52 protein-coding genes, 1 pseudogene and 1 riboswitch are annotated in these 57,671 nt (G+C 40.6%); of the genes and pseudogenes, 43 read left to right on the top strand and 10 right to left on the bottom strand.

Translation table 11 applies throughout. The annotated features are described in order from the left end of the window. The 22 genes from LJE09_RS09865 to LJE09_RS09760 all read left to right on the top strand — a co-directional run bounded on the left by LJE09_RS09865 (position 1) and on the right by LJE09_RS09760 (position 23,922). Positions 1 to 666 (top strand): energy-coupled thiamine transporter ThiT, encoded by a 666-nt coding sequence (locus LJE09_RS09865; protein WP_025580146.1) that lies wholly within the window; start codon positions 1 to 3, stop codon positions 664 to 666. Positions 667 to 750: 84 nt separating this feature from the next. Further along, a complete protein-coding gene (locus LJE09_RS09860; protein WP_227311270.1) occupies positions 751 to 1,212 on the top strand; it encodes an NUDIX hydrolase in 462 nt (153 codons plus the stop codon). Between the two features lie 70 nt (positions 1,213 to 1,282). Next, entirely contained in the window at positions 1,283 to 1,648 is a 366-nt protein-coding gene (gene crcB / locus LJE09_RS09855; RefSeq protein WP_008705128.1) for a fluoride efflux transporter CrcB, read from the top strand. A gap of 468 nt (positions 1,649 to 2,116) precedes the next feature. Continuing rightward, the gene (locus LJE09_RS09850; protein WP_416386356.1) at positions 2,117 to 3,046 is read left to right on the top strand and encodes a calcium/sodium antiporter; all 930 of its coding nucleotides are present in this window, start codon (positions 2,117 to 2,119) and stop codon (positions 3,044 to 3,046) included. Positions 3,047 to 3,122: 76 nt separating this feature from the next. Then, the gene (locus LJE09_RS09845; protein ID WP_118614040.1) at positions 3,123 to 3,743 is read left to right on the top strand and encodes a DUF3786 domain-containing protein; all 621 of its coding nucleotides are present in this window, start codon (positions 3,123 to 3,125) and stop codon (positions 3,741 to 3,743) included. Between the two features lie 283 nt (positions 3,744 to 4,026). Further along, positions 4,027 to 4,671: a hypothetical protein gene (locus LJE09_RS09840; RefSeq protein WP_118614038.1), complete on the top strand. Its 645-nt coding sequence runs from the start codon at positions 4,027 to 4,029 to the stop codon at positions 4,669 to 4,671. A gap of 294 nt (positions 4,672 to 4,965) precedes the next feature. Then, positions 4,966 to 5,589 carry a DUF6088 family protein gene (locus LJE09_RS09835; protein ID WP_025580240.1) on the top strand — a complete coding sequence of 208 codons (624 nt, stop codon included), beginning with the start codon at positions 4,966 to 4,968 and terminating at the stop codon, positions 5,587 to 5,589. Next, positions 5,576 to 6,490 (top strand): nucleotidyl transferase AbiEii/AbiGii toxin family protein, encoded by a 915-nt coding sequence (locus tag LJE09_RS09830; protein WP_118574711.1) that lies wholly within the window; start codon positions 5,576 to 5,578, stop codon positions 6,488 to 6,490. The genes LJE09_RS09835 and LJE09_RS09830 overlap by 14 nt, the downstream gene beginning before the upstream one ends. Positions 6,491 to 6,720: 230 nt before the next feature. After that, a riboswitch (cyclic di-GMP riboswitch) is annotated at positions 6,721 to 6,796 on the top strand. A gap of 217 nt (positions 6,797 to 7,013) precedes the next feature. Next, positions 7,014 to 8,792, top strand: a complete 1,779-nt coding sequence (locus LJE09_RS09825; RefSeq protein ID WP_055058322.1) for an ABC transporter substrate-binding protein — start codon at positions 7,014 to 7,016, stop codon at positions 8,790 to 8,792. Positions 8,793 to 8,850: 58 nt separating this feature from the next. Then, positions 8,851 to 11,088: an ATP-binding protein gene (locus tag LJE09_RS09820; RefSeq protein ID WP_227311268.1), complete on the top strand. Its 2,238-nt coding sequence runs from the start codon at positions 8,851 to 8,853 to the stop codon at positions 11,086 to 11,088. Positions 11,089 to 11,258: 170 nt separating this feature from the next. Further along, complete coding sequence (locus tag LJE09_RS09815) at positions 11,259 to 12,101, top strand: MurR/RpiR family transcriptional regulator (RefSeq protein ID WP_029677143.1); 843 nt, start codon at positions 11,259 to 11,261, stop codon at positions 12,099 to 12,101. Between the two features lie 332 nt (positions 12,102 to 12,433). Beyond that, positions 12,434 to 14,350, top strand: coding sequence for a beta-glucoside-specific PTS transporter subunit IIABC (locus tag LJE09_RS09810; protein WP_025580245.1), 1,917 nt, complete (start codon positions 12,434 to 12,436; stop codon positions 14,348 to 14,350). A 67-nt stretch (positions 14,351 to 14,417) separates the two neighbouring features. Continuing rightward, on the top strand, positions 14,418 to 15,851 hold the full coding sequence (locus LJE09_RS09805) for a 6-phospho-beta-glucosidase (protein WP_025580246.1): 1,434 nt from the start codon (positions 14,418 to 14,420) through the stop codon (positions 15,849 to 15,851). 644 nt (positions 15,852 to 16,495) lie between these two features. Then, a complete protein-coding gene (locus LJE09_RS09800) occupies positions 16,496 to 18,136 on the top strand; it encodes an AAA family ATPase (protein WP_227311266.1) in 1,641 nt (546 codons plus the stop codon). Between the two features lie 237 nt (positions 18,137 to 18,373). Beyond that, on the top strand, positions 18,374 to 18,670 hold the full coding sequence (locus LJE09_RS09795) for a hypothetical protein (RefSeq protein ID WP_055058326.1): 297 nt from the start codon (positions 18,374 to 18,376) through the stop codon (positions 18,668 to 18,670). Positions 18,671 to 18,690: 20 nt separating this feature from the next. Next, positions 18,691 to 19,200 (top strand): RNA polymerase sigma factor, encoded by a 510-nt coding sequence (locus LJE09_RS09790; RefSeq protein WP_227311263.1) that lies wholly within the window; start codon positions 18,691 to 18,693, stop codon positions 19,198 to 19,200. 1 nt (position 19,201) lies between these two features. Further along, the gene (locus LJE09_RS09785; RefSeq protein ID WP_196002289.1) at positions 19,202 to 19,855 is read left to right on the top strand and encodes a zf-HC2 domain-containing protein; all 654 of its coding nucleotides are present in this window, start codon (positions 19,202 to 19,204) and stop codon (positions 19,853 to 19,855) included. 188 nt (positions 19,856 to 20,043) lie between these two features. Next, positions 20,044 to 20,898: a YitT family protein gene (locus LJE09_RS09780; RefSeq protein ID WP_055153092.1), complete on the top strand. Its 855-nt coding sequence runs from the start codon at positions 20,044 to 20,046 to the stop codon at positions 20,896 to 20,898. Positions 20,899 to 20,988: 90 nt separating this feature from the next. After that, positions 20,989 to 22,302, top strand: a complete 1,314-nt coding sequence (locus tag LJE09_RS09775; protein ID WP_227311262.1) for a Na+/H+ antiporter NhaC family protein — start codon at positions 20,989 to 20,991, stop codon at positions 22,300 to 22,302. A gap of 153 nt (positions 22,303 to 22,455) precedes the next feature. After that, a complete protein-coding gene (locus LJE09_RS09770; protein WP_025580254.1) occupies positions 22,456 to 23,097 on the top strand; it encodes a MerR family transcriptional regulator in 642 nt (213 codons plus the stop codon). Beyond that, positions 23,078 to 23,389 carry a YbjQ family protein gene (locus tag LJE09_RS09765; protein ID WP_008705112.1) on the top strand — a complete coding sequence of 104 codons (312 nt, stop codon included), beginning with the start codon at positions 23,078 to 23,080 and terminating at the stop codon, positions 23,387 to 23,389. The genes LJE09_RS09770 and LJE09_RS09765 overlap by 20 nt, the downstream gene beginning before the upstream one ends. Before the next feature lie 104 nt (positions 23,390 to 23,493). Further along, entirely contained in the window at positions 23,494 to 23,922 is a 429-nt protein-coding gene (locus LJE09_RS09760) for an SseB family protein (RefSeq protein ID WP_025580256.1), read from the top strand. 118 nt (positions 23,923 to 24,040) lie between these two features. Here the strand turns inward: LJE09_RS09760 and LJE09_RS09755 are convergent, their stop codons facing one another. After that, a complete protein-coding gene (locus tag LJE09_RS09755) occupies positions 24,041 to 25,408 on the bottom strand; it encodes an MATE family efflux transporter (protein WP_008705109.1) in 1,368 nt (455 codons plus the stop codon). Positions 25,409 to 25,766: 358 nt separating this feature from the next. On the opposite strand from LJE09_RS09755, the gene LJE09_RS09750 reads away from it, so the two are divergent. The 3 genes from LJE09_RS09750 to LJE09_RS09740 all read left to right on the top strand — a co-directional run bounded on the left by LJE09_RS09750 (position 25,767) and on the right by LJE09_RS09740 (position 29,534). Beyond that, complete coding sequence (locus LJE09_RS09750; RefSeq protein WP_119243589.1) at positions 25,767 to 26,225, top strand: ferritin-like domain-containing protein; 459 nt, start codon at positions 25,767 to 25,769, stop codon at positions 26,223 to 26,225. Positions 26,226 to 26,427: 202 nt separating this feature from the next. Next, complete coding sequence (locus LJE09_RS09745; protein WP_227311260.1) at positions 26,428 to 28,077, top strand: glycoside hydrolase family 32 protein; 1,650 nt, start codon at positions 26,428 to 26,430, stop codon at positions 28,075 to 28,077. An 89-nt stretch (positions 28,078 to 28,166) separates the two neighbouring features. After that, the gene (locus tag LJE09_RS09740) at positions 28,167 to 29,534 is read left to right on the top strand and encodes an MATE family efflux transporter (protein ID WP_227311258.1); all 1,368 of its coding nucleotides are present in this window, start codon (positions 28,167 to 28,169) and stop codon (positions 29,532 to 29,534) included. 257 nt (positions 29,535 to 29,791) lie between these two features. Here the strand turns inward: LJE09_RS09740 and LJE09_RS09735 are convergent, their stop codons facing one another. After that, entirely contained in the window at positions 29,792 to 31,822 is a 2,031-nt protein-coding gene (locus tag LJE09_RS09735) for a right-handed parallel beta-helix repeat-containing protein (protein ID WP_119241921.1), read from the bottom strand. A 371-nt stretch (positions 31,823 to 32,193) separates the two neighbouring features. On the opposite strand from LJE09_RS09735, the gene LJE09_RS09730 reads away from it, so the two are divergent. Further along, entirely contained in the window at positions 32,194 to 32,424 is a 231-nt protein-coding gene (locus LJE09_RS09730; protein WP_167343399.1) for a hypothetical protein, read from the top strand. Here the strand turns inward: LJE09_RS09730 and LJE09_RS09725 are convergent. Further along, the gene (locus LJE09_RS09725) at positions 32,390 to 33,574 is read right to left on the bottom strand and encodes an SAM-dependent methyltransferase (RefSeq protein WP_062808145.1); all 1,185 of its coding nucleotides are present in this window, start codon (positions 33,572 to 33,574) and stop codon (positions 32,390 to 32,392) included. The two genes, LJE09_RS09730 and LJE09_RS09725, sit on opposite strands and share 35 nt — an antisense overlap. 837 nt (positions 33,575 to 34,411) lie before the next feature. After that, positions 34,412 to 34,717 (bottom strand): annotated as a pseudogene (locus tag LJE09_RS09720) (IS1634 family transposase); the annotation flags it as partial. Positions 34,718 to 35,064: 347 nt separating this feature from the next. Between LJE09_RS09720 and LJE09_RS09715 the strand changes: the two are divergent. The 17 genes from LJE09_RS09715 to LJE09_RS09635 all read left to right on the top strand — a co-directional run bounded on the left by LJE09_RS09715 (position 35,065) and on the right by LJE09_RS09635 (position 51,626). Then, entirely contained in the window at positions 35,065 to 35,787 is a 723-nt protein-coding gene (locus LJE09_RS09715) for a GntR family transcriptional regulator (protein WP_055058817.1), read from the top strand. Between the two features lie 269 nt (positions 35,788 to 36,056). After that, entirely contained in the window at positions 36,057 to 37,628 is a 1,572-nt protein-coding gene (locus tag LJE09_RS09710) for an amidohydrolase family protein (protein WP_055058816.1), read from the top strand. Positions 37,629 to 37,663: 35 nt separating this feature from the next. Continuing rightward, on the top strand, positions 37,664 to 39,085 hold the full coding sequence (locus LJE09_RS09705) for a YfcC family protein (protein ID WP_055058815.1): 1,422 nt from the start codon (positions 37,664 to 37,666) through the stop codon (positions 39,083 to 39,085). 43 nt (positions 39,086 to 39,128) lie between these two features. Beyond that, complete coding sequence (locus tag LJE09_RS09700; RefSeq protein ID WP_055058814.1) at positions 39,129 to 40,100, top strand: SIS domain-containing protein; 972 nt, start codon at positions 39,129 to 39,131, stop codon at positions 40,098 to 40,100. 59 nt (positions 40,101 to 40,159) lie between these two features. After that, positions 40,160 to 41,020 (top strand): PfkB family carbohydrate kinase, encoded by an 861-nt coding sequence (locus LJE09_RS09695; RefSeq protein ID WP_025577722.1) that lies wholly within the window; start codon positions 40,160 to 40,162, stop codon positions 41,018 to 41,020. Positions 41,021 to 41,163: 143 nt separating this feature from the next. Then, the gene (locus LJE09_RS09690; RefSeq protein WP_173700945.1) at positions 41,164 to 42,150 is read left to right on the top strand and encodes an SIS domain-containing protein; all 987 of its coding nucleotides are present in this window, start codon (positions 41,164 to 41,166) and stop codon (positions 42,148 to 42,150) included. A gap of 66 nt (positions 42,151 to 42,216) precedes the next feature. After that, the gene (locus tag LJE09_RS09685) at positions 42,217 to 43,053 is read left to right on the top strand and encodes a sugar phosphate isomerase/epimerase family protein (RefSeq protein WP_055058823.1); all 837 of its coding nucleotides are present in this window, start codon (positions 42,217 to 42,219) and stop codon (positions 43,051 to 43,053) included. A gap of 24 nt (positions 43,054 to 43,077) precedes the next feature. Continuing rightward, positions 43,078 to 44,559, top strand: a complete 1,482-nt coding sequence (locus tag LJE09_RS09680) for an ABC transporter permease subunit (RefSeq protein WP_081026552.1) — start codon at positions 43,078 to 43,080, stop codon at positions 44,557 to 44,559. After that, on the top strand, positions 44,552 to 45,274 hold the full coding sequence (locus LJE09_RS09675) for an amino acid ABC transporter ATP-binding protein (RefSeq protein ID WP_055058812.1): 723 nt from the start codon (positions 44,552 to 44,554) through the stop codon (positions 45,272 to 45,274). The genes LJE09_RS09680 and LJE09_RS09675 overlap by 8 nt, the downstream gene beginning before the upstream one ends. 384 nt (positions 45,275 to 45,658) lie before the next feature. After that, the gene (gene ureA, locus LJE09_RS09670; protein ID WP_008705098.1) at positions 45,659 to 45,961 is read left to right on the top strand and encodes an urease subunit gamma; all 303 of its coding nucleotides are present in this window, start codon (positions 45,659 to 45,661) and stop codon (positions 45,959 to 45,961) included. 14 nt (positions 45,962 to 45,975) lie between these two features. Next, positions 45,976 to 46,335, top strand: coding sequence for an urease subunit beta (gene ureB, locus LJE09_RS09665; protein WP_019163039.1), 360 nt, complete (start codon positions 45,976 to 45,978; stop codon positions 46,333 to 46,335). A 12-nt stretch (positions 46,336 to 46,347) separates the two neighbouring features. Next, entirely contained in the window at positions 46,348 to 48,069 is a 1,722-nt protein-coding gene (gene ureB / locus LJE09_RS09660; RefSeq protein ID WP_008705097.1) for an urease subunit beta, read from the top strand. 256 nt (positions 48,070 to 48,325) lie between these two features. Next, entirely contained in the window at positions 48,326 to 48,832 is a 507-nt protein-coding gene (locus LJE09_RS09655) for an AmiS/UreI family transporter (protein WP_008705095.1), read from the top strand. A 20-nt stretch (positions 48,833 to 48,852) separates the two neighbouring features. Then, positions 48,853 to 49,329, top strand: coding sequence for an urease accessory protein UreE (locus LJE09_RS09650; RefSeq protein ID WP_118617370.1), 477 nt, complete (start codon positions 48,853 to 48,855; stop codon positions 49,327 to 49,329). Between the two features lie 101 nt (positions 49,330 to 49,430). Then, complete coding sequence (locus LJE09_RS09645) at positions 49,431 to 50,123, top strand: urease accessory protein UreF (protein ID WP_055153858.1); 693 nt, start codon at positions 49,431 to 49,433, stop codon at positions 50,121 to 50,123. Between the two features lie 21 nt (positions 50,124 to 50,144). Beyond that, the gene (gene ureG, locus LJE09_RS09640) at positions 50,145 to 50,753 is read left to right on the top strand and encodes an urease accessory protein UreG (RefSeq protein ID WP_021925795.1); all 609 of its coding nucleotides are present in this window, start codon (positions 50,145 to 50,147) and stop codon (positions 50,751 to 50,753) included. Positions 50,754 to 50,765: 12 nt separating this feature from the next. Beyond that, on the top strand, positions 50,766 to 51,626 hold the full coding sequence (locus LJE09_RS09635; RefSeq protein WP_055201263.1) for an urease accessory protein UreD: 861 nt from the start codon (positions 50,766 to 50,768) through the stop codon (positions 51,624 to 51,626). A gap of 79 nt (positions 51,627 to 51,705) precedes the next feature. Here the strand turns inward: LJE09_RS09635 and LJE09_RS09630 are convergent, their stop codons facing one another. From LJE09_RS09630 to LJE09_RS18810, 6 genes are all read right to left on the bottom strand, one after another. After that, positions 51,706 to 54,348 (bottom strand): ABC transporter permease, encoded by a 2,643-nt coding sequence (locus LJE09_RS09630; RefSeq protein ID WP_055058598.1) that lies wholly within the window; start codon positions 54,346 to 54,348, stop codon positions 51,706 to 51,708. Between the two features lie 15 nt (positions 54,349 to 54,363). After that, the gene (locus tag LJE09_RS09625; protein ID WP_006858253.1) at positions 54,364 to 55,035 is read right to left on the bottom strand and encodes an ABC transporter ATP-binding protein; all 672 of its coding nucleotides are present in this window, start codon (positions 55,033 to 55,035) and stop codon (positions 54,364 to 54,366) included. 135 nt (positions 55,036 to 55,170) lie between these two features. Continuing rightward, positions 55,171 to 56,070: a sensor histidine kinase gene (locus LJE09_RS09620; RefSeq protein WP_215691341.1), complete on the bottom strand. Its 900-nt coding sequence runs from the start codon at positions 56,068 to 56,070 to the stop codon at positions 55,171 to 55,173. Next, the gene (locus LJE09_RS09615) at positions 56,063 to 56,740 is read right to left on the bottom strand and encodes a response regulator transcription factor (protein WP_227311256.1); all 678 of its coding nucleotides are present in this window, start codon (positions 56,738 to 56,740) and stop codon (positions 56,063 to 56,065) included. The genes LJE09_RS09620 and LJE09_RS09615 overlap by 8 nt, the downstream gene beginning before the upstream one ends. Before the next feature lie 205 nt (positions 56,741 to 56,945). Continuing rightward, positions 56,946 to 57,305 carry an arsenate reductase family protein gene (locus LJE09_RS09610; protein ID WP_025577743.1) on the bottom strand — a complete coding sequence of 120 codons (360 nt, stop codon included), beginning with the start codon at positions 57,303 to 57,305 and terminating at the stop codon, positions 56,946 to 56,948. A 216-nt stretch (positions 57,306 to 57,521) separates the two neighbouring features. Next, on the bottom strand, positions 57,522 to 57,671 hold a 150-nt coding region (locus tag LJE09_RS18810; protein ID WP_227311272.1), incomplete at its 5' end, for a transposase.

The raw sequence follows: 57,671 nt of genomic DNA, 5'->3' as shown, positions 1-57,671 counted from the left end.
ATGTTTGGTTTTATGGTAACTGCTGATGGCGGACTTACAACTGCCGGATATGTGATTACAGTTATTGCCGGAATCATTTTGTTTTTCCTGGCGATTTATTTTGCAGGGAAGAATTCAGACAAGAAAAAGCTTACCACAAGACAACTGGTATTCTGTGCCGTAGCTATTGCACTTGCTTTTATTACGTCTTATCTGAAAATCTTCAAACTGCCGTGGGGAGGAAGCGTCACTCTTTGCAGTATGCTTTTTATTGTTCTGATTGCAAACTGGTATGGGGTCGGAACAGGTATTATGGCCGGGTTTGCTTACGGAATCCTGCAGTTTATCCAGGAGCCTTATATACTTTCATTTTTTCAGGTGTGCTGTGATTACATACTTGCATTTGCGGCACTTGGACTGGCAGGATTATTTGCAAAACAGAGTCATGGACTTCTGAAAGGATACATAATAGCTGTAATTGCCAGAGGAGCTTTTCATTCTCTGGGCGGTTATCTTTATTGGATGAGCTATATGCCGGACAATTTCCCGAAATCTCTGACAGCCGTATATCCGATCTTATACAATTACAGCTATCTGCTGGCAGAGGGCATTATCACAGTAATCATCATTTCAGTACCTGCGGTGTCGAAGGCACTGACCCAGGTAAAGCGTGCCGCACTGCAGTAGTTTGTTTTGTCTGGCAACAGGGATGTGTCGTTGCCTGGTACTCAGAACATTTGGTATGGTAATTTTGTTTAGGGAAGTGTAAGAATGACAATAACGACTTTATGCTATATAGAAAATAATGGCAAATATCTGATGCTTCACAGGGTAAAAAAGCATAATGACATAAATGAGGGAAAGTGGATTGGAGTTGGCGGACATACAGAGGGCCAGGAATCCCCGGAGGAATGTCTTTTGCGTGAGGTAAAAGAAGAAACAGGATTAACTCTGACGTCATATAAACTTCGAGGTCTGGTTACATTTATAAGCGATAAATGTGAACCGGAGCTTATGTGTGTATTTACAGCCAACGAATATATCGGTGAATTAACAGAATGCAATGAAGGAGAACTTTACTGGATAGATAAAGCTGTTGTGCCGACACTTCCCACATGGGAAGGTGACAGAGTTTTTCTGGATTTGCTTCTTTCAGGAGATGAGCGATTTTTTTCTTTAAAATTGCAGTATGAAGGGGAAAAACTCGTAGATAAGCAAGTAAATTTATATTAACCGAATAAACTGCGAAGCAGTTATTCGGTATAGAGCCGCGTAGCGAAGCGGATGATTTTGGAGAGATAAAATGATGAATTGTTTGGCAGTAGGGCTGGGTGGTTTTGCAGGAGCAGTATTGCGGTATCTGATCGGGCTGATTCCCACAGGAGAAACCATGATTTTTCCGGTAAAAACCTTTTGTATCAATGTGATTGGATGTATTGTGATCGGAGCAATCACAGTACTGGCGGCGAAATTGTCTGTTCCACCAAGGATGATTTTGTTTCTGAAGGTGGGAGTCTGCGGTGGATTTACCACATTCTCAACCTTTGCACTGGAATCTTCGGATTTGATCCGGGATGGACATATGGGAATAGCTCTGTGTTATGTATTACTTAGTGTATTGGTAGGTGTGCTGGCGATTTTTGCAGTGGAATATCTTACTGTAAGATAAGCTGCTTCTTGATTCTGGAAAATAAAGATCCTTTTTTCAGTATGCGCAATTACCTGCTGAATGGACATACGGAAATTTTAAATACTGCAGATTTCTGATGCAGATTCTGACACAGGGAGGTGGCTACATTACTGTTCACTCCGTTCGCAGTAACGAGGCTTCTTTTTATATTATGGATTATGAAGAATCTAATGAAGAATCTTATGATAAAAAATAATTGATTTTTAAGAGCCAGTTTGTTAGAATATATCTGTAAAAAGGGAGTAGCTTGCCGAGTAGATTCGGTTCACTTCTTCGTCAGGACAGTTATTGAAACATATAACTCGGAAAGTGATGAAATTGCGAGACTTTTACTGTGAATGCAGTAGGAGTCTCTTTTTTTATACCTACTGCAAAATAAATGTATTCCCGGAATCTTTTTATATTTGATTTTGTGAGTACGTAATAAAAGAAAGAGAGGTAGAAATGATGTTTTTACAGGTTATTATTTTGCTGGCAGGTTTTTTGTTTCTGGTGAAAGGTGCAGACTGGTTTGTGGAGGGTGCAGCCAGTATTGCGAAAAAGCTGGGAATTCCACAGTTGATCATCGGATTAACCATTGTAGCAATGGGAACCAGCATGCCGGAGGCAGCAGTCAGTATTACTGCTGCAATAAATAAGAATGCAGGTATTACCATTGGAAATGTAGTCGGAAGTAATATCCTGAATATTCTGATTATCCTGGGAATCACAGCAGTAATTACGAATGTAGCGATTCAAAAATCCACGCTTCTTTACGAAATTCCGTTTATGACAGTGATAACAATTGTTTTGCTGATCTTTGGAATCACAGGTTCAGAGGTGACTTTTATTGAAGGTGTGATTTTCTGGATCCTGTTTCTGATATATCTGGGATATCTGTTTGTGATGGCAAAGAAAGGGAACGATCAGGAAGAAGCAGAAGCAAAGGATAATCCGATATGGAAATGTATGCTCCTGATGGTGATCGGTGGAATTCTGGTCGTAAAGGGCAGTGATTTTGCAGTCAGCGGAGCAACGGAGATTGCCCGTTATTTTGGCATGAGTGAGAGATTTATCGGGCTGACAATTGTTGCACTGGGAACATCTCTTCCGGAACTTGTCACATCAGTAACAGCTGCCAGAAGAGGAAATACAGGAATTGCCATTGGAAATATAGTCGGAAGCAATATTTTTAATATTTTGTTTGTTATCGGTACAACAGCTCTCATCTGTACTGTGCCGTTTGAGAGCAAATTTATTATTGATACTGTAATTGCAGTTCTGTGTGGAGCAATACTCTGGATTGGTACATTCAGACATAAAGAATTAAGAAAACCCTGTGGTGTGGTTATGCTGTTGTGTTATGTCGCATATTTCCTGTATTTATGTCTGGTATAACGAATAATTGCTTTTCACAACCTCCGCAGGGGACTTACTTGATTCGATTAAAATAAGAAATGGAATAAAGTATATTATGGATAATTATGAAAAACAGGTATATACAGGAAGAGAGTTGTTTTTAAAATATGATCAGGATAAACTGATAGAGAAATATTGCTTGAAACATGATGAAGAATATCTGTATTTGAAATATATTGGAACAGAATATCGGATCAATCGCAGAAACGGTGCTATTGAATATGCCACAGGCGAAGAATGGACGGACTGCAGAGAATATACAGTTGTTATGACAATCTATGATTTCCTCTGCTGTTCCGGGCAGGAGATACTGCCTCCTCTTACCGGGCAGTGGCAGCCTGTGGGAAGGTTTGTAACTGCCGGGAGCAGTCCATCAACAGATCCTTTTGTGGAAAAGTATGCAAGAGCATTTTCCGGCAAAGTGGAAGAGTTAAAGCAGGCCTGTATCTGTCTGGGAGGAAAGCAGACGAAACGTCTGGCAGGGGCAGATCTGACATTTGAAATGCCGGTTCTTCCGGAGTTCTCTGTGTTGCTTCAGTTCTGGGATGGGGATGAAGAATTCCCGCCAAAGATCTTATTGTTGTGGGATAAAGTATCGTTATCATATCTTCATTTTGAGACGACCTATTATCTTCAGGGGGATCTTCTGAAAGCTATACTGCAGACAATTGGCTGAATACACTGTAGCCGATCCCTCGGAGGGGATATCTACAGATTTCTGATACAGGATTTGTGCAGTTACGCAAATTTATACTATAGAAACAATAGGGTAAAAACCATATTTAACCGAATCAAGTAAGTCCCCTGCTTCAATTGCGAAAAGCAATAAGCAGTGGGTGGGGACTTGCTTGTATCAGGAGGAGTGCAAGCTCCTTCTGATAAACTGCGGAGCAGTTATTCGGTTATGAGCAAGTAGCGAAGCGGATTGCGAATATCCGCTTGATTCAAGGGAAGCAGCTTTGCAATACGAATTTCTGAAAAACTTTCCAAAACGAATGAAAAATGTAGGCCTGTACGGTGTTCTTATCCAAAACAGTATTCAGAAGACATCCTGGAAACAGTTTGGCTTTCTGAAATTTGATGAACAGATGAATCTTATTTTTGCAGTAATGCTTTATATTATGGAGCAGTCTCTGCGGGAAGAGAACTGTACCATGGATGATATCGAAGCCCAGAGGGAATATCCGATTACCTGGAAAGAGGTTTCCAGAAACTCAGGTGGAGAAGGATTCCTGTCTGCATTTGTAATCCTGTCCAGCCTTCTGTATTATATGAGACGGGATGATACAGACATTTTTGCAGATAAAAATGAGGGAAAGGTTCTGATCATGGACAATCCGTTTGCGCAGACCAATGCCTCCCATCTGCTGATCCCACTGATGGATATGGCAAAAAAGAGCAACACACAGTTTATCTGTCTTACCGATCTGGGCGGAGAGTCCATCTATAATCGTTTTGACAATATATATGTGCTGAATCTGATCGCTGCAAGTCTGAGAGGCGGTACGCAGTATCTGAAAGCTGAACATAAAAGAGGGAAAGAACCGGATGAACTTGTCACTGCAAGAATTGAAGTGGGGGATCAGATGGAGCTGTTGTTTTAAGAAAAATTACAGCAATCATTCTGTGTGTCATATTATTATCGTTGCAGGTTGTGATTGCGAGTGCTGAAGATATAAGAAAGAATATTACGGTATCACATGAGCCGGTCTGTGTGATGCCGTATTTTTATTTGTCCAGAGAAAAGAATGAAAGATTTTTTTATGTTTTATTCTGCTCTGGATACACTAACAATAGCTATCAAAATAACATTGACAGAGCTTAAGAATAAGAATAGAATATAATTAACAAAAATAACTTAACTGGTTACAAATATTTAGATAGGAGGAGAGAGGTTTATGCTATATGAATTTTTGAAAAACAATTATAAGGAAGCAGAGCCTATATTCTTTTCTGATATAGTGATTAAGGGAATTACAAAATCTGCAGTAAACCAGCAGTTAAAAAAGTTATGCAATGAAGGAAAACTGCAGAAATATGAGAACGGCATTTATTATTTGCCTAAGAAATCACGATTAAAAACAAGTGTAGGTGTAAATGCAGATACGGTTGCCAGATACAAATATGTTTCCAGAGGTGGGAAAGTAGATGGCTTCTATTCGGGAAATACATTTGCCAATCAGTTGGGAATTTCAACGCAGGTTCCCAATAAAGTTGAGATTGTAAGCAACAATATGGCTGCAAAAGTAAGAGAAGTTCCAATTGGAAAGAGAACATTCATTGTAAGAAAGCCAGTGGTTCCGGTAAATGAAGAAAATGTTTATGTGCTGCAGTTACTTGACTTATTAAAGAATCTGGATGTGTATCTGGATGAAAGCTATGATGTGGCTCATGATAAAGTATCCCAATTTGTGCGGATACATGGCATCACAAAAAAAGACGTGGATAGTTATATAAGAGAGTTTCCGATTGCAATATTTAAATATTATTATGAATTGAGGTTGGATGATGTATTTGCATAAAGATGATAAGGAATTGTTGAGGGATATTATTGTAACGGTATCAGAGCGAACGGGCATAGATGAAAGTATCGTGGAAAAAGATTATTATGTGACAATGATATTAAAAGAACTTGTACAGAGAAATCCTAATGTGGTGTTTAAGGGTGGAACATCCCTTTCCAAGGCTTATCATGCTATAGACCGTTTTTCAGAGGATATTGATATTACATTTGAAGAACATTTGGGAGAAGCCAGAAGAAAGAAAATCAAATATCAGTTATTACAACCAATTAGCGAAGATTTAGACTTAGCAATTGATAATTGGAAGTTTATTGAAAGCGATAAGGACTATAATCACTATGATTTCTTATATGATTCAGTTTGCTCAGAAGATAAAAGAGGTCTGCGACCATATGTGAAGCTGGAGACAGCATTGATGTCGTATTCTTATCCAACAGAAGAAAAGGAAATTACAAGTATAATATTTGATTGTCTCGCAACAGAAGAAGCGGAGATTTTGAGAGACTATGGGTTAGAACCATTTAAGATGAAGACACAGGCACTATCCAGAACAATTATAGATAAAATTTTTGCTGTGTGTGATTATTATATGGTAGGAAGAGCAACGAGAAATTCCAGACACTTATATGATATCTTTAAGCTGAAAAATTATATTTCAATAGATGATGATTTCAAAAGGCTCTTTGCAGATGTTAGAAAGCACAGATCAGGCATGGATATTAAAATAACCCCGTCTGCCAGGGAGGATGTTGATCTGCTGGCTGTAGCAGAAAAACTCATAAGAGAAGATTTTTATGCTGATGATTATGCTGATTCAACTATGAAATTGATTTCTGACAATATTTCCTATGAAACGGTAAAGCTGAATTACATTGATTTGGTTAGAAGTATATTACGATAAGAGAAAATTTTCTCTCGAATTCTGTTGAGAATAATGCAATTTCAAGTCAATTAATCATAATAAACGGGGGAACCGCTAAACAAAAGTTTTTCAGGTTATAGGAGAACAGTTCGAATATATAATCGGCTGTTCTTTTTTTAGCGTTAAAGCGGCGAGGTTTTTCTTGTGTACAGTGGAATGTAGGAGTATAATGAAATCAATATTTTGCACAAATTTACAATCTGTAATAGAACGACGATCGGCAAAGCAGATGAAAGTCTGTGACGCAAAGCTACAGGGCCTGTAAAATGGCAGCCAGTTGCATGAAATGATGTGCGCTGTCTGTGAGACGGTGTTTTTTTATGTTATAGGAAATTACTCCGTAATGTTCCTATAACATAAAAAAGCCCTCCGGGCAGGATCGCACTGCGACGGAGGGGAATTATGTCGCTGAAGCGACCCTTCGCAGGCGAAGAATCCTGCAAGCAGGGATGTTATTTCATAAACGGAACCATAATGATTTTATCGGAGAAGAGAGAAAAATATGAAAATCAAAAAAGTACAAAGTGCATGTCTTATTTTGGCATGTATAGCGGCAACAGGACTTATAGGGTGTGGGAAAACAGATGAAACACCAAAGAAGCACGAAGCAATTACTTTTATGGCTCCTTATCTGGAAGTGGACAATTTTATAGAAGAAGTGCATAAAACATATCCAGAGATTGAGCTTGAAGTAGTCCCGTACAGCGGAGCAAATACAACAACCTGTCTGCAGAATATGTTAGAGGCAGATGATCTTCCGGACATCTGCACACAGACTTTTTATAAGCCAGATGTGGTGGATGTCAGTGATAAGATGATTGATCTCTCAGGATACGATTTTACAGATAATTATGTGGAATCACGTCTGAAAGATGTATCCGATGAGGGTGCACTTTATATGCTTCCATCTTTGTACAACTGTTATGGAATCACCTATAATAAAACACTGCTTGAGAAGCATGGCTGGAAGCTGCCAACATCTTTTACAGAGCTTGAAGAACTTGCAGACAAGGCAAAAGAAGCAGGAGTTACGTTATGTATGGCACAGATTCAGTATCCTGGTTCAGCCTTCCAGTATATATGTAATATTGCGGATGCGGGATTCCTTGGTACTATGTCTGGAAAGCAGTGGCAGAAAGATTACCTGTCAGGAAAGGCAAATGTCAGTGACACGGAAGGCATGATGGACAGCATGGAATATATCCAGAAATGGAAAAATCTCGGTATGCTTGACTGCAGCAACAGTGATCCGGTAGATGATAGTAAAACAAGAGAAGCTTTTATAAAGGGAAATTCACTGTTTCTATTGGGACCACAGAATGGCATTATGGAATCAGAAGATACAACGGACAAATTTGGTCTGATGCCATACCTGTCTGAAGATGGAAGCAAGAATGTATTTATTTTAAATGTAAACCGTTTTTATGGATTGAATAAAAAGCTGGAGAATGATCCTGAGAAACTTGAAGATGCATTAAAAGTCATGAAGGTGCTGTCTACGGTAGAAGGAACCAGTGCCCTGTATCCGGACAGTACATTAAAAGCAGGACTGCTTCCTTTCAAAGATGCAAAGGCAGATGACACCTTCTATGCAGATATTTCGGATTTTATCAATGCAGGGAATACGACACCGTTTATTTATTCCGGATGGGAAAATACGATTGTAAATACCGGAACCAAAATGCAGGAATTCATGCAGGATAAGGCATCAATAAAGGATGTGGCAGATCAGCTGGATGAGGATCAGGACAGCGTGGTAAATAATCAGCCGGAAGTGATCACAACAGCTACAGAGGAAATTTCACAGGAAAGTTGTGCAAAGCTGGTGGGCAGATGCTTTGCCGAGGCAACCGGAAGTGACGTTGCTCTTATATCCCTTGGAACATGGATCAGTGGAAATGGTACGAACCAGAACAATGATGGTGTGAGCGGAAAACTGTATGCAAAGAATATTACAGACTATGATGTATGTATCATTCTTCCGACTGGCTGGTCACAGACGATTAAAACAATCAGGCTGACAGGAAAACAGATTCAGGCATTGTATGAAGAAGGTTATGATGCAGTTGGTACAGGCAAGAATTATCCATATATGTTGGTAAATCCTGAAGATATGGAACTGGAGGATGGAAAGACTTATCAGGTTGCAATTTCCGGAATCAGTGAAAAACTGGCATCGGAAACGGAAGTGACAGACAGTGGTATTGTAGGTATGGATGCGGCAAAAGAGTTTTTTGGGCAATTTAAGACTTTAAGTGAAGCAGACGCTCAATGGAAATAAGCGGAGGGGAAGGATGCAGAAGGCAAAGAGTTACCGGAACTTAATATGGGGTTGTTGTATGACTGGTATAGCGATGTTTTTTGCATTCTTTTTCCTGTATCATACTTATATCCAGGATATTATCTATGAAGAACGATTAAACCAGATGGAAGAGATTACCCGTCAGATGTTTCAAAATCTGGAGGATGTGATCGATTCCCACTGGGATCGGGTAACGGAAGAATGTAATTATCTGAGAGATGCAAACATACAGACTACAGATGAACTCTGCAGACATATGAAAAAGAAATATGAATTATCAGCATATGCAGATCATAAGATCACGTTGATGGCCGTGGATTCAGAAGGCGGATATTATACAGAATCCGGAAAAAGGGGACTTTTCCGGGATCTGGATTATTTTGAAGAAAGTCCTGAAAAGACCAGTTTTGTTTTTGATTCCATGACAGACAATCAGTCAAAGATGGTATTTCTGAATCGTCTGCCGGAGCCCATATATCTTCAAAACGGAGAAAAGAAAACTTCAATTCTTTATTTTGGAATTGCCCAGGACATGGAACAGTTGAATCCATATTTTAACTGCGAAGCTTATAACGGAAACAACAGTGTGTATGTACTGGATGATAATGGATCTAAACTGTTCAACAGCAATCAGGTGGAACTGATCAAGGGCCATAATGTATTTTCTGTTTTACAGAATATGAAGTATCTTCACAATTCTTCCTTTGAGAAAACAAAGGCGGAACTGGAAGAAAAAGGCTGCAGTTATTCTAATGCAGTTCTGGATGGAACAGAATATTTTTACGGATTAAAAAGAATGGAAAATGCCGAATGGACACTTATCTTTCTGGTTCCGGCAGAATATGTTGCTACGAATACATTAAAACTTGTCAATTTTGTTATGGTATTTATTGTTATCTTTACGGTTATCGTAGCTGTCTGTGTTATGCTGGGGATTTCCTTTGTCATGTACAGAAACCAGCAGGAAGCGATTCGCGTGGAGCGGGAAAATAATGCCAAACTGGAAACAGTGAATACAAAGCTGCGGCAGGCAAAACAGGCGGCGGAGGATGCTTTTCAGGTGGCACAGGAGGCGAACAGATCAAAGAGCAGTTTTCTTGCCAATATGTCTCACGATATACGTACTCCTATGAATGCGATCATTGGTATTACGTCCTTAATCAGACATGATGCCGGTGATAAAGGCAAGGTAATAGAGTATGCGGATAAAATTGATACTTCCTCACAGCATCTGTTAGGAATCATTAATGAGGTTCTGGATATGAGTAAGATTGAAGCAGGAAAAACTGTCTTCAAGTATTCTGATTTTTCTATTCCGGATTTTATACAGGAGATTGACACTATATTTCGTTCTCAGATATCTGAAAAGAAGCAGACTCTTACAATTACAAAAGAAAACATCAGGCATGAGTGGGTGAACGGGGATCAGGTTCATCTGATGCAGATTTTTAGTAATCTGCTGTCTAATGCAATAAAATATACACAGGAAGGTGGAGAAATTCAGCTTCTGGCAGAGGAATGTGAATCAAATTCATCTGTTTATGCAAAGTATCGCTTTTTAGTCTGCGATAATGGTATGGGAATGTCGGCAGATTTCAAGAACACGATTTTTGATGCCTTTACCCGTGCAGAAAATTCCCTGACAAATAAGATACAGGGAACCGGTCTTGGAATGGCAATCACCAAAAATCTGGTTGATTTGATGGGCGGAACCATTGATGTAGAAAGTGAACCGGGACAGGGCAGCTGTTTTGAGGTTTTTATGGATCTGAAAATCGCAGAAGAAAGATCTGTTTCTCCGGATTCACAGGCAGAAACAGAAGAGCAGGATGGCAATATCCTGAAAGGAATGAGATTTCTGTGTGCAGAGGACAATGAGCTGAATGCGGAGATTCTGACGGAACTGTTAAAGATTGAGGGCGCGGAGTGTACGATTTGTGAAAATGGTCAAAGGGTTCTGGAGACATTTGAACAGTCTGTTCCTGGTGACTATGATATGATCCTGATGGATATACAGATGCCTGTCATGAACGGCTATGAGGCAACGAAGGCAATCCGCAGAAGCTCCCATGAGCTGGCAAAGACAATTCCGATTATTGCCATGACTGCCAATGCATTCTCAGAGGATATTCAGCATTCTCTGACAGCTGGTATGAATGCCCATATTTCAAAACCGGTTGATATGAAGACGCTGGAAAAGACAATAAGAAGCATAAAATCCGGCGGCGGGGGGGGGTACCGAAACGCAGGTCATTGCTCAGTAACCATTAAATAATAAACCCGTACTCTAAAGAATAATAAGAAAGCAAATATCCCAATCGTTGCCATGACCGCAAATGTATTTGAGGAAGATAAAGAGAAGTCATTTAAAGCCGGTATGAATGCACATATTACGAAACCAATTGGTACAATTATAGAATCAAATCAGACGATGGAGGAATGTCTATGTCGCTGATACAGGATATGAAAAAACATAAGAATCTGACGGAACGGGAACAGGATATCCGGAAGTATATTCTGGAACATCCGGAAAAGATTGAAGAGATGTCATCCAGAGAACTTGGTCATGCCACATTTGCCAGTGCGGCGTCGGTGACAAGATTCTGTCAGAAATTAGGAACGAAGGGATTCCCGGAATTCAAACTGCAGCTGGTCAGGGAATTACAATATGAAACGATTGAGGAAGAAGAAGTCATAACGATGTCTGAACGTGAGAACGTTGTAACGATGGTGAGAAAGGCAACACAGGTTCAGAGGCAGGCAATTGAAGAAACAAAGAAGGAATTGTCGTATAGTCATTTGGTAAAGATCGGCCGTATGATCGCAGATGCATCGTGCGTGGACTTTTACGTATATGATATGAATGTGTATCTGGCAGATTATGGATGTTCACTTTTCTTCCATGCAGGAAAAGTGGCGAATGTCCATTCCGCGACGAATATTCAGGGACTGCATGCAGCAATGCCGGCAGATGGGCATGTAGCGATTCTGATCAGTCATACGGGGAAAAATGAACGACTGGCAGAGATTGCCGGAATGCTGCGAAAGGGCGGTACGAAAGTTATCGTAATCTCTGCAGTGCGTGACGGGATTGTATCAAAACAGGCGGATGAGTTCCTGTATGCAGCAGGTTCTGAGAAAGTAGAAGAGTTCTGGAGTTCAATGTTCTTTGCTTCGGGAAAATATCTGCTGGATATCTTATATGGCATGGAATTCAGCAGGAAATACGATGAGAATCTTGCATTGAATAATAAATATGAGAAGTCGGGCAAAAAGTTGTTATGGTAAATGTTCTGGATCAATGTCGGGAAGTGATACCGGAAATGTAAATTTTGATATAGGCAGATTTCGCAAAGACATGTTGTGCAATATATACAAAAACAACATGTCTTTTTTTACGCCTGAAACATTGTTTCGAGAAAGATAAAAAACAAAAAGAAAAATATGAAACGATTTAACAGAATAAAGCAAAAGAATTGTAAGAAAACGATAAATTATTTATAGTGTACTTGTCAGATAGAAAGAGAGATACATGCATGTAAAAACTCTTAAACAAACATACAGAGGTATACAGATTCCGGAGGATACAGGGATCAGAAAAAGGAAAAGGAGAGTTTCATATGGCAAAGGTAAGAGATTATCATAAGCTTGCCCTGGATATCATCGATGTCGTGGGCGGACAGAAGAATATTGTAAATGCCACAAGATGTGCGACAAGACTCCGTCTGGTATTAAAAGAGACGCCGGAAGGAGCAAAAGAAAAAGTATCTGCACTGGCAGGAGTTATCACGGTTGTGGAAAATAACGGACAGTTCCAGGTTGTAATCGGAACTCATGTTGGAGAAGTCTATGATTCGGTTGCAGAAGCCCTGCATCTGGATGCATCTGCACAGGAAATCGAACAGCCTAAGCAGAACATTGTTAACCGTATTATCGCAACGATGTCTGCAGTATTTGCACCATTCGTATACATTCTTGCAGCAGCAGGTCTGTTGCAGGGAGCCTTGATCCTGATCACGATGGCGGCACCTTCATTTGCAGAGACAGGAACTTATGAAGTGCTGAACTTCATGTCATGGACGCCATTTACATTTTTACCAATCTTCATTGCGATCACTGCATCAAAGCATTTTAAATGTAATACATACATTGCAATCTTATGCTGCTGTGCACTGGTTAACCAGTCATGGGCAGATATCGCAGCAAGAATCGCAGATGGTGATGTGGTAAGATTCTTAGGTGTGAAGTTATCAGAGACAACTTATACATCTACCGTACTTCCACCACTGCTTCTGGTATGGGTACTTTCTTATCTGGAGCATTTTATCGAAAAGAAACTTCCGGATGCAGCCAAGCCGCTTTTGACACCACTGATCTGTTTTGTGGTCATGGTTCCGGCAACGATCATGGTAATCGGACCTGCATCTGCGATTACAGCAAATGCAATTGCGAATGGTTACAATGCATTAGTAGCTTTTGCACCGGCACTGGCAGGAGCGATCATCGGTGGATTATGGCAGGTAGTCGTTATCTTTGGCGTGCACTGGGGAATTACACCGGTCGTACTTGCCAACTTCGATATGAATGGCTGTGATACATTCCAGGCATTCCAGACAATCGCTGTTGTGGCACAGGTAGCTGCAGCATTCGGAGTATTTATCAAATCCAGAAATAAAGAATTTAAAGGTGTGGCACTTTCGGCCGGAGTAACAGGAATCTTCGGTATTACAGAGCCTACCATCTATGGAGTAACATTAAGACTTAAGAAACCATTTATCTGCGGATGTGCAGGCGGTGCAGTCGGAGCAGTTGTAATGAGTTTCTTCCATTCTGCATACTACGCATATGCCGGACTTCCGGGACTTCTGACAATCGTAAATGCAATCAGCAAAGATGCACCGATGTCCTTTATCGGGGAGGCACTGGCATGCGTGATTGCTTTTGTGATCACGATCGTGGCAATTCAGATTGTCGGATTTGACGATCCGGTTGATGAAGCAGAAGAAAGTGAAGAAGAAACAAAAAAAATTACAGGGACAGAGATGCTTTCCGGTGAAAAACAGGAGCAGAAGGAACAGACAGCAGAGATCAAAAAGATTGAGAGCCCACTTGCAGGAACAGTCATTCCGTTAAGCGAAGTACACGATGAGGTATTTGCAAGTGAGATGATGGGAAAAGGATGTGCGGTCATTCCGGAAGAAGGAAAGGTTTATGCGCCGTTCGATGGTAAAGTTGTCGGATTATTAGACAGTCATCATGCAGTTGGAATGGAAAGTACAGACGGAGTAGAAATTCTGATTCATGTAGGTATGGATACTGTAAAACTGAATGGAAGATGCTTTACCATCCATGTAGAAGAAGGTGAGCAGGTGAAAAAAGGACAGCTTCTTCTGGAATTTGATATTCCGGGAATCAAAGAAGCCGGATATGAAGTGACTACACCGATTGTTGTTACAAACAGTGACGAATTCAATGATGTAGAGATGAAGGCAGAAGGACAGGTAACTGTCGGAGTGGAGCTTCTTGAATTATCTTAAAAAATATAGAAAAAAGAGTGCGGAAATCTTTGAAAAGATTTCCGCATGAAGTGCAGGAGGAAGACTTATGGCATTACCAGATACATTTTTATGGGGCGGCGCGGTAGCTGCCAACCAGTTAGAAGGCGGATGGAACGAAGGTGGAAAAGGCCCAAGTGTCATTGATGTTATGACTGGCGGAAGCGCAACAAAGATGCGTGAGATTACAGACGGAGTAGTAGAAGGAAAGTATTATCCGAACCATGTGGCAGTGGATTTCTATCATGAATACAAAGGAGACATTGCTCTGATGGCTGAGATGGGATTCAAGTGTTTCAGAACAAGTATTGCATGGACACGTATTTTCCCAAATGGTGATGAGGCAGAGCCGAATGAAGAAGGTCTTAAATTTTACGATGATATGTTTGATGAATTGTTAAAATACGGTATCGAGCCGGTTATCACATTAAGCCACTTTGAGATGCCGTATCATCTGGCTAAGGAATACGGCGGATGGATCAACCGTAAGGTGATAGATTTCTTTGTACGTTATGCAGTAACCGTTATGGAACGTTATAAAGATAAGGTAAAATACTGGATGACATTTAACGAGATCAATAACCAGAGTAATACATCGGCAGACATCTTTGGATGGACAAATTCAGGAGTGCGTTTCTCGGAATATGATAATAAGAAGAAAGCCCTGTATCAGGCAGCACATCATGAACTGGTGGCAAGTGCACTGGTGGTGAAGAAAGGCCATGAGATCAATCCGGACTTCCAGATCGGATGTATGTGTTCATTCGTACCGTTTTATCCTTATTCCTGCAACCCGGATGATATTATGGTTGCAACAGAGTGTATGCATGAGAGATATTATTTCTCAGATGTACATATCCGCGGCCATTATTCGGCATTCGCAAAGAAGGAATGGGAAAGAGAAGGTACAAAACCAGTGATGGAGTCTGGGGATGAAGAGATTCTGGCAGAAGGAAAATGTGATTACCTTGGATTCAGTTATTATATGACCAATGCAGTGAAAGCAGATGTTCAGAAAGATACTGCAGAATCCCTGGACGGAAGTTCTCCAAATTCAATTGCCAATCCATATGTAAAGGCAAGTGACTGGGGCTGGCAGATTGACCCGGTGGGACTGCGTTATGCACTGGTTACTTTATATGAACGTTATGAAGTGCCTTTATTTATAGTAGAAAATGGATTCGGAGCAATTGATATTCTGAAGGAAGATCATACCTGTGATGACGATTACCGTATCGAATATCTGAAAGAACATATTACTGAGATGAAGAAAGCGGTAGAGATTGATGGCGTAGATTTGATGGGATATACTCCATGGGGATGTATCGATCTGGTATCATTTACAACAGGTGAATTAAAGAAACGTTATGGTTTTATCTATGTTGATAAGAATGATGATGGAACCGGAAGTGGTAAGAGATATAAGAAGAAATCCTTTGGCTGGTATCAGAATGTGATCCGGACGAACGGAGAAGAGCTTTAATCAGTTATAATATAAAAAGAAGATGAGGACTGTTATTTACATATGCAGATGTAAAATAACGGTCCTTTATTGAAAACTAATAATAACTTAAAAACTTGATTTTAACAAATACTAAGTTAAAATGAAATAAATTAAGTTAAAAGGAGAATGAGAAATATGCTCACAAGCGTATTCGGGATTTCTATAAAATATGAAGCATGGAATCAACAGGATTCTTTGCCTGTTTATATTGCAGGGAGTTATGATTTTTGCACAGCATATACAGTATCTGGTACGTTGTAGCTGTAATAGCTGTGGGTATGTTGGCAGTGTCTTTGACCAAAGGAATATTGCATTATAAAGTCAAACAGGTAGTGTAAGTATCCGCAGTCATAGTTATTATTTGTAGAAGAAAAGTCGATAATCAGCTACATGGTGTCCAAACGTAAGATATCCCGTAACAGTAAGGTTTCTGGAGGTTTTTCTGTTGAGAAAATGAAAATGAAAAATCGCATATAGAAATAGAATTCCCAAAAGAATTATGATAAAATAAAATCAGTATTGATGATTCACAGAGTAAAAAGCATAATGACATAAAATTGTTGGTGTTTATGAGCAAGTAGCGAAGCGGATGATTTTATCCGCCTGACTTATGAGGTGACAGTATGGGGATATATCTGAACAGTATTTCATCCTATTCTTTATACAAAAGCGAATATACCAGACCTTATTTTGTAGATAAATCCAGTCTGTTGAAGGAATTGATTCCACTGGCAGAGCAGGGAAATGCACATATATGTATTACCCGCCCCAGGCGATTTGGAAAAACTGTCATGGCAAACATGATTGGAGCATTTTTCAGTAAAGGTGTTGAAAGCAGTGATGTTTTTGACAGGCTTCAGATTTCAGCAGATAAAGATTACAGAAAACATTTGAATCAGCATAATGTAATTTATATTGATTTCAGCAAAATGCCGGGAAATTGTAAATCCTATATGGAATACATTACACGTATTGAGGAACGTTTAAAAAGGGATCTTCTGAAAGTATATTCTGAAATAGAAATATATCCGGAAGACTCTCTGTGGGATATTTTAGAGAGCATTTTCATCGAATATAATGGACAGAAGTTTATTTTCATTTTTGATGAATGGGACTGTATTTTTCATAAAAATTTTGTTACCGAGGAAGACAGACAGAATTACATTTCTTTTCTGAGCAATCTGTTAAAAGATCATGCCTATGTTTCTTTATCCTACATGACTGGAATTTTACCGATTGCCAAGTATTCCAGCGGTTCTGAATTAAATATGTTCATTGAATATACAATGGCTTCAGAAGAGAAATTCAGTGAGGATTTTGGATTTACTGAATCAGAGACAGATATGCTTTACAGAAGGTATCTGGAGATATGCAGAAATGAAGAGAAAACACCTTATGTGACCAGAGAGGGACTGGAAACATGGTATGACGGATACTATGCTAAAAATGGAGAGAGAATGTACAATCCAAGATCAGTAGTGGCTTCTCTGACAAACAATAATCTTGACAGCTACTGGACAAGTTCAGGACCTTATGATGAAATTTTCTACTATGTAAAAAATAATGTAGCAGAAGTAAGAAATGATCTTGCAGTTATGATATCAGGTGAAGGAGTTCCGGCTAAGATAAAGGAATACGCAGCTACGTCTATGAATCTGACAACCAGAGAGGAAATTCTGTCAGCAATGGTAGTGTATGGTTTCCTGAGCTATTATCAGGGAAAAGTTTATATTCCGAATAAGGAACTGATGGATAAATTTGATGAAATGCTCCAGAAAGAAGCCTCTTTGGGATATGTGTACAGACTGGCAAAAGAGTCCGAACGCATGCTTAAGGCAACACTTGAAAAAGATACTTCTACTATGGAAGAAATACTGGAATATGCTCATAATACGGAGACGCCGATACTTTCTTATAATAATGAAGTGGAGTTATCTTCTATTGTAAATCTGGTGTATCTTTGTGCGAGAGACAGATACCAGGTGGAGAGAGAGGACAAGGCAGGACTTGGATTTGTGGACTTTATTTTTTATCCTGAAAATCCGGCAGATACAGGCATTATTCTGGAATTAAAGGTAGACCATACTGCAGATGAAGCTGTTCAGCAGATTATAGATAAAAAATATAGTTTACGCTTTTCGGGAAAAGCAGGAGAAAAGGCAAAATACACAGGAGAAATCCTTGCAGTAGGAATTGGATATAACAAGAAGACAAAGAAACATCAGTGCAGGGTGATTACTTTACGGAAGGGCACGTTATATTAATTCTTGTATAAGGTGGAAAATAGAGGATATAAGCGGCTGTATAGAAATTTTATACAGCTGTTTGTTATGTTAGCGGAGAATCCTGCAAGCAGGATTCTTTCTTGTGTATAAGTTTGGTGAACTTTTTTTCATCATTTATGGTTATATAAATTTTCCTGTAACGTTTCTTCTGTCTGTGACTTAGTTATATAGAAAGACATCAGATAAAATAATGATACAGCAGACAGGAGGATCATCATGAAACGATATTTAGGAATATTCATTCTGACAGTTATGGTTGGTTTATCAGGTTGTGCATCTGATACAGACAGTGATACTCAGGTGAGCAGCCGTGCATATTCAATGCAGATACAACAAAATCAGAACCGTGTTCAGACATTCAATGGAAGAAGACAGATCAGGTCGTCAGATGGATCTATGTGGACACCGCCGGCAGGGTCATATCAGGATAAAGATGGTTATATTCTGGATAAGGATGGTACCACGATCGGCCAGACAGGGCCATTAAAAATCCCGAAAGATGCAGTAGGATAATAAAAATACAAGGAGCAGGAATGGAGAAATCAGAAATCGAAACAATCTACCGTAAGTATTTCCATGATGTCTTTCTCTATATCCGGGCACTTTCCGAAAATGAAAGTCTGGCAGAGGAGATCACCCAGGAAACATTCCTGAAGGCAATGAATAATATTGAGAAATTTGATGGCCGGAAGGATATCCGCGCATGGCTATTTGTAATTGCGAAGAATACATATTTCCGCTATTGCAGACGAAATAAAATCTATGTGGGTGAAGAATTTTCAGAAATAATGCAGGATTCCATGCAGGATACATCCCCGGCAGTACTGGATCAGATCGTGCAGGATGAGACAGTTCGGAATCTCAAACGCTATGCAGAACTGATACCGGAACCCTACAGGGAAGTATTTCACCTGCGGATATATGGTGAGCTCTCCTTTGAGCAGATCGGAAAATGCTATCAGAAAAGTGCAGGATGGGCAAGAGTGACTTACCATCGTGCACGCCAGATGATAAGAGCACAGATAGGTCAGGAGGAAAAGTAACATGGAAAAAATAAACTGCAACGTGATCCAGGATATTCTGCCATTATACATTGATGATGTGGTAAGTGATGACACAAAAGAACTTGTAGAAGAACATCTGCAAAACTGCGAAATCTGCCAGCGGGTATATCATGAGACAAAGGCAGACCTTGAAAATGATATGAAAATCTCTGCACAGACAAAAGAAAACAGCAATGAAGCAAATGACTTGAAAAGCTTCAGGAAATTTTTAAAGAAAAGAAAGATAAAAACAATCCTGCTTTCCATAGCAGCAACCGTAATTTGCTTTGTGGCAGTGTTCACGTTCATGAATAAACATGTCACATATATCAGCTACAAAGATGCAGGGATAACTATTATTGAGGATAATAAAGATGAAGTAACATATAGAACAAATATAAAAGGAAATTATCGCTGGAGAACATCCTTAGACAGGGAAACAGGCGTAATGACTATCCATTTTGAACAGAGTTTGTGGGAAAAATATGTAAGCTGTATTTTTTATCCATATGATCATATTCATGATATTTTGAAGAAAGATGAGATAAAAGAAGTATATGTAGATAAGGATGGAACTACAACAACAATCTGGGAAGCTCCGGAGGAAGAACAGAAGGCTTATTTATCTGAAGAACATATAGAGCCGTTAGGATAAAATATTAGAGTATTTTTCAAACACGATCTAAAATATGAAAGCGAATTTTATAGCAGTCCTATAGGTTATAAGGATTTACAAAGGGGTTGTCATGGAAGGCAGCCTCTTTTTGTAATTGCTGATGGACATTCTCTTCCCATATGTTACAATAGAACAAGAATATGGAAAGAAAGACAGGAAAATTAACTATGAAAAAACAACTAAATTATGCAGATATCATAAAGGAAGTGCTGATCCTGACAGGTGCGGTAGCGATCATTGCGGCAGCAGTTTATTTCTTTCTGTTGCCGAGCCATACCTCTGTAAGCAGTATCTCCGGTCTTGGTATCGTGTTATCAAACTTTGTACCTTTACCATTGTCTGCAATCACCATGATTTTGAATGTGGTACTTCTGATCATTGGCTTCATCACCTGCGGACGCGAATTTGGCGTAAAAACAGTTTACACCAGCATTGTTTTGCCCTTATTTCTCGGATTATTCGAGAAAGTATTTCCGGATTTTGGCTCTATGACCAACAGTCAGGAACTGGATGTGCTGTGCTATATTTTGGTAGTCAGCGTAGGACTGAGCATTCTTTTTAACAGAAATGCATCCTCCGGCGGACTGGATATTGTGGCAAAGATCATGAACAAATATCTCCACATGGAACTGGGAAAAGCAATGTCTCTTTCCGGTATGTGTGTGGCTCTTTCCGCAGCGCTTGTATATGATAAGAAAACAGTGGTGCTGAGTATTCTGGGAACATACTTTAATGGAATGGTTCTGGATCACTTTATTTTTGACCATAATATTAAACGTCGTGTCTGTGTCATCACTCAGAAAGAGGAAGAACTGCGTAAATTCATTATCGAAGATCTGCACAGCGGAGCGACAATCTATGAAGCAACAGGTGCCTATAATATGAAGAAACGCAATGAGATCATCACGATCGTAGACAAAACAGAATATCAGAAGCTGATGGCTTATATCAATCACGAAGATCCAAAGGCCTTTGTGACGGTTTACAATGTATCGGATATGCGCTATCAGCCAAAACTGTAAGAAATATTATGGCAGGAAAGCTGTGGGTATGCTAAAATAGCAGAGTGATTATATAACCATAAAGAGATTATGGTAGAAAGAGGATGAAAGATGAAAAAAGGAAAAGGAATTGCCCTGCTTCCCATTGGTGTATTTCTTGTATTATACCTTGGACTGGGCATTTTGTTTGAGTATGTGATGGAAATCCCCATGGGATTTTATAATGTGCCGATCGTAGTAGCATTTCTTGCTGCAATCCTGGTTGCCTGTCTGCAGAACAGAGCACTGGATTTTGATAAGAAACTGGAAATCATGGCACAGGGAGTTGGGGACAAAAATATCATCACCATGCTTCTGATCTTCCTTGCAGCCGGATCTTTTGTAGGAGTTGTGGGAAGAAGCAGTGCTGAGAGTGTTGCATATTGTATGCTGAGTCTGATACCTGCCAGATTTTCAGTGTCTGTGCTGTTTATAGTTGCCTGTTTTGTGTCTGTGGCTATGGGAACCTCTGTGGGAACCATTACCCTTCTGACACCGATTGCAGCAGCAGTTTCCACAGCATCAGGATTTGATCTGGCATTTTGTGTGGCTTCTGTTATGGGTGGAGCCATGTTTGGAGACAATCTTTCTTTTATTTCAGATACGACGATTGCTGCATGTAATGGTCAGGGATGTGAGATGAAAGACAAATTCAGGGAGAACTTCTGGATCGCTCTTCCGGCAGCCGTTGCCACACTGATCTTAATCCTGATCCTGTCATTTCAGACAGAAATCCAGGGCCGTGTGATTCAGCCCTATCATCTGACTCAGGTAATACCGTATGTGCTGGTATTGATCGGAGGAATTGTTGGGATCAATGTGTTTGTGGTATTGCTGACAGGAATCGTATCCGGAGCATTTATTATGCTGATCGGAGGACATACCACACTTGTAGAGATCCTGAAAAATATGGGATCCGGTGTATCCGGAATGTTTGAGACTTGTATGGTGGCGATTCTGGTAGCTGCCATGTGTGCGCTGATACGTGAGTATGGTGGATTCGATGCGCTTCTTGGCTGGATCCATAAAATTTTCCGCGGAAAGAAAGGCGGACAGCTTGGAATGGGACTTCTGGTAGGAACTATGGATATTGCCACTGCCAATAATACAGTGGCGATCGTAATGGCAAACCCTATCGCAAAGGAAATGGCAGAAGAGTATGGGATTACACCAAGAAAGACAGCTTCCATACTGGATACTTTTTCCTGTGTTTTCCAGGGAGTGATTCCATATGGTGCACAGATGCTGGTTGCAATCTCAGCAGTGAACGAACTGGGTGGTGAGATTTCTGCATTTCAGATTATGCCGAAATTGTTTTATCCCATGTTATTGCTGCTCAGCTCTCTGATCACAATTATGAGAGGTTCAGACCGTACAGGAGCTTAAAAGATTCCCCCTGCCGGAAGCTATATTTTTTTCAATTTCTTTCAAAAAATACTTGACCTTCCTCCTTGTGGAAGCAGTATAAAGGAAGCACAGACAGGGCAGTAGAGCAGCGGATCAGCTATATCTGCTGTCAGGAAAGCAAGAGGTAGCAGTATGAAGATCAAACAGGTGGAAGAGCTGGTAGGCATCACCAGAAAGAATATCCGTTTTTATGAAGAGCAGGGTCTCCTGAATGTGGAGCGTGCAGAGAACGGATACCGGGAATATCATACGGCAGATATTGCCAGACTTCAGGAAATCAAATTATTCCGGAAGATGGATATTTCCATAGAAGAGATGAGAGCTCTTTTTGAAAAAAGGAAAAGCCTGCAGGTCTGTCTGGAACAGCACCTGGGAGAACTGGAACGCCGCAGGGAAGGCCTTGTGAAAATGCAGGAAATGTGCCAGCGCCTGATCGCAGAGCATCAGTCTCTGGATACCTTGAATGCCGAGAACTGTCTGGAAGAAATCGAGCAGATGGAGAAAGAGGGTGCAAGGTTTATGGATATAAAGAAAACAGATATCCGTAAGAAAAGAAGGACAGGAGCGATCATTGGAGCAGTAGTTATGATCTTGCTTATGGGATTTACCATAGGGCTTATGCTGTGGGCAAATACACAAGATCCCATACCGACCGGACTGCTGATATTTCTGATCGCCATACCGGTTGTGATCATCGGAGGAATTCTGGCAGCACTTGCAGGACGCATGAAAGAGATTGAAGGAGGAGAAGAGGATGAAGCTTCTAAGTATTGAATATATTCCGGGTGTAGAGTTTGAGGCACTGGGAATTGTAAAGGGAACAGTTGTACAGACAAAAAATGTAGGAAAAGATTTCATGGCAGGGATGAAGACTCTGGTAGGCGGAGAGATCACAGGCTATACGGAAATGCTCAATGAGGCAAGACAGATTGCCACCAAGCGTATGGTGGATGAAGCCAAAGAGATGAATGCGGATGCTGTGATCGGTGTAAAATACGGCTCCTCTCAGGTAATGTCAGGGGCAGCAGAAGTGATCGCATATGGAACTGCTGTGAAATATAAATAAATGACAGGATGCCGGCGGCATGAGAGATTTGCCGCCGACATCCCTGAAATATGATCTTACACACTGTCTGAAAAGTGATATCACCACAGATGAAAGGTAACAATATGAGCGATAATAAGAATGTAAATCAGGATAAAGGTCTTCAGGGAAATGAAAAAATAGAGCAGGCGATCGCTGCTCTGCAGCAGGAAGCCACTCAGGAAATGCTGGCACATACACTGACTGTAATCCGTAGACGAATGAGAGAAAACGGCCAGTTTATCCTTTCAGTAGAACCGCCCACAGGAGACAGCCAGCTCCGGATCGGCACAGTGAAAACCGGAGATGAAAAAGTCTGGTGGGCGGCATTTACAAGCTTTGAGGAAGAACTGAAAGGTGGCGGAAGCGTACAATCCACTTTTCTGACAGACATAGATCAGCTTTTTCATTCAGCATTACAGGTAAATGAAATTGAGGGAATTATTCTTAACCCATGGAATCGCACAATCATGCTGGATAAGAACCTGATTAATATCATATTGGGAAATGTGTGAAGTTATGTAAAGAACTCTCATGTTCAGTTAAATAAAAGTCCTCATTGTTTATCCTTTTTACAATTTCTGCAAAGTTATGCGATAGTTAAAAATGGATAAATACTGAGGACTTTTCTGCTTATCGGGAGTTTCCCATTTTGTTCAATTCAGGCAATATTGTAACCAACATGGTAATAAAACACAGAGAACCACCAATCACATTGGATACCGGTTCTGCCATAAACACGCCATCTGTGCCCATGTGTAATCCATAGGGCAGGAAATAAGTCAGCGGAACCACAATAAATACTTTACGAAGCAGGGAGAAAAAAATCGCCTGCTTTTTTTTATTCAATGATTTAAATACAGTCTGACCAATATACTGCAGATCCATAAAAATAAAGGCTGCAAAGTAAAGTTTCAGTGCAGGAACTGCATCCTTTAATAGCAGTTTGTCTGAACTGAAGATCCCGATCAGAAATTCAGGGGCAATGAGAATGACGCTCCACATGATACCTGTATAGATCAGAACCATAATGATCAGAACAACCCCTGCTTTCTTTACCCTGTCAGGACGTCTGGCTCCGTAATTGTAGCTGAGAACAGGAGAGGTTCCCTCATTGATCGCATGGATAGGCGTCTCCACCATCTGGCGAACACTGGATATAATAGTCATGACAGAGATATAAATATCACCGCCTGTCACGGAAAGAACATTATTGCAGCAGATACTTACCAGGCTGTTAGTCAGCTGCATGATAAATCCGGCAGACCCCAGACTGATGATATCCCTGGCATGTCTGGTGCACTCAGAAATCTCATTTATATGAATCCATCTTACCTTCAATTCTGATTTTCCATGAAGAAAATAAAATACAAGCAAGGCAGAGAGAATCTGAGAGATGACAGTAGCAATCGCTGCACCCTTAATCCCCATATCCAGAACAAAAATAAAAATCGGATCAAGAATAATATTTGCCACTGCACCGACTGTTACTGACAGCATACCGATAATGGCATATCCCTGTGCATTGATAAAAGGATTCATTCCTGTTGCTATCATGGAAGGGAGAGTACCCAGAAGGTAAATCATCAGATAGGGATACGCATAAACCAGAGCATCATCTGAAGCACCAAACAGAGTCAGTAAGGGGCGGGCAAAAAGAAATCCGATCAGCATTAGCACAGCAGCACTTCCACATAACATGGTGAAAGCAGTATTCATGATCATGTCAGCAGTCCTGGAATCTCCTTTTCCGCGGTTGATAGAGAAAATTGGTGCACCTCCGGAACCAAAGAGATTACTGAAAGCAGTAATGATCATGATGATCGGAAAGCATAAGCCCACAGCGCCAAGTGCAGTTGTTCCTATATCATGGATCCTGGCGATATAGATACGGTCCACAATGTTGTATAAAAGATTCAATATTTGCGCTACCAGCATGGGAAGCGCAGCGCTTAATATATTGTTGGTCACAGTTCCGTTTTCAAAATCAATTCGTTTCATTATAAATCTTCCTAAGTTTAAAACTTTTATCGTGCATATAAGTATATCATAAAGTAAACAGAAATTCACTCTGATATAGTGGTGTTGGAACAAAATAGTTACTGTTCACTCCGTTCACAGTAACGTAGCCAAAATTCATTCCAGATTGCCTGCGGCAATGGAATTTTGGCTTGTATGTCTCGGGATTTTGGCATATTCATGCCAAAACACCTCGCGGGACAGTGGCATGTGAACAGTAACACAAAATATTCTCTGAAATTGTCATAAGTCATGATACAGAGAATAAAAAAGCATTTTTTATCCATACTATTTTCATGTAACAAAATACAGTATTTCTTAAAAAAGGAGACAACAGACTATGATTTTAAAAGAAAAGGAACGTTCAGTAATCGAAGATCTTCAGACACAAGAGAAAAGCTGTGTGGAAAAGTATGGAAAATACGCAGAACAGGCCAGAGACCCGGAGCTTAAAAATCTTTTCCGGAATATCCAGCAGGAAGAACAGAAGCATTATGAGTCTTTGTCAATGATTCTTTCCGGAAGTGTGCCTGAATGTAACTGTAATGACAGATCAGGCAGAGACTATCAGCCAAAAGCAGTCTATACAGCCATGAGTTCACCGGAAGATAAACAACACGATGCGTTTCTTGCAACAGACTGTATAGGTACAGAGAAGCTGGTGTCAGGAACATACAATGATGATGTATTCGCCTTTGGCGATAGTGGTGTACGCAAGCTGCTGGCAGATATCCAGATAGAAGAACAGAACCATGCGGAGATGCTGTATAAGTATAAGACAGTGAATGGAATGTTATAACAGCGAAAAGGATGTCGGATTTGCTCTCGGCATCCTTTTTATATGGGATCATACAGGATAAAATAGTATAAAAAAATGTCAAAATATTTTATTGAAACTCCTCGTGATTTTGCTATGATATAGTAAGATTATGTCGGCAGAAGGTCAGTACTATAGATATATAGTGAATCGGAGACAAAATTCAGAAAGGGGATTTTTACATATGTACACAGGAAACTATGAATGTCTGGAATTATTTGTAAAACCAGAAGCCGGGAAAAAAGGCAGTGTGAGCCTGAAGAAGGTAAAAGAAAACAAAACAGAAATAAAAGAACTGCAACATATCTATGGGAACTGGATTAAGTTTCCGACAGATAAAGATACAGAATACGAGATTACTGCACAGGACTGCACCATTACCTTTGCTTATTTAAGCGAATGTGAAAATATCCTGAAGAATGGAATCTGCGTACTGAATACTACAGATAATTTTAAAGCAATGAATAAAGAAGAATTTTTTAAATTCATTGGCACTCCGTACAGAGAGCAGTATCATTTTTCACCGGTTGTGAACTGGAATAATGATCCTAATGGACTTTGCTGGTTTAAGGGTTATTATCATCTTTTTTATCAGCTGAATCCTTTTGGACAGGAGTGGAATAATATGTACTGGGGACATGCAGCAAGCAAGGATCTGATGCACTGGACACATCTTCCGGTTGCGTTAGAGCCTCAGGAAGAAATCCTGGATAATCTTGCAATCAAAGGTGGTGCTTTCTCCGGAAGCGCACTTCCGATGGGAGACAAGGTATACTTCTATCTCACAAGACATATCGGACCTCAGGATGACGGATGGGACACTGTTCAGTATCAGACAATGACAAAGAGTAGCGATATGATTCATTTTGAGCCGGAAAAAGAGATTATCAGGGAGAAACCGGAAGGTACTAACTATGATTTTCGCGATCCGAAAGCAATTAAGATCGGTGAGAAATATTATATTGTATTAGGTGCATGCGTAGATGAAAAAGGAACATTTCTTCTGTATGAATCTGAGGATGCAGAGAACTGGAAGTACAGATGTCCTTTGATCACAGAGGAAACAAAGATCAGAACCATTGAGTGTCCGGACTTTTTCCCATTGGATGATAAATATGTAGCTATGGGCGCATGGATGAGCCATTATGATGAATACGGAAGATTCCAGCAGTGCAGATATTATGTGGGAGACTGGAACGGTGATGCAATGGATGTTCATACACAGCAGTGGGTAGACTTTGGAAGCAACTGCTATGCAGCACAGAGTTTTCAGCATGAAGACCGCAGGATCCTGATTGGTTGGATCAGTGATTTCTATGGAGAGCATATTGCTACAGAGCCGGGAGCTTATGGAAGCATGACTCTGCCAAGAGAACTTCATGTGAAGAATGAACATGTATATACAAAACCTGTAGAGGAAGTTTATACTCTTCTGGGGGATACAGTATATGAAGGCACAGGCCGTGAGATCAAAGTCGGCTCCATTGCAGATAACAGATATTATGCATCTGTATCATTTGAAGAAACAGGAGATTTCAACATTCTTCTTGGTCAGGATGGGGATAAATCCATCAGTCTGACTGCAGAAGGGGGAAAAGTATTCTTTAAAATGGCTGGTGTGAAGAGCGATAAGGTACAGTTTGTTTCTTCTGTGGAGAAATGTAGAAATGCAGAAATTTTTGTAGACGGAAGAACAATTGAGGTATATTTAAATGATGGAGAAGATGTTGGAACCAGATTATTCTACAATAGTAACAGACAGGGGATATTCTGCCTGAACAGTGAAAAAGATGCGCAGGTGAAAATTTGTGAAATGAAATCCATCTGGAAATAAATCAGAGATTTCAGAAATCGGAATCTTAGATTTTTTCGAATATCTGTTTGACTTATGGAAACGTTATAAAAAATGAGGGATAAATAGAAATGACCACATCTATGATAAAGGGCAATCCGCTGAAACTGATGTTACAGTTCGCGTTTCCTTTATTATTAGGAAACTTGCTGCAACAGACTTATAATATTATTGATGCTGCGATCGTAGGCCAGATTCTTGGCGCAAAAGCACTGGCAAGTGTAGGAGCCAGCAGCAGTATTCAGTTTCTGGTACTGGGATTCTGCATGGGAAGCTGTACAGGCTTTGGTGTTCCTGTAGCTAAATATTTCGGTGCAGAGAAAATAGAAAAAATGCGGGATTATATCTTTAATGGAACTGTATTATGTGCAGGAATCGCAGTGATCCTGACAGCATTATGCAGTGTTTTATGTCCTCAGATTCTGCATATTTTATCTGTACCAGAGGACATTTATGACAATGCATATAGTTATCTGTTAATCATTTTCCTGGGGATTCCCTTTACGATTTTATATAACTATCTGTCCAGTATTTTGAGGTCAGTGGGAGACAGCAGGACACCGTTTATATTTCTGGCGTTATCTGCTGTTCTGAACATTTTTCTGGATTTATTCTGTATCGTAGTGCTGAAACTTGGATGTGCCGGAGCTGCCATTGCAACCATTTCCGCACAGGCGATCAGTGGAATCTTGTGCCTTATTTTTATTATCCGCAAAATGAAACTTCTGTGGCTCAAGAAAGAAAACAGGACAATAAAAGGGGATGCAGTAAAGGAACTTCTGGCAATGGGAATGCCTACGGGACTTCAGTTCTCCATCACAGCTATCGGAAGTATGGTTATGCAGTCTGCGAACAACGGGCTTGGAAGTACATATGTATCAGCTTTTACTGCAGCAATGAAGATCAAGCAGTTTACCATGTGTCCATTTGATGCTATCGCAACCTCTGCTTCTGTATTCTGCAGCCAGAATCTTGGAGCAGGACAGTCTGACAGGATTAAGAAAGGATTGCGCTGTGGTATTACAGTGGGAGTAGGATATGGTATTGCGGCAGGAATTTTACTGATTTTTGCAGGGCGTACACTTTCTATGCTGTTTGTTGGAAAGAGTGCGGTGGCAGTTCTGGATGCCTCTGCCAAATACCTCAGATGTATGGGATTTTTCTACTGGAGTCTTGGTATTCTCAATGTCGCCCGTATGGTAACTCAAGGACTTGGATATTCAGGCAGAGCCGTTTTCTCCGGCGTAACAGAAATGATCGCCAGAACAGTTGTCTGTCTTGGATTTGTAGGAACTTTTGGCTTCACAGCCATCTGCTTCGCAGACCAGACGGCCTGGATCACAGCAACCTGCTATATTTTTCCGACATGCCTGTGGTGCATCCGAAAGTCTACAAAAATGCTTGCATCTATAGCAGTCCGAGTAAATAATGCATCATAATCCAGCCCATCAGAGTGTGAAATTCTGCGTCATATATCTTTGCCGTGCGTTAGAGCGTGTCTGCAGATATCTTCCTTGTCTTTCGCACTCTGCTGAACTGTCTTAAATGCATTATTTATTAGGACTGTTATAATAAAAGTATGACAAAATAAGAAAACAGCTATGCAAGAGCAGCAGATAAAAATATCTGTACTCTTCATAGCTGTTTTTATGTATGGTTTATATATGGTAAAGCTATTGACTATATGGATATCAGGTTAAAAGAGCTTCTGCTCAGATGCTTTTTTATCCGTAAATGGTCCTGCGACAGTTTTGACATCTCTGTGATTTCCAAAGAAATCTTGATTAAAGATAATCGGGCTTCCGTCAGGATTTTCGTATTTCTGCTCCGGTTCGAATGCCATACCAAGTGTTTCAGTTGAGATAATACCGTCGGTTTCTTCTTTGATGATATCATACAGGTTGGTCTTCAGATACCAGCCATCTTCTTTCTTTTCAACAGAGATATCTACAGTATGTTCTGCATCTGTGACTGCATTTATTTCTTTTTCCCATGCACGTGCTCCATTGAAATAGAGATTGCCGGATGCCCATACAGGAAGATGATCATAATAGCAGTTGCCTGTTGTCTCAGAACCCATTCCGCAGTAACCTTCGAACTGTCTGTTCCATTCATCAAAGGTTGGATATCCGTTAAATTTGAAAGTTCCTGTGATCACATTGCAGTCATCCCACATATTTCCATTGTTACCCATAAGATCAGCCAGATCCTGCATACAAGGACGGATTGGTTTCTGAACGAAGATGTTGTTGTAGAATCTGTCATCTCCATGAAGGATGGTCATAAATCCTGCAACCTGAGTTCCGTGTTTGGTGTGATATGGAGTATATCTGGGAGATGGAATATCAGGTGCACCGTTGTCTGTACCGATACCAACAGAAACGAAGCCGCCGCAGATCAGGTTATGTACAAGGGCAACACCCTGGGTTGCAATTTTCAGTGCACGGTCAGACAGCAGGATATTGTGGTCGATTAATGTCGGACCATGGGAAACCTCAACGAAGATATCTTCTCCTACGCTTGTGACAGCGTCATCCCCTGCCTCGAAGTCATTAGGAAGAGCATTGTCATGGAAGAGATTTCCTGTAACGCGGGTTCCCTGTGCCTGCCAGTCAAGCCACAGACCACGGGTGCAGTTGTGGATATGGTTGCGGCGGAAAATAACATCGATAGCAGCATGCATTTTGATACCGCCAATCTCTGCTCCTGCCAGATTCTGCTTGTTATTAATGTGGTGGATATGGTTGTCTTCAATAACAGAGAATACGCCTCCAAGATGTCCTACAATACCTGTCTGACCGCAGTCATGGATTTCACATCTGCGCACAATATGGGAACCGATGTGTTCTTTATCCCATCCTTCATAGGAAGCCTGGCAGATGCAGTCGCGTTCTGTCTGAGTTCCGTCTTTGTATTTCCACTTTAACCATTTGTTATCATTTTCAGGCTGCAGATATTTACCAAGAGAAATACCGCTGCATTTGGATTCATAGATTTCACAGTCTTCGATGATCCATCCTTTGGACCAGTGAGGACCGACCATTCCCTCCTGATAAGCGGTAGGGGGAGCCCACTGAGTAGCAGCCTGACTGATGCGGAAACCGGAGAGAGTGATATATCCGATTCCTTCACTTTCCGGATAGAAGCAGTTTCTTCTTACACTGATCTCAACATTTTCTTTATTGGGATCTTTCTCATGGAAGTTTGCATAAATAATTGTCTGATTATTGGCTTCATCCTGTTCTGCATACCATGTATATACAGAGAAATCAGGATCCCATGAGATAGTACTTTTTTGTGGATTTTTAACTTTATCCAGAGTGGTTACTTCATACATGGATTTTTCATTCAGATATACATCTCCTGTATGAGCAATAAATGTAGCGATAAACCAATCTCCGGATACCAGGGTAGTAAATGGGTTATAATCACCGAAGATTCCGTTCGGAATGACTGCTTTCCATACAGTGCCTTCTACATTTTCCCAGTCTTTGACAGCTTCACTTCCTGTAATGTGCGCCTGTCCTTTTATTGCAGAACGGTAGGTGATACGCTTGTCTGCCGTTCCAGCGTGAATCGGATTAACAGCTTCACGGTATAATCCCGGTGCAACGATGACTTCATCTCCCGGAAGTGCCTTTGCAGCGGCCTCCTGAATAGTTTTGAATGGATTTTCTTTTGTTCCGTTTCCGGTCTGGATCACGGATGCATCAACGTAAATAATCATTATAAAAACCTCCCGGCCTTCTGGCCTGAATCCTTCTGTTTGCGGGCGAAATGCCCATAAGATATGTAATCTAGTGTAGCATGTAGATATGCAGCGAAGCAATGGAATCCTGTGTTGTTTTGTATGAATTTTGTGATGATTCATTACTGTTCACTGAAAACGTCGGATTCGAAAATAAGAGAACGAAAGAATTTCTGGCAAAAATCCTGTAAATAGAATAAATCTTGATACTTAAAACTTAAAATAGTGAGTAAATACCGGGCTTTATTTACCAGTAACTTTTGCCTGCATATCACATAGATTTTGATGTAAATACTCTGCAGATGATATATTATAAAAAATACAAATATTTTCAGAAAGTGCAGGCTATCATGAATAAAAAGAAATCAAAGAATAAAAAACAGGATAAGCAGAGTGAGAAGCCGGTTCCGAGGAAAAAGGAAGAGGAGCAGACAGAAGGAACTGGTAGAAATTCAGCTCAGAACCCTTGTTATGGATTACTGGTCTGTACTGGAATATCATATATATACTGCCTGGATTTCAAAAACAAAAATCCAGGCAGTTATTTTAATACCAGCGTGTCATTGGCAGATCATTATTGATTCCTTTAGTCATCAGAATCTGGTGCAGATCAATAATTCCGTTATGGAAGGTTGCAGCACATGCTGACAGGTAAAGTTCCCACATACGCAGGAAGGATTCATCAAACATGGTCTTTTCCTTTTCTATATTCTCACGGAAATTCTTTTCCCAGTGGAGCAGAGTTTTATTGTAATGCAGACGCAGATTTTCAATGTCCAGAGTGTGGAAATTGTCTTCTGCCATATGATTCAGGATTTCTCTCAGACTGGGAACGGTTCCGCCTGGAAAGATATATTTCTTGATCCATGGATCACCCGGATGTTCTTTCAGTGCACTGATAAAATGAAGCAGGAATAATCCGCCCGGTTTCAGAACTTTCTCTACACAGTCAAGGAAGAGCTGATAATTGTCACGGCCAACATGTTCTAGCATTCCCACACTGACTACCCGATCAAACTGATAGTCATGCTTTGGCAGATCACGGTAATCCATCAGTTCCACTGTAAGATAATCTTCCAGGCCCTGATCTTTGATGCGCTTCTGGAATTCTGTATATTGTTCGTGGCTTAAAGTGATTCCTGTACCATGTACTTTGTATTTTTTAGCAGCCTCAATCAGCAGAAAACCCCATCCGCAGCCGATATCAAGAAGACTCATACCTTCTTCCAGATGCAATTTTTTCAGAATATAATCTACTTTATTGACCTGTGCCTGATATAAAGAGTCATCGTCATGAATGAAGTAGCCACAGGAATAACTCATGGTTTCGTCCAGCCATAATTTATAAAAATCATTTCCGATATCATAGTGGCTGGTGACTTCCTTTTCCTGATTTTTTTTGGATGTAGAACTGAACATGATCTTTTTCAGAGCAGATTCATTGGTAGAAAATTTGCTCATCTGTCCCAGAAAATGATCCAGTGCCTCGTAAAGATTTCCTTCAATATCCAGATCTCCCCGCATATAAGCCTCGCCTAATGCCAGGGAAGTGCTTTTGAGCAGCTCGGCCAGAGGAATTGTTTCCTTAAAATTTACTGTAAATGTGGGTTCTCCCTCTCCGATTGGATATTCGGAATTCTTGAACTTTATCAGAAATGGATAGTCCGTAAAGCGTTCAAGGAATTGCACCATTGCTTTTTCTTCAGCCTTTTCTCCTAATGTTTCAAACATAATAGTTTACCTCCTTTAACACAAAACTATGATACACCTTTGGGGGCGCTTATCGTCAAGGGGAGAATTAAACAAAGATATCTGGGAAATTGGTCAGACTTGTAGCAGAATAATGGAAATAGAAGAAGAAACAAAAAGTTCACAAAAAACATCTTGACCATCAAAGAAACACAAGTTATAATCCTGTCTTTGACAGTTACTAAACAAAAAAATTGCTGTACCTCTTGATTTTACTGAGGTTCGGCGATTTTTTGTGTTGTTTTGGAATATAGTATTTTATTCCCGGCCTTTTCATCGTTCTTAGTTTATCCAAGATCGTTTCGTAGCTGATGGCATTTTCCAGGTCTCTTTCAAGGTAACGATATATCACTAATGCAAGGAAACAGATAAGGAAATGGGCTTTTATGCGTATATCGTCTTGAAGAAAAAATGGTTTTGTTTCAAAATCAGTTTTCATTATACGGAAACATTTCTCGATTTCCCATATGTCGATATTTTAGAAATGCCGATAAATTTTCTATAAGATTCCATGCCTGACCCAATGTCAGGCACAAGTAATGAACTATCGGCATTTATTTCAATCCACAAAGCCGCTTGATAGTATCTTCGTCATTGGCATACTTGAACATCACATCATCCTTAAAGATGGAACTGTCACTATCGCTAAGTTTATACCGTGTCTTCATCATCAACATCGCTTATCTCATAGATTGTCTCATACTCATCAAATGAAATACTATAATAATGACTGATTACGTCTCTATAGTGAGAAATGCCGATATATTTACAAAGTCTTATAAATCCAATATTTCAGAAAGTCAAAAATCGGCATTTCTAAAATATCGGCATAATATTCCAACGACCTTCGCTGACTTTTAAGATATCTTTTACGTCATCGTCTAAGAGGTCTGTAGTTACTGCATACATCCCATCATATAAGGCTTCCTGTTCGATCTTTTCTGTGTCCAGATAATTGTGGATCTTTGCAGTTTCTCCATCTTCAGTTGCTGCGACTTTCCCTATGAATCGAGCAGGATCATTCGGATTCCTACGTTCCTTCTTTATCGTACCGGTGCTGAGCATTTTTTCAGCACGTTCTATCTGGGCATCTCAAACGGATTTCTGATATCTTGCATACTGTGGTTTTAAAGAAGTTTGTTTATTTGCATTTCCCTTATTGTTAATATAGCTTTTGGCAATATAAAAGGATTCCGAATTTTTTGATTTTGATGTAGTTACTTTCATGGAAAATCCCTCTACACACTTCTGAAAATAATGCTATATAATACTATAAAATAAAGCAAAAAATTTGACATAAAAAAGCAGGTACCATAAGGACTGCAAGCATTTTTTCTTATATTCAACTGTCAAACTCCCGTGTTCACTGACAATGTCGGATTCTGATTTTTTTCTGACAGTTTTTTGCGATTTTCTAAGAAATATGATATAATATAACATTATATAATGTTTGCATATGGAAGGAGTCATCAATGAGTTTGGATAAAAAATCACAGTTACCATTATATGCTCAGTTAATGAAAGAGATAAAAGATCAGATTCGAAAGGGAACATATAAGGAGGGAGATCAGATTCCCACAGAAGGAGAATTATCCGCTGCCTATCAGGTCAGCAGGATTACAGTGCGCAGAACAATTGAAGAGTTATGCTCTCAGGGATTTCTTGTAAAAAGACAGGGAAAAGGAACTTTTGTGGAAATACCCAAAATATATCGTAAAATAGAAAATGATAACAACATGAGTTTTTCTGAAGCGTGTCGTTCAAATGGAAGAAAGCCGTCTTCACATATCATTTCCTGTCATATTATGGAAATGCAGGAATGGCAGCAGGATTTTTTTAAACCTGAACATACTAAGATATATCACATAGAACGAATTTTGTCAGCCGATAACTTGCCGATTATTTATGAACATATTTATATTCCAACCGATTTTCTTCCAGATTTTCAGGTGGAAAAGCTGGAAAATGGATCTCTTACACGTCTTCTCAATAAAGAATATCATATGAAAGAATCTGAAAAAGCGAGAAGTACAGTAGAAGTCAGTACAGTTTCTCAACCAGTGGCAGGATACCTTAGAATGAATGAAGGAGAACCTGTTATGATTCTGGCAAGCTATATTAATAATGAAAAAGAAGAACCTTTATATATCAGTTATGAAATTATTGCTGGTTCACGTTACAAAATTTCCATATAGACAACGAAAATGTAATATTAATAGATGGTGAAGAACCGTTTAAACACGAAAGGTTATATTGAATAAAAAGAAGGATTTCAAATCTTGTTTTCAGCACAGAAATATACTCTGAAAATGAGAAACGGAAATCCTTTTTTTGTGTGTTATAGACAAAAAAATAAAGAATAAAATATCAAGAATTCACAAAGTTATGATTTGCCCAAAAGATCATATTGTATTATGACGTTATATGATGATATAATACAAACCAAGAAAGGAGGACGTGATAAATGAAAAAAAGATTTTCAAAAGTGATTATTGCAAAACATCTTTTTGACGGTATAAATGAGAAAGATTACGAAGGATATCTGTGTTTAAGTGGAAATCATATTGTCGAAAAAAAAGCAGGAAAACCTGAAAAAGATATTTTGAATCAGGCACAGGAAGTTCTTAATTTCAGGGATGAACTGGTTATGCCGGGAATTACAGATACTCATACATTTTTTACCGGATATGCAATTTATCATGTAGGAGCAGATTTTTCGAAAGTGACAGATAATGAAGAGGGATGCTGTATTCTGAGAAAATATGAGCAGAAGAGACATCCGGAGGGAGCATTACTGGGGCATGGATGGAATCCGGAGATGTGGGACAGGCAGAACGGAGAAGAAATGCTGGAAGAGAAATTTCCAAATAAAGCGGTGATCATTTTTTCGGCAGATCGTTCCTGTTGTATTATGAATCAGAAAGCCAGAAATATTTATCAGTTTTCGGCAGAAACATGTTATCCGGAAAGCTATTACCGCATCATGAGAGAATATCTGAATGACCGGGAATTTATTAAAAAGGAATTTTCAGATTATATGAAAATGATGAATTCCAGAGGGGTAACTACTGTAAAGGAAATGGGATTTGATGACTTCTATGGATTTACAGATTATCTTAAAGAACTGGAAGATTCTGAAGATCTTAATCTGAGAACCTTCTTTATGTCACAGCCTGTAGGTGAAGGAATGAATCTTGTTTATGCCCGCAGAATGAGAGAGCAGTTTACAGGAAATAAGATTCGTTTCAGTGGTTTTAACCGGATGACTGATGGTACGATTGCTTCTTATAAGGGTGATTTAAAAGAGCCATATGAAAATCAGGATTTCTGCTGTAAAGATCCGGTTCCATATGAAGAAATTGAAAAAGACGTTCTGGCAGCAGATGCAGAAGATTTCAGATGGTCTTTACATGCACAGGGAGATGGTGCAGTAGGAAAAATTACAGAAATTTATCAGAAATGCAAGAAGGTTCAGGGAAAGCTGAAAAACAGACATGCAATTACAGATATGGAGTTTACAGATCCAAAGGATTTGGAAATCCTTGGTCGGATTGGGGTAACAGCAGAATTATATTTTCAGATTATGTCACTGGATCCGGCAGATGTGCTGATTAATAATATTAAACAGACGATAGGTACAGAGCGTGGAAAATATTACTGGAACCGCCGTAAAATGCAAGACAGTGGAATGAATTTAAGTGGTGCCACAGATTTACCGTTACTGCTTACCAGTATACCGGAATCTATCTATTATTCCTGTGGAGGATACATGGATGGACGTGCTGAAGCATTTCAATCAGAAAATACTCTTACTGTACCGGAACTTCTGAAAGCATGGACAATCGGTGGACAGAAAAATCTGGGTATGGAAGAAGTGCTTGGAACGTTAGAAGAAGGGAAACTGGCAGATATTACTGTGTTTGACAGAAATTTACTTGAAATTAATCCGGTAGATGCCAGGGATGCAAGGGTTGTAATGACAATCATGGACGGAAGAACCGTTTTTACAGAAAATAGTCAGACAGAAAAAAACTGATCTGACAGAAAACAATAAGAAAAGGGGAAGGTAAAATGGAAGAAAAGAAAAAATTCAAACTTCATATGCCACATGTGCTCACATTGATTTTTTTCCTGATAATTGTAGTGGCAATACTTACATGGATTCTTCCAAGTGGTGAGTTTGAACGAAAGGTAATGGAAACTTCTGCAGGAGAAAGAAGTGTAGCAGTAGCAGGAACTTATCATTCGGTAGATAAAGTTCTTGAAGATGGAACAAATTTAAGACAGGGAATTGCTCAGGTACTTATGGCACCTGGAAAAGGAATTCAACAGATGGTAGAGGTTCTTGCATTTGTCTTTATTATCGGCGGTGTATTTCAGATTATGGCCAAGACTAATGCACTGAATATGGGAATTCAGAAGATTGTGAAAAAACTTGGAGCAAAAGAAATTCTGATCATACCGATTCTAATGGTTCTTTTTGGATTGGGTGGAAGTACCTTTGGAATGTCAGATGAGTTGATTCCATTTTATTTATTGATCATGCCAATTATGTTTGCAATGGGATATGATTCCATGACTACTTTTATGACAGTCTGCTTATCTGCAACAGTTGGTTATGCTGCATCTACAGTAAATCCATTTTGTGTATTGATTGCACAGGGCATTGCCGGGATTCAGGGAAATCCACAGCTGGTATTTAGAATGCTCCAGTTTGTGATTATGATGGCTTTGGTTATTGCTTTTGTAACCTGGAGAGCATTTAAGATTAAGAAAAATCCTGAAAAGTCTATTACGTATCAGGATGATTTGCTCAAGAAAAAAGAAATGAATACGGATATTGATTTTAATCAGGAAATGACAATTCGTCAGAAGCTGGTGCTCCTCACTTTTGTAATCGGAATGGTTATAGTGGTAGTAGGACTTGTAAAAAATGGCTGGTATATGAATGAATTATCCATGTGTTTTCTGGGAATGGGAATCCTGATGGGAATCTTTGGTGGTATGAATGAAACAGAAATAGCAGAAGAGTTTATCAATGGCGTAAAGGATATTGCATTTGCAGCTATGGTAATTGGTTTTTGCAGTGGAATCATGGTAATTGCGCAGGATGGAATGATTATTGATACTATTTTAAATGCATTAAGTGGACTGGTAGAAAAATCCAATAATGTTGTTTTCTCGGCAGTGATGTATGTGGTTCAGTCTTTACTGACATTGTTAGTACCGTCCTCCTCAGGACTGGCAGCATTATCTATGCCAATCATGGCACCTTTATGTGACCTTCATGGTGTAAATCCGGAAGCGGCAGTTACAGCTTTACAGTATGGAAATCAGTTGACAAACCTTATGAGTCCAGTAGCAGGAACAACAGTAGCGGGGCTTGCAATCTGCAAGATTTCATTTGGACAGTGGTGGAAAACTATCTGGAAAATGTTTTTGATCATGGCTGTTATAGCAATTGTATTCTGTACAATTTCAGCAGGATTATAGAAAACTATAAAATAAAAAATATAAATAAAAGGAGATTATTAAAATGAACAGACCAGAAGAATTAATCAAAAAAATCTATGAAGAGCAGGGACAGATTAAAGATGTATTTTTTACAGCATGTGGAGGTTCTTTAGTGGATCTTTATCCGGGATTCTATTTTATCAATGCAGAATCAGAAACTATGCACTCTCATTGGCTTACAGCAAAAGAGTTGATTGTATCCCCATCCAAATTTCTGAAAAAGGGTGCACTTGTAATTCTTTGCTCTCATGGTGGTAATACAAATGAAACTGTAAATGCAGCGAAACTTGCCAAAGAACGTGGTGCAGCAGTGATTACTATGACACATAATCCAAATTCTATCTGTGCACAGGAAGATATGAATCCAGTCGTATATAGCTGGGAAGATGATACAAATGAAAAAGAAAGACCGCAGGGAATTGTAATGCGTGTTCTTAATGAACTGATGAAGTTACAGGAGCCATCTTATACAAAATATGAAGCTGTACTGGATGGACTTGAAAAAGCTGACGGTATTGTCCGTGCAGCAGTAAAGAAAGTACAGAACCGTACATGGGTATTTGCTGAGAAATATTTTGAAGAGCCGTTCCTTTATATTATGGGCTCTGGTGCTTCTTATTCACAGGCATATGGTTTCTCTATCTGTTCTCTTCAGGAAATGCAGTGGATGGATTGCTGCTATCTGCATTCCGGTGAATATTTCCATGGGCCATTCGAATGCACAGATGAAGACCATCTCTACATTCTTCTTATGGGAACAGGTGCAGCCAGAGTTATGGATGAACGAGCACTTACTTTCCTGAAAAAATACGGAAAGAAATATGAAGTAATTGATGCTAAGGAACTTGGAATTGATGCAATTGACGAAAGCGTAAATGAATACTTCTGCCCAATGGTATTCTATGCAATGTCAGTAGCATATCGTACAGGTTTACAGGACAAGAGAAGACATCCTCTTGATATGAGAAGATACATGGGTGTTGTAGAATATTAATATTCTTTCGTAACAAGTCTGGCAGATATGAATCTGCCAGATGAAAAAGGAGAAGAAAAATGGTAAAGTATAATACAAAAGTACTGGGATTTGGTGATAATGTAGTTGATCTGTATGAACATTCTCATATGATGTATCCAGGCGGGAACTGTGTAAATCTGTGTGCATATTCCAAAATGTTTGGTGTAGAGAGAGCTGCATATATGGGATATTTTGGAAGTGATGACATTGCAGAATTTGTAATTTCAGTATTAAATGAACTTGGAATTGAAACTGTAAAGTGCAAACAGTTGGTAGGAGAAAACGGATGGTCTAAATGTACACTTCGTGATGGAGACCGTATATTTGGGGATTATAATGAAGGTGGAGTAAGAGGAAAGACTCCGTATATTCTTGACCGTTTTGACCTTGAATATATGAAAGAATTTGATTTTGTGCATACGGGAAATTATTGCTATACAGAATCACAGCTGAAAGTTATGAAAGAGGCTGGTATAAAAATTTCCTTCGATTTTTCTGATGACTCTTCCAAAGAATATTATGAAAAATATGCACCATACATTACATATGCATTTTGTTCTTTTGACGGAGATGATGAAGCAGCAAAAGAACATCTGAAATTTATTCATTCCCTGGGACCGGAGTTGGTATCTCTTACCAGAGGTTCTAAAGGCTGCATTATGTATGATGGTGAACAGTTTTATACACAGCCGGCAACACTTATTGACAATGTGGTAGATACAATGGGTGCCGGAGATTCTTTTTTGACCTCTTTTATGGATTGTTATATTGATCAGCTGAAAAGAGGAACTGACAGACAGGAAGCAATCCGTACTTCTTTAAAAGAAGCTTCTAAATTTGCAGCACATGTATGTACACTCAATGGTGCTTTTGGATACGGAAAACCATACGAGGATTAGAAATATAATATATAGAGTGAATGACAAAGAGGAGAAAATATATGCTGTACCATGGAAATGCAATGGATTACATATATGAGACTCCTGATATCCTGCAATACATATTGGAAAATAAGAAGGAAATTCTTGAGGACAGCAACAGAGTGCTGAAAGATAAGAAAATATCAGAAATTTACCTGACAGGTTCAGGATCTTCTTATAATGCAGCAGTAGCTGTAGCCGATTTTGCAAAGAAATTACTGGGTATACGGGTTACACCTGTATACCCAGTAATGCTTATAGAGGATTATGAACTTATTTCAAAAAGCGCAGTGGTAACAGGAATTTCACAACAGGGAACCAGTGCAGCAGTCATAAAGGCACTGGATGATGTTAGAGAGCGCGGCATTGTCACAATTTCAATGACCGGTGAATATGATACGGAAATTACCAGACATGCAGATGCTAACATATATATTGAATGTGGTTATGAAGATGCTGGTGCAACAACCAAAGGTTTTACGGCAACAGTATTGACTTTGATGATATGGATTATTGATACTGCCGAAAGCATTGGAAGGATTACAGAAAAAGAAGCTGAAAACTATAAAAAGCGAATAGATGTTGTAATAAAGAATATGAAAAATATTCTGCAGATAAGCAAACTCTGGTGCTCAGAAATATCAGAGAAACTAAAAGATAATGAAGATATGATACTTATTTCCGGTAATAAAATGAGGAGTTTGCTACTGGAGGGAATATTAAAATTTTCTGAGACCTGCAGATTTCCGGTGAGGGGATATGAGGCAGAAGAATTTATGCATGGTATGTATAATGCTGTCACTTCAAAAACTAACTTTTTATATATTTTTCCACCTAATGGTTATGAAAGAAATCGAATGGAAAAATTGTTCGATTATTATACAAAGCAGGGTTACTGTTTATTTGGGATTAATTCCAAACAGGTAGATGAAAATATAAAATATATACTGAACTGTAAATTTACAGACGATCCTGAGTTTTCAATTCTGGAATATATTCTGCCTGTACAAATGTTGTTTGTTATGACATCACGGGCAAGAAAGATAGATTTGAATATTCCGTCAGATCCTGATTTTCATAGATATATGGGTAGTAAACTGGAAAAATAGGAAAGTGAAATTATATGGGTATTATTGAGCTGTGAACAGGTAACAGAAGAAAGCATGGAGGATAAAATGGAGAAATTAATCAACAGAGAACAATTGGCAGGTATGAATATTCATTATTTATTTTATTCATTGGAATATTTTCTTGATGCACAAAAAGAAGCCGGATTTAAAACAATTGAGTTATGGCCTGGAACACCGCATTTCTTTTTAAGCTATATAGAATATTCTGACTGTAAACATGTCAGAAAACTTCTTGATGAAAGAGATTTGACTGTGAAGGTGATTACACCGGAAAATTGTACATACCAATATCAGTTCGCTGCACAGGAAAAAGAGCAGTTTGAAAAAAGTATGGCATATTTTAAGAAAGCTCTGGATGCCGGTGAAGAATTGGGTGTAGAAACAATGGCAATCAATTCAGGATGGGGATATTGGAATGAAGACAGGGAGGAAGCCTGGAAACGTTCAAGGGAAATGCTGTCTGTTCTGGCAGAATATGCCAAAACAAAAAATATCCGACTGGCAATGGAATCTCTTCGTCCGCAGGAATCCAACCTTGCTACTACGGTATATGATGTAAAAAGAATGCTGGATGAAGTAAATCATCCAAATCTGAAAGCGATGATTGATACCACAGCAATGGGAGTTGCCGGTGAAACAATTGATCAATGGTTTGATATACTTGGAGATGATATTATCCACATGCATTTTATTGATGGAAATCCTTATGGTCATCTGATTTGGGGGGATGGAACGCATAATCTTGAGGAGTTTCTGAAGGCAATCAATCGTCATGGATATAAGGGATATCTGGGACAGGAAATTACAGAATTTGACTATTTTAAAGATCCGGCTAGGGCAGATAAACAGAATATGAAAGCATATGAAACATTTATACGCTAAAACTCACATTATAGGAGACCAGCTATGAGTGATAAAATGAGAATAAAAATTTTTTCATGCATCATGCTTACTCTGTTTTTCTTATGTGCATGTAGAACGCAGAGTGTCTATGCTAAGGAAAAGATAACTGTCGGAACGAATGCAGAATATGCACCGTTTGAATATCTGGACAGTGATGGAAATCTCACGGGTTTTGATTATGAACTTCTGGAAGCAATTGCCCAAGAAGAAAATCTGGAATTGGAATGGAAAGATATGCCCTTTGATTCTTTGGTTGGTTCTATGGAAACCGGAAATATTCAAATTATTGCGGCAGCGATAGGACCAACAAAAGAAAGGGAAAAAAGTGTAGATTTTTCGGATGTTTATTATACGGGATCCCAGAGTATTGTAAGCAGTCAGAAAACACCTTTGTATGATTTTGCTGGATTATCCGGGAAAAGAGTAGCAGTTTTGGAAGGATCCCAGAGTGATTTCATTGTATCCGGAGAGAATACAGACTATGGTGTTGTTGAAAATGCAACAGTTGTCCGCTTTAAAAACGCTGCAAGTGCAGTAATGGAACTGAAAAACGGAGGTGTAAATGCTGTCTTAATTGATACTATTATGGCAGAGATTTACTGCAGACAGAATGATGATATTGTTTATCAGAAAGTGGATGGAACGGAAGAGGATACAGTGTATTGTATTGAAAAAGGAAATACAGAACTTTTAAATACAGTAAATAAGGGACTGAAAAAGTTAAAAGATAATGGAGAATATGACCAGATTTATGAAAAATTTTTCTCAGGAGAAAATGATACAACGCAAGTTCAGATAGCAGATAACACAGGAATAATTGGAACTTTCAAATTTATTTTTCTGCAGGATAACCGTTGGAAATATTACCTGAATGGACTACAGGTTACGCTCCTGGTTTCAATCATGTCAGTACTTTTGGGAACTGTGATTGGATTAATGGCAGCAATGATAAAATTGAATGCCGATCGTAAGAAAAAAGAAACTGTATTGTCGAGGATTATCCATATATATGTAGATGTGATTCGTGGAACCCCTTCGGTATTACAATTGATGATCGTGTATTTTGCTGTCTTTCATAGCCGGTTGGGATATGTGGCAGCAGTTGTGAGCTTCGGGATTAACAGTGGTGCCTACGTGTCTGAGGTGATACGTGCCGGAATTATGGCAGTTGATAAAGGACAGCAGGAAGCCGGAAGATCTCTGGGACTTGGATATAAAGATACAATGAGATTTATTATTATTCCACAGGCTTTAAAAAATATTCTGCCTGCAATGGGAAATGAATTTATACAGTTGATTAAGGAAACTTCCATTTTGGGATATGTAGGTATTATGGATCTTACCAAAGCTTCTAGTTATGTTTCATCAAGAACCTATCAGATGTTTATACCATTGATAACTGCTGGAATTATGTATTATCTGATTGTGAAAATACTCTCTATATTTCTCGAAAAGATGGAAAGGAGAATGAGACAAAGTGATTAGTGTACATAATCTGAAAAAATCTTTTGGAAATGTGCAGGTTCTCAAGGGTATTAATATAGAAATACGAAAAGGTGAATGTGTCTGTATTATTGGCCCTTCAGGATCTGGAAAATCTACTTTTTTGAGATGCCTGAATCTTCTGGAGGTACCAGATGAAGGAGAAATTATTATAGAAGGGGAGCGCATTCTGGAAAAAAGGAAAGATATTGATAAATATCGAGAAAATGTAGGAATGGTATTTCAGCATTTCAATTTATTTCCAAACATGACAGTGCTGAAAAATATAACTCTTGCACCTGTAAGATTAGGAAAATGGAAAAAAGAAGAAGCGGATGAAAAAGCAATAGGACTGTTAAAAAGAATTGGGTTGGAGAAGAAAGCACTGTCTTATCCATCAAAGCTTTCCGGAGGTCAAAAACAAAGGGTTGCGATTATAAGAGCACTGGCTATGAATCCTGAAATTCTTTTATTTGATGAACCAACTTCAGCATTAGATCCTGAAATGGTAGGAGAAGTACTTGATGTAATGAAGAAATTGGCAGGAGAGGGAATTACAATGCTTATAGTTACCCATGAAATGGGATTTGCCAGAGAAGTGAGTGACAGGGTATTGTTTTTTGATCAGGGAGCTATATTAGAAGACGGTTCTCCAGAAGAAGTATTTGAAAAGCCACAACATAAGAGAACGAAAGAATTTCTTGCGAAAGTTTTATAAAATTCGAGTTACAAAAAGAAGATAGTGTTATGGTTGGTGTAATGTAAAAAACAAAAAATTCACAAAAAACATCTTGACCATCAAAGAAACACAAGTTATAATCCCCTATATAAAAATTTTCGTACAAAGAGCAGACAATGGGGTCTGAGAAAGAATCCCATTGCCTGCTCTTTTTTGTGTACTGCGAGGATTTTTATTACTGTTCACACACCACTATCCCGCGAGGTGTTTTGGCATGAATACGCCAAAATCCCGAGACATACAAGCCAAAATTCCATTGCCGCAGGCAATCTGGAATGAATTTTGGCTACGTTACTGAGAACGGAGTGAACAGTAACAGATTTTTGCATATTATAATCCGCACAATTCGAGAGGAGGAATATCATGAGGCTGAATCCCAAAGAACAGGAAAAATTAATGCTTCATATGGCAGGAAATCTTGCAAAAGAGAGAAAGGAAAGAGGTCTGAAACTGAATTACGTGGAGGCACTTGCGTATATCAGTTCTGAACTCCTGGAGCTTGCAAGAGATGGTAAAACAGTAGTAGAGCTGATGCAGCTTGGAACCAAAATCCTTACAAAGGATGACGTAATGGACGGTGTTGCTGATATGATCGGTGAAGTTCAGGTAGAGGCAACATTCCCGGATGGAACCAAGCTTGTGACAGTACATAATCCAATTCAGTAAGGAGGAGAATGAGCATGAAGATCGGTGAAATTATGGCCGCAGATCGTGAGATCACACTTAATGAAGGCAAGAAAACAGTGACAGTAACAGTGGCAAACAAAGGCGACAGACCGGTTCAGGTCGGTTCTCATTTTCACTTCTTTGAAGTAAATAAATGCCTTTCTTTTGACAGGGAAAAAGCCTATGGATATCATTTGGACATTCCTTCAGGAACATCTGTAAGATTTGAGCCAGGTGAAGAAAAAGAGGTTCAGCTTACAGAAATGGGCGGCAGACAGAGAGTATTCGGACTGAATGATCTCACCCGCGCCCAGGCAACTGACGATACAAAAGCAGCATCCATGGAAACTGCGAAATTAAAAGGATTTCTGTAAGGAGGGACAATAATGAGTACAAAAATTTCCGGAAGCAAATATGCGGCAATGTATGGCCCGACTACAGGAGATAAGGTACGTCTGGCAGATACAAGCCTTGTGATCGAGGTAGAAAAAGATTATACAACCTATGGAGACGAAGTAAAGTTCGGCGGCGGCAAGACAATCCGTGACGGTATGGGACAGTCTGTAAAAACCTGCAGCAAAGACGGAGATCTGGATCTGGTAATTACCAATGCATTGATCGTAGACTCTACAGGAATCGTAAAAGCAGATATCGGTATCAAAGACGGTAAAATCGCAGGAATCGGTAAAGCCGGAAATCCGGACATCATGGATGGCGTCACACCTGGAATGACAGTGGGTGCATCTACAGAAGCACTTGCAGGAGAGGGAATGATCGTAACTGCAGGTGGAATTGATACCCATATCCATTTCATCAGCCCACAGCAGATCGACTGTGCATTATACAGTGGTGTAACTACTATGATCGGAGGTGGTACAGGCCCTGCAGACGGTACAAATGCGACTACCTGTACACCTGGACCATGGAACTTAAAAATGATGTTAAAGGCAGCCGAGGAATACCCGATGAACTTAGGTTTCCTTGGAAAGGGTAACTGCTCAGACGAAGCTCCTCTCATTGAGCAGGTCAAGGCTGGAGCTATGGGACTGAAGATCCATGAGGACTGGGGTGCAACACCTGCAGTTATCAATCACTGTCTGAATGTGGCAGATGAATATGATGTACAGGTTGCCATCCATACAGACACATTAAATGAAGGTGGATGTGTGGAAGATACACTTGCAGCCATCGGCGGCAGAACCATTCATACTTATCATACAGAGGGTGCAGGCGGTGGACATGCACCAGATATCATCCGCGCAGCAGCAGCTCCGAACGTACTGCCATCCTCCACAAACCCAACAATGCCATATACAGTAAACACTCTGGATGAGCATCTGGATATGCTGATGGTCTGCCATCATCTTGACAAGAGAATCCCGGAAGATGTTGCATTTGCAGATTCCCGAATCCGTCCTGAGACAATCGCAGCAGAGGATGTTCTTCATGATATGGGTATCTTCAGTATGATGAGCTCTGACTCTCAGGCTATGGGACGTGTAGGTGAGGTTATCACACGTACCTGGCAGACAGCAAGTAAGATGAAAGATGAGAGAGGTGCACTTCCGGAAGATGCAGGACATGACAATGACAACTTCCGTGTAAAACGTTATATCTCCAAATATACCATCAACCCGGCAATCACACACGGTATTTCACAGTATGTGGGCTCTGTGGAAGAAGGTAAATTCGCAGACCTCGTTCTCTGGAATCCTGTATTCTTTGGCGCAAAACCGGATATTATCATCAAAGGCGGTATGATCATTGCATCTAAGATGGGCGATGCAAATGCATCCATTCCGACTACACAGCCGGTTCTCTATCAGCCAATGTTTGCAGCTCATGGAAAAGCTAAGAACGAAGCCTGCCTGACCTTTGTATCCCAGGCTGCCATGGATGAGAATGTAAAAGAGAAGTACGGTCTTGAGAAAACTGTAGTACCTGTAAAGGGATGCAGAAATATCAGCAAAAAAGATATGGTATTTAACGACAGAACACCGGAACTGACCGTAGATCCGGAGACATATAAGGTTACTGTTGACGGCGAAGAGATCACTTCCAAACCGGCAGAGAAGCTTCCGCTGACACAGCTTTACAGTCTGTTCTAGACAACTTTAAACCATTACATTCTGGTTATCTGATCATAAAAATGATATTCGCAGGACTGTTATTTATGGAGTTTTGTGAGAACTTTTATAAGAACTTACCAAACGATATAATGACAGTCCTGTCAGTATAAAATTCTGATTTTTATATGAAAATAAGCAGGATTTATTTATCTTGTTATGAGTGTTAAATAAACTATTTTTGCTCGCGAAATATAAACAGAAAGATATATTGAAAAACAGGAGAGGAGAGAATATTATGTTAGGAGTTTGTCTTTTATTCGTAGGAATCGTACTGATCAACAACGGTATGTGTTCTTTATACAATGTAGACGGAAAATCAACCGCCATTATGAACATCTTTACAGGCGGCCTTTCTTTATTTATTAACTTTGTCAATCTGGTGCAGGGCAATTATTATGCAGCAGGAACAGGATTACTGTTCTGCTTTACCTATCTTTTCGTAGCCCTGAGTAAATTCCTGAAAGCAAGCCCGATTCCATTTGCATGGTTTTCTACTTTTGTAGCCATCAATGCGGTGATCTTCGGTACAATCGAGGGATTTACAGGAAGCACTGCACTGGGAATCACACCGGATCTGCGTTGGGCAGCAATCTGGTATCTGTGGGCAATTCTCTGGGGAACTGCTTTCGTAGAAGATATCTGCGGAAAAAAACTGGGAAAATTCGTTCCATATCTTCAGGTATTTGAAGGAATCGTAACTGCATGGGTTCCTGGAGTTATGATGTTGCTTCAGATTTGGTAAGATTCAGGAGGTCGAAAATAATGCTGTGTGAACAGGTTTTGGGAAAGCTTCATGATTTTGATACTACAGGAAAAACAATAGAATATGTAGATATCGAATGGCACGAAGCATTCAAGAAAATACATAAAAAAACAACAGACAAAGGAACAGAAGTGGGAATCCGCATGGACGATTCCATTCTTGCCAGAGGTCTATATCAGGATGATGTGATCTACGCAGATGATGAGAAGCTTGTAGTGGTAAATACACCGCCATGCGAAGTGATCCGCGTTTCTCTGACTTCCGGACATGAGAAAATGTCTGCAAAAGTCTGCTACGAAATCGGCAACAGACACGCACCGCTTTTCTGGGGAGAGAATGATACGTTTATCACGATCTATAACGAGCCAATGCTTGTTATGCTTCAGAAAATCCATGGAGTTCAGGCAGAGAAAGAAGTGTTGAAGCTGGACTTTGACAAGAGAATTTCTGCAAGTATTCATAATCATCATCATTAAATATGACTATAAGGAATGTTATGAGTAAACTGTAAGGCAGATAATGTATTTACTGAAATTTGAATATTTAAGACAATCAATGTTAATTATGGAGGTTCTTCATGTCAGAAAAACAGTTCTATCTTTTACAGGTAAATGATGCGCTGTTTCCCATCGGAGGATATTCCCATTCCCAGGGACTTGAAACTTATATTCAGCGTGGAATTGTCCACGATGCAGACACAGCCAGAGAGTATATTACTCACAAAATCAAATGGAATCTTGCATATACAGAACTTCTGGCAGCCAGACTTGCATACGAAGCCGCAGAGAAAAAAGACCTGCAGGAACTTCTGTACCTGGAAGAACTTCTGGAAGCATCCAGAATTCCTATGGAACAGAGAGAAGCCGCCAGAAAAATGGGTTCCCGTTTCGCAAAAACCATTGAAAAGCTAGGGCTTTCCATCAGTGAAACAGGGATTTTCAGAGAATATCTGGATGCGAGAAAGGGAAAAGCAGTAAATCATTGCTGTATTTACGGAGTTTTTTGTGCGGAAATGCAGATTTCTCTGGAAGAAGCGCTGACGCATTATCTATACGCACAGACATCTGCAATCGTCACCAACTGCGTAAAAACAATTCCACTCAGCCAGACATCCGGGCAGCAGCTTCTGAGCGGATGTTATGGTGAGTTTGATGAGATATTAAAGGATATCATGAACAGAAGCGAGGAGGACTTATGTCTCTCTGCACCTGGATTTGATATCAGAGGAATCCAGCACGAGAAGCTGTATTCCAGATTATATATGTCGTAAGAAAGAAAAGAGGAAATCGGTATGTCATACGTAAAAATCGGAGTTGCCGGACCGGTAGGTTCCGGAAAAACAGCACTTATTGAAGCACTGTCAAGAAAGATGGCAAAGGATTACAGTATTGGTGTCATCACAAATGATATCTACACAAAAGAAGATGCCCAGTTCCTTGCAAAGAACAGCGTTCTTCCTGTAGAAAGAATTATTGGTGTAGAGACAGGCGGATGCCCTCACACAGCCATCCGTGAAGATGCTTCCATGAATCTGGAAGCAGTAGATGAGATGATGGAACGCTTCCCTGATATTGAACTTCTTTTCATCGAAAGCGGCGGAGATAACCTGTCTGCAACATTCAGTCCGGAGCTGGTAGATGCAACCATCTTCGTCATTGATGTAGCAGAAGGAGATAAGATTCCGCGTAAAGGCGGTCCTGGAATCACACGTTCTGATCTTCTTGTAATTAATAAGATAGACCTGGCTCCATATGTAGGTGCAAGTCTGGAAGTAATGGAAAGAGACTCCAGAAAAATGCGTGGTGACAGACCATTCCAGTTTACAAATATCCGCGGAGATGAGAACGTAGATAAAGTGGTAGAGTGGATCAAGAAAAACGTACTCCTAGAAGGAATGTAAAGGAAAATGCCTATGGATAACAAATTCGGAAAAATATCCCGCATCAGCGCCTGCGCAGCCTTAAAAGACGGAAGGACTATTCTGGAAGATTTGTCTTTCACAGCACCATACAAGATTATGATGCCCTTCGAAAAAGAAAACGGTGGGATCCAGATCATGCCTCTTTGTGCTTCCGCCGGAATTATGGCAGGTGATTCCCAGGAATTTTCCTACCATGTAAAGGAAGGTGCAGATCTGGAAGTCCTGTCCCAGTCCTTTGAGAAAATCCACAAAATGGACGAAGGCTCAGCCGCCCGAACCATTGAAGTGCAGGTAGACAAAAACGCTACATTATACTACTATCCCCAGCCGGTTATTCCTTTTGCACAGTCAGCCTTTGACAGCAAGATGACTATCCATCTGGAAGACGAAACCTCTCGTTTATTCCTGCTGGAGATTATCTCCTGCGGCCGAAATGCACACGATGAACGCTTTCAGTACCGCAGATTCTCCTCAAAAGTCTTGCTGTACAGAGGGGACAAACTCATCTATCGCGACAACACCCGCTACGAACCGGACAAAATGCCCATGGAAGGAATCGGAATGTACGAGGGTTACACACATATGGCAAACCTGTTTCTTTCTAAGATCTGCAGCAGAGATGGTGAAAATTGCAGTCAGGAATCCGGAACTGTAAAGTCAGCAGATTCAGCCATCAATTTGGAACTTCAGGAAAAAATCTGGCAGATCCTTGATGAAGATTCGGAAATAGATGGAGGTGTTACCCGTCTCACAGCCGGAGATCTGGCGTTGAGAATCTTCGGTTATCGTGCTCAGAAACTGCAGCAGGTAGCGGAAAAAATCAAAAAGTTATACGAAACAGAACAGAGATAAAAAACGGCGGGATTTCCCGCCATTTTTTGTGCTGATGTATAGAATTATGTCGCTGAGGCGACCCGCCGCAGGCGGAGAATCATTGAGCATCCCTTAATTGCTCTACAACGCTGCATTTCGCTGCGTTGTCATACATCATGCAAGGAATCAGCCACCCCAGCAGAAGAAATACCGGAATTGTCAGCAGGACAGGCAGAATGGTGAATCGATACTCAAAGAACCAGAACATACTGCCCAGCATTTTTCCTGCAAGAGGTCCCACCGCCAGCGACAGAATAAAGGCCGCCGCTACGGAGGACATTGCGTAAAATAATCCCTCGTAGATCAGCATGGTTTTGAGCTGCCGGTTCGTCATTCCTACAGCCTGAAGCACAGCAAATTCACGGCGGCGGGAAAGAATACCGGTCATCATGGCGTTGAAGAAATTTAAGAGTCCCACCAGCCCGATGATAGCACAGAGAATACCACCTATCAGAAGGAACATCTGCCGGAACTGAGCAAATTCAGAGCGAGCCGTGGCCTTGCTTTCATACATCAAGGGCGAAAACTCACCGGCAGTGAGCTTCGATAGATATTGCTCTGCTTCGGCCTCGTCAACTTCGTCCGCTGTGTCGAACAGGTAGAGCATCGGAATGGCTGCACCACCGCTGTCCCTCTGTGCGGTGTCCACAGACAAAACTACGTCATATCCAATACCACTATAACGATAACTCATGGAATTCGGAAGTTCTACCAAGGCGCAGACCGTGTACTCTACATCTCTGGCTCCATACAATTTTGCCTGAAAGTACTCCTCCGGTGTATCTTCGGTGAGTTCCCCGGTGCGGCTGTCGATATATTTCACATCGTCCGCATAGGTAACGGTGATCGTGTCTCCCACCTTGGGGTAGTATTCAAGATTGGGCAGATTACCGTAGTCATCTAAGGAAACCGCAATGGCAATGGCGTTATTGTCCGGCTCCAACATGGGAGAAATATCTCCGTCGAATACTTGCAGCTTGTCAAACAGACTGTTATCCAGAGCCTCGATTCTGGTATCTCCCATCACCATATTGCCCCGGTGCTCCAGACGGCTCATATGGCTGTCCAACTGCTCGGCGCTTTCGTACTTTGCATAGTCCTGCCGCAAAGCATTCTCCGTCATCCACAGGTAGGCGGGTTTTCGCACAGCATATCCCGTGCCGGAAAGACTGGCCTTTGTGTTTGCTGCGATCTCTTCGATTTGTTCTGGCGTGATGAATTCATCTGCCGGGTTGTAACGGAAATAGTCGGGCGTGCTGACGATAAAATCGGCGCAGGTCATGGCGGATACATACTTCTCCATGCTGAAGCCGCCCACAAAGGCACACAGCGCATTGAACAGTGTCACCGACAGTGCCAGAGACACCACCACCAGCACCGTCTTTTTCTTGTTTCGTCCCAGATTGGCAAAGGCCATCTGATGGAGCTTTGCTCCCCGGATGCTGCGCCGTTTTTTCTTGGTCTGCATCACATCCGTATATTTGGTAGCCTCCACCGGAGAGACCTTGGCTGCCATTTTTCCGGGCTTAGAACAGGACAAAAGCACCGTCAACAAGGCAAACAGCATGGACCCAAGGAAGATCACAGGCGAAGTGCTGATGGTGGTGATGCCTGTATCCAACTGGATGGAGTGCAAGACAACAGGCACCAAAACAGCGCCGATGCCGTAGCCCAGCAGCAGCCCCGCCGGAATGCCGATCAGACAAAGCAGAAGTGCCTGCTGGCGAATGATGCGTTTGAGCTGCCGGGGCGTTGTGCCAATGGTTTTCAGAAGTCCGTAAAACCGGATATCCCCTGCAACAGAGATCTGAAAAATGTTATAGATGATAAGATACCCAGTGAAAATCACCAGCAGCAAAAAAGCTGCTATGGCGATCACAAGTTCCGGATCAAGCTTCGACTCCAGCTGGGATGAGGTATATCCCCAGTTGACGCCGATCCGGACGCTGTTGGGATCGGTATAGCTGTCCCATGTGTAGCCAAGATCGGTATCCACCTGCTCCATCTGCCCTTGAATGTTTGTGCCGGAGGCCAGCATGACATTCAAATCGGTGCGGAAAGGCTGTAAACCTGTTTTTACTGCCTGCGCTTCGATGTCATCTGCGTAATCACGGCTGATGTTGATGTAATGAACAGGCATTAGTTCATCATAGTCCCAATAGCCTACCAGCGTAAAGGTATCTGTTACAGTAAAGGCGGTTTGATCCTTGTCCGTAATGGAATAGGAAACCGTGACCTCGGCGCCCAGCTCCGGCGTTACGCCAAGCAGCTGCAACGCTGCCGTATCCATGGCTACCTCTTTGCCGCTTTCGGGCATCCGTCCGGTAGTAGGGGTTGCATAGCTCCATTTAGTGCAGTTGGCATCCATGTAGCTGATCTCTGCCGGTACTTTGGCAAAGACCCCCTCCGCAGTGATACCGATTACCTTCCGTATCCCCGCAGCCTTCACCTTTGGGTGGGCAGCGATGCGTTCCGCCTGCTCGGGGGAAACATCCTTAAAGGTGCCGTGTGCATAGCCGCCTACCTGCCGAAACTGGTAGGTTTCATAGCTGGCGTTCAGTGACAAGACAATGGTGAACATGGACGTAAATAGCAGCGTTGTCAGCGCAATGGCAAAAATAGCGATCAGATTGCGGCGACGGTTCGCATAAAGAGATTTTAAGCTGAGCTTTCGAATACATTTTCTGTTTTTGACATTCATCGTAGCCACCTCCCGTTAGTTCTGGGAGACGATCCGACCATCTTCGATACGGATAATGCGGTCTGCCATCTGCGCAATTTCTTCGTTGTGAGTGATCATTACGATTGTCTGGGCGAACTTTTGACTGGTGACTTTCAAAAGGCTCAATACATCCTGGCTGGTTTTGGAATCCAGATTGCCGGTGGGTTCATCTGCCAGAATGATAGCGGGTGCTGCCGCCAGCGCACGGGCAATGGCTACCCGCTGCTGTTGACCGCCTGAGAGCTGATTGGGCAGCGCATCCAGACGATCATCCAGCCCAAGTGTCTGTACAATCTGCTGTACGAAATCCTTATTGACCTTGCCACCGTCCAGCTCAATGGGTAGAACAATATTTTCATACACATTCAGCACCGGAACAAGATTATATGCTTGGAACACAAAGCCGATTTTCCTGCGACGGAAGATGGTCAGCGCTTCCTCCTTCAGGGAGAAAATATCCTGTCCGTCCACCATGACCGTGCCACTTGTAGGGCGATCCAGCCCGCCCAGCATGTGCAGCAGCGTGGATTTGCCGGAGCCGGATGTGCCGACAATTGCAACAAATTCGCCCTTCTTTACACTTAAATCAACTCCATCCAACGCATGAACTGCGTTATTGCCGGAGCCATAAATCTTTTTTAGGTTTTTTGCCTGTAAAACTTCCATAAATGAGTACCTCCATGAAAAAATCTGTATGTATGAAAGGAAATGATCCTTTGATACATACAGATTATCGCATAGGAATCTTTCCACATTCTTTCCGGCGGAAAATGAAATCTAACAGTTTTGATAGAATTGTTGTTATTTCGGCAGAAATATGGAAAACGTACTTCCTTTTCCCGGAACGGAAGCAACCTTGATATAACCGCCCTCGCCGGATATGATCTGTCGGGCAAGGTATAAGCCGATGCCCACACCTTCTTGTTTCTGCACACTATTTGAGCGGTAAAAGCGAGCAAATATCTTCGCTTGCTCACTTTCCGGGATGCCTGAACCGGTATCCGATATATCGATCCTTGCAAACATTTCATAGCTTACGGCAGAAATAGTAATGGTGCCATGCTCTGTATATTTGATGGCGTTGTCTACGATATTAGCCAGCGCTTCCGCTGTCCATTTGAAGTCGAATACAGCAAAAGCATCGGTATCTTGCAGTCGCAAAGACAATCCTTTTTCAGAAGCCTTGGCAGTATATTGTTCTACTACGCTTTCAAGCAGCGGCTGCAGCGCTGCTTGCTGAGGGGAGAGTGAAATGATCCCGTTTTCCAGTCTGGAAAGCTTTACGAGAGAATCGATCAGAAATCGCAGCTTTTCCGATTGTTTGTACAGCGCCTCCACATTTGCCTTCGCCGATGCAGGCAGAGTTTCCTCCTTCAGAAGCTCGCTGTATAACAGCAGGTTTGCAATCGGCGTTTTCGTCTGGTGGGAAATGTCTGCAATCAAGGTTTTGATTTTGTCTTTTTCCTGCGCTATATTTTGAGAAGATGCTTCTGCTGCGGAAAGATAGTGCGCAAACTTCGTTTCCAATGCAGACAGCTGGCTTTCATCAAAATTGTTTTCAGAAAAGGAGCCGGTCATGGCAGCGTCTAGCATCCTTTCGATTTCTTCCATCGTTTTTCTGGCCTTTCTCCGCTCCCATAACACAACAGCTGCCGCCGCCAGAAAACACAGCAGTATGATCACAATGCCGGTTTTATTCATCTTTTGTCACCCAGCTATAACCGATTCCATAGACGGTTTTAATATATTTCTGTGCACCAAGCTTATCCCTCAGACGCTTGATCGTAACAGACAAAGCATTTTCATCCACATATTCTGCGCCATCTGTCCAGATCCGGTCTACAAGGTCTCCACGGGTCATGGTTCGGCCTCGGTTTTCAACAAGCAGACGCAGTAATTTTTGTTCGGTTTTGCTCAATTCCACTTTTGAATCTGCCACATAAAAGGTCATAGCCTCAAAGTCAAAGTGAAATAGATCCATATGGAACGGCGCATTTTTATGGTTTGACGCTTGCTTTCGCAGTTGGGTATTCACCCTTGCCCGCAAAACCGAAAGAGAAAAGGGCTTGGTAATGTAATCATCAGCGCCCCTCTCCAGTCCGTCTACGATGTCCAGATCGGTGTCATTGGCAGTCAGCAGAATAACAGGAACTCCGGGCATGTTTTCCTTGACCTCCCGGAGCAGCTCAAGCCCACTGCCATCTGGCAGATTGATATCCAACAGGATCAGGGATACACTACCGCAAAGCAATTGCTCTCTTGCCGCTTTTAGATCATGGCAGGATATAATCTGACGGTCATCTGCTTTCAATGCTTTACTTAAACCCTGATTCAACCCTATATCATCTTCAATAATCAATAATTGTTCCATGTATCTCACTCCTTCGTTATTCAAATGCCACCATCATTTCCTTGGGCAATTTTTTTCGTTTCGTTTTGGATTTCTGTTTCAGCCGGACAGCATGAATAGCACCTTCGGCAACCAGAAGTTCCCAGTCATATCTGGAGTTTTTGATTGTTCTGTTTTATGTGGCAAAGATTGATAAGAAAGCTATAAAAAAGAGGTTATGCGCACATCACATGTGCATAGCCTCGCTCCATTCTTTCTCCCTGAATCCGGTAAGTACAAAGTCATCTCCGATTACCAGAGGCCGTTTCACCAGCATTCCATCTGTAGCAAGGAGTTTCAGCTGCTCATCTTCAGACATATCTTTTAACTTATCTTTTAATCCCATTTCCTTATAGATCATTCCGCCTGTATTAAAGAATTTCTTCAGTGGAAGACCACTTTTTGCGTACCATTTCTTCAGTTCTTCGTAAGTAGGATTTTCTTCTTTAATAGCCCGTTCTTCATAATTGATATTGTGTTCGTCCAGCCATTTCAGGGCTTTCATGCAGGTACTGCATTTGCGGTAAACTAAAACTTTCATAGACATTCTCCTCGTATAGATTTATCGTAACTATTTACAGGTAATTACTTCCTCCGTTATTGTTCCAGATAGATATATCATAAATTGGAAAGGGCGATTTTGCAAGAGAATGTTATGGAAGAATTGTAAGGCTTAGATTTTCATAAATAAATCCTTTCGTTTGTCATAGGCGGAAACCCACTGCCTTTAGGCGGTGGGAGGAGCCTTGTAAATCGTTATCTATTATCCCTGACTCTCAATATATTTTTGTATAGTTGCTGATGACACTTCTCCAATGCTACAAGCAAAATAACCATCTGACCAAAATATTTTTTTCTTCCAATACTGTTTTGATAAGACCGAATTATACTTTTGCCATAAGTAGTATGTTGT

It is taken from the genome of Blautia sp. DFI.3.45, assembly GCF_020593505.1.
GTDB lineage: Bacteria > Bacillota > Clostridia > Lachnospirales > Lachnospiraceae > Blautia_A > Blautia_A wexlerae.
The sequence above is the reverse complement of the archived record's forward strand: the minus strand, read 5'-3'. Positions and strand labels throughout refer to the sequence as shown.

Excerpts from the sequence above, each read along its gene's own strand:
- LJE09_RS09865 (WP_025580146.1), top strand. The coding sequence starts at position 1 with ATGTTTGGTTTTATGGTAACTGCTGATGGCGGACTTACAACTGCCGGA.
- LJE09_RS09860 (WP_227311270.1), top strand. The coding sequence starts at position 751 with ATGACAATAACGACTTTATGCTATATAGAAAATAATGGCAAATATCTG.
- crcB (WP_008705128.1), top strand. The coding sequence starts at position 1,283 with ATGATGAATTGTTTGGCAGTAGGGCTGGGTGGTTTTGCAGGAGCAGTA.
- LJE09_RS09850 (WP_416386356.1), top strand. The coding sequence starts at position 2,117 with ATGTTTTTACAGGTTATTATTTTGCTGGCAGGTTTTTTGTTTCTGGTG.
- LJE09_RS09845 (WP_118614040.1), top strand. The coding sequence starts at position 3,123 with ATGGATAATTATGAAAAACAGGTATATACAGGAAGAGAGTTGTTTTTA.
- LJE09_RS09835 (WP_025580240.1), top strand. The coding sequence starts at position 4,966 with ATGCTATATGAATTTTTGAAAAACAATTATAAGGAAGCAGAGCCTATA.
- LJE09_RS09830 (WP_118574711.1), top strand. The coding sequence starts at position 5,576 with ATGTATTTGCATAAAGATGATAAGGAATTGTTGAGGGATATTATTGTA.
- LJE09_RS09825 (WP_055058322.1), top strand. The coding sequence starts at position 7,014 with ATGAAAATCAAAAAAGTACAAAGTGCATGTCTTATTTTGGCATGTATA.
- LJE09_RS09820 (WP_227311268.1), top strand. The coding sequence starts at position 8,851 with ATGACTGGTATAGCGATGTTTTTTGCATTCTTTTTCCTGTATCATACT.
- LJE09_RS09815 (WP_029677143.1), top strand. The coding sequence starts at position 11,259 with ATGTCGCTGATACAGGATATGAAAAAACATAAGAATCTGACGGAACGG.
- LJE09_RS09810 (WP_025580245.1), top strand. The coding sequence starts at position 12,434 with ATGGCAAAGGTAAGAGATTATCATAAGCTTGCCCTGGATATCATCGAT.
- LJE09_RS09805 (WP_025580246.1), top strand. The coding sequence starts at position 14,418 with ATGGCATTACCAGATACATTTTTATGGGGCGGCGCGGTAGCTGCCAAC.
- LJE09_RS09800 (WP_227311266.1), top strand. The coding sequence starts at position 16,496 with ATGGGGATATATCTGAACAGTATTTCATCCTATTCTTTATACAAAAGC.
- LJE09_RS09795 (WP_055058326.1), top strand. The coding sequence starts at position 18,374 with ATGAAACGATATTTAGGAATATTCATTCTGACAGTTATGGTTGGTTTA.
- LJE09_RS09790 (WP_227311263.1), top strand. The coding sequence starts at position 18,691 with ATGGAGAAATCAGAAATCGAAACAATCTACCGTAAGTATTTCCATGAT.
- LJE09_RS09785 (WP_196002289.1), top strand. The coding sequence starts at position 19,202 with ATGGAAAAAATAAACTGCAACGTGATCCAGGATATTCTGCCATTATAC.
- LJE09_RS09780 (WP_055153092.1), top strand. The coding sequence starts at position 20,044 with ATGAAAAAACAACTAAATTATGCAGATATCATAAAGGAAGTGCTGATC.
- LJE09_RS09775 (WP_227311262.1), top strand. The coding sequence starts at position 20,989 with ATGAAAAAAGGAAAAGGAATTGCCCTGCTTCCCATTGGTGTATTTCTT.
- LJE09_RS09770 (WP_025580254.1), top strand. The coding sequence starts at position 22,456 with ATGAAGATCAAACAGGTGGAAGAGCTGGTAGGCATCACCAGAAAGAAT.
- LJE09_RS09765 (WP_008705112.1), top strand. The coding sequence starts at position 23,078 with ATGAAGCTTCTAAGTATTGAATATATTCCGGGTGTAGAGTTTGAGGCA.
- LJE09_RS09760 (WP_025580256.1), top strand. The coding sequence starts at position 23,494 with ATGAGCGATAATAAGAATGTAAATCAGGATAAAGGTCTTCAGGGAAAT.
- LJE09_RS09755 (WP_008705109.1), bottom strand. The coding sequence starts at position 25,408 with ATGAAACGAATTGATTTTGAAAACGGAACTGTGACCAACAATATATTA.
- LJE09_RS09750 (WP_119243589.1), top strand. The coding sequence starts at position 25,767 with ATGATTTTAAAAGAAAAGGAACGTTCAGTAATCGAAGATCTTCAGACA.
- LJE09_RS09745 (WP_227311260.1), top strand. The coding sequence starts at position 26,428 with ATGTACACAGGAAACTATGAATGTCTGGAATTATTTGTAAAACCAGAA.
- LJE09_RS09740 (WP_227311258.1), top strand. The coding sequence starts at position 28,167 with ATGACCACATCTATGATAAAGGGCAATCCGCTGAAACTGATGTTACAG.
- LJE09_RS09735 (WP_119241921.1), bottom strand. The coding sequence starts at position 31,822 with ATGATTATTTACGTTGATGCATCCGTGATCCAGACCGGAAACGGAACA.
- LJE09_RS09730 (WP_167343399.1), top strand. The coding sequence starts at position 32,194 with ATGAATAAAAAGAAATCAAAGAATAAAAAACAGGATAAGCAGAGTGAG.
- LJE09_RS09725 (WP_062808145.1), bottom strand. The coding sequence starts at position 33,574 with ATGTTTGAAACATTAGGAGAAAAGGCTGAAGAAAAAGCAATGGTGCAA.
- LJE09_RS09715 (WP_055058817.1), top strand. The coding sequence starts at position 35,065 with ATGAGTTTGGATAAAAAATCACAGTTACCATTATATGCTCAGTTAATG.
- LJE09_RS09710 (WP_055058816.1), top strand. The coding sequence starts at position 36,057 with ATGAAAAAAAGATTTTCAAAAGTGATTATTGCAAAACATCTTTTTGAC.
- LJE09_RS09705 (WP_055058815.1), top strand. The coding sequence starts at position 37,664 with ATGGAAGAAAAGAAAAAATTCAAACTTCATATGCCACATGTGCTCACA.
- LJE09_RS09700 (WP_055058814.1), top strand. The coding sequence starts at position 39,129 with ATGAACAGACCAGAAGAATTAATCAAAAAAATCTATGAAGAGCAGGGA.
- LJE09_RS09695 (WP_025577722.1), top strand. The coding sequence starts at position 40,160 with ATGGTAAAGTATAATACAAAAGTACTGGGATTTGGTGATAATGTAGTT.
- LJE09_RS09685 (WP_055058823.1), top strand. The coding sequence starts at position 42,217 with ATGGAGAAATTAATCAACAGAGAACAATTGGCAGGTATGAATATTCAT.
- LJE09_RS09680 (WP_081026552.1), top strand. The coding sequence starts at position 43,078 with ATGAGTGATAAAATGAGAATAAAAATTTTTTCATGCATCATGCTTACT.
- ureA (WP_008705098.1), top strand. The coding sequence starts at position 45,659 with ATGAGGCTGAATCCCAAAGAACAGGAAAAATTAATGCTTCATATGGCA.
- ureB (WP_019163039.1), top strand. The coding sequence starts at position 45,976 with ATGAAGATCGGTGAAATTATGGCCGCAGATCGTGAGATCACACTTAAT.
- ureB (WP_008705097.1), top strand. The coding sequence starts at position 46,348 with ATGAGTACAAAAATTTCCGGAAGCAAATATGCGGCAATGTATGGCCCG.
- LJE09_RS09655 (WP_008705095.1), top strand. The coding sequence starts at position 48,326 with ATGTTAGGAGTTTGTCTTTTATTCGTAGGAATCGTACTGATCAACAAC.
- LJE09_RS09650 (WP_118617370.1), top strand. The coding sequence starts at position 48,853 with ATGCTGTGTGAACAGGTTTTGGGAAAGCTTCATGATTTTGATACTACA.
- LJE09_RS09645 (WP_055153858.1), top strand. The coding sequence starts at position 49,431 with ATGTCAGAAAAACAGTTCTATCTTTTACAGGTAAATGATGCGCTGTTT.
- ureG (WP_021925795.1), top strand. The coding sequence starts at position 50,145 with ATGTCATACGTAAAAATCGGAGTTGCCGGACCGGTAGGTTCCGGAAAA.
- LJE09_RS09635 (WP_055201263.1), top strand. The coding sequence starts at position 50,766 with ATGGATAACAAATTCGGAAAAATATCCCGCATCAGCGCCTGCGCAGCC.
- LJE09_RS09630 (WP_055058598.1), bottom strand. The coding sequence starts at position 54,348 with ATGAATGTCAAAAACAGAAAATGTATTCGAAAGCTCAGCTTAAAATCT.
- LJE09_RS09625 (WP_006858253.1), bottom strand. The coding sequence starts at position 55,035 with ATGGAAGTTTTACAGGCAAAAAACCTAAAAAAGATTTATGGCTCCGGC.
- LJE09_RS09620 (WP_215691341.1), bottom strand. The coding sequence starts at position 56,070 with ATGAATAAAACCGGCATTGTGATCATACTGCTGTGTTTTCTGGCGGCG.
- LJE09_RS09615 (WP_227311256.1), bottom strand. The coding sequence starts at position 56,740 with ATGGAACAATTATTGATTATTGAAGATGATATAGGGTTGAATCAGGGT.
- LJE09_RS09610 (WP_025577743.1), bottom strand. The coding sequence starts at position 57,305 with ATGTCTATGAAAGTTTTAGTTTACCGCAAATGCAGTACCTGCATGAAA.